The sequence below is a fragment of the Fibrobacter sp. UWEL genome (assembly GCF_900142535.1).
Taxonomy (GTDB): Bacteria; Fibrobacterota; Fibrobacteria; order Fibrobacterales; family Fibrobacteraceae; genus Fibrobacter.
Window position 1 is genome coordinate 1 of the sequence record NZ_FRBE01000003.1, and the last position, 57,671, is coordinate 57,671.

General features: G+C 50.0%; 49 protein-coding genes and 1 tRNA gene (1 of these 50 running past the window's edge). 24 read left to right on the forward strand and 26 right to left on the reverse strand.

Going from position 1 to position 57,671, the window contains the following annotated elements; all coding sequences use genetic code 11:
• The coding region (locus BUB59_RS02760) for a transposase (RefSeq protein WP_200778795.1) at nt 1–267 on the reverse strand (267 nt) is incomplete at its 3' end.
• A 151-nt stretch (nt 268–418) separates the two neighbouring features.
• On the opposite strand from BUB59_RS02760, the gene BUB59_RS02765 reads away from it, so the two are divergent.
• From BUB59_RS02765 to BUB59_RS02790, 7 genes are all read left to right on the forward strand, one after another.
• Nucleotides 419–2,329: a hypothetical protein gene (locus BUB59_RS02765; RefSeq protein ID WP_073225426.1), complete on the forward strand. Its 1,911-nt coding sequence runs from the start codon at nt 419–421 to the stop codon at nt 2,327–2,329.
• A gap of 11 nt (nt 2,330–2,340) precedes the next feature.
• Complete coding sequence (locus BUB59_RS15310; protein ID WP_159433315.1) at nt 2,341–2,478, forward strand: hypothetical protein; 138 nt, start codon at nt 2,341–2,343, stop codon at nt 2,476–2,478.
• A 20-nt stretch (nt 2,479–2,498) separates the two neighbouring features.
• Nucleotides 2,499–2,984, forward strand: a complete 486-nt coding sequence (ispF, locus tag BUB59_RS02770; RefSeq protein ID WP_073225427.1) for a 2-C-methyl-D-erythritol 2,4-cyclodiphosphate synthase — start codon at nt 2,499–2,501, stop codon at nt 2,982–2,984.
• A 309-nt stretch (nt 2,985–3,293) separates the two neighbouring features.
• Nucleotides 3,294–5,012 carry a Na/Pi cotransporter family protein gene (locus BUB59_RS02775; protein ID WP_234979907.1) on the forward strand — a complete coding sequence of 573 codons (1,719 nt, stop codon included), beginning with the start codon at nt 3,294–3,296 and terminating at the stop codon, nt 5,010–5,012.
• Nucleotides 5,013–5,208: 196 nt separating this feature from the next.
• A complete protein-coding gene (locus BUB59_RS02780; RefSeq protein ID WP_073225429.1) occupies nt 5,209–7,614 on the forward strand; it encodes a Tex family protein in 2,406 nt (801 codons plus the stop codon).
• Between the two features lie 193 nt (nt 7,615–7,807).
• Nucleotides 7,808–8,665, forward strand: coding sequence for a TIGR02147 family protein (locus BUB59_RS02785; RefSeq protein ID WP_073225431.1), 858 nt, complete (start codon nt 7,808–7,810; stop codon nt 8,663–8,665).
• A complete protein-coding gene (locus BUB59_RS02790; protein ID WP_083540143.1) occupies nt 8,662–10,050 on the forward strand; it encodes a LamG-like jellyroll fold domain-containing protein in 1,389 nt (462 codons plus the stop codon). The genes BUB59_RS02785 and BUB59_RS02790 overlap by 4 nt, the downstream gene beginning before the upstream one ends.
• Nucleotides 10,051–10,358: 308 nt before the next feature.
• On the opposite strand, the gene BUB59_RS02795 is transcribed toward BUB59_RS02790, so the two are convergent.
• Complete coding sequence (locus BUB59_RS02795; protein ID WP_073155492.1) at nt 10,359–10,562, reverse strand: ferredoxin; 204 nt, start codon at nt 10,560–10,562, stop codon at nt 10,359–10,361.
• Between the two features lie 139 nt (nt 10,563–10,701).
• Here BUB59_RS02795 and argB point away from each other — a divergent pair, with 139 nt between their 5' ends.
• Complete coding sequence (gene argB / locus BUB59_RS02800) at nt 10,702–11,493, forward strand: acetylglutamate kinase (RefSeq protein WP_073225434.1); 792 nt, start codon at nt 10,702–10,704, stop codon at nt 11,491–11,493.
• Between the two features lie 73 nt (nt 11,494–11,566).
• Nucleotides 11,567–12,760 (forward strand): aspartate aminotransferase family protein, encoded by a 1,194-nt coding sequence (locus BUB59_RS02805; RefSeq protein WP_073225436.1) that lies wholly within the window; start codon nt 11,567–11,569, stop codon nt 12,758–12,760.
• Between the two features lie 166 nt (nt 12,761–12,926).
• On the opposite strand, the gene BUB59_RS02810 is transcribed toward BUB59_RS02805, so the two are convergent.
• Nucleotides 12,927–14,438, reverse strand: a complete 1,512-nt coding sequence (locus BUB59_RS02810; RefSeq protein WP_073225437.1) for a B12-binding domain-containing radical SAM protein — start codon at nt 14,436–14,438, stop codon at nt 12,927–12,929.
• Between the two features lie 51 nt (nt 14,439–14,489).
• Here BUB59_RS02810 and BUB59_RS02815 point away from each other — a divergent pair, with 51 nt between their 5' ends.
• Nucleotides 14,490–15,080, forward strand: coding sequence for a toxin-antitoxin system YwqK family antitoxin (locus BUB59_RS02815; RefSeq protein ID WP_083540144.1), 591 nt, complete (start codon nt 14,490–14,492; stop codon nt 15,078–15,080).
• 354 nt (nt 15,081–15,434) lie between these two features.
• Here the strand turns inward: BUB59_RS02815 and BUB59_RS02820 are convergent, their stop codons facing one another.
• From BUB59_RS02820 to BUB59_RS02855, 8 genes are all read right to left on the reverse strand, one after another.
• Entirely contained in the window at nt 15,435–15,974 is a 540-nt protein-coding gene (locus BUB59_RS02820) for a hypothetical protein (RefSeq protein WP_073225440.1), read from the reverse strand.
• 6 nt (nt 15,975–15,980) lie between these two features.
• Nucleotides 15,981–16,739: a DedA family protein gene (locus BUB59_RS02825; RefSeq protein WP_083540145.1), complete on the reverse strand. Its 759-nt coding sequence runs from the start codon at nt 16,737–16,739 to the stop codon at nt 15,981–15,983.
• A gap of 88 nt (nt 16,740–16,827) precedes the next feature.
• A complete protein-coding gene (locus tag BUB59_RS02830) occupies nt 16,828–18,528 on the reverse strand; it encodes a tetratricopeptide repeat protein (protein ID WP_143160196.1) in 1,701 nt (566 codons plus the stop codon).
• Nucleotides 18,529–18,600: 72 nt separating this feature from the next.
• Complete coding sequence (locus BUB59_RS02835; protein WP_073225443.1) at nt 18,601–20,193, reverse strand: PEGA domain-containing protein; 1,593 nt, start codon at nt 20,191–20,193, stop codon at nt 18,601–18,603.
• Nucleotides 20,194–20,200: 7 nt separating this feature from the next.
• The gene (locus tag BUB59_RS02840) at nt 20,201–20,815 is read right to left on the reverse strand and encodes a hypothetical protein (protein ID WP_073225445.1); all 615 of its coding nucleotides are present in this window, start codon (nt 20,813–20,815) and stop codon (nt 20,201–20,203) included.
• Nucleotides 20,812–22,206: a hypothetical protein gene (locus BUB59_RS02845; RefSeq protein ID WP_143160197.1), complete on the reverse strand. Its 1,395-nt coding sequence runs from the start codon at nt 22,204–22,206 to the stop codon at nt 20,812–20,814. Before BUB59_RS02845 ends, BUB59_RS02840 begins: the two co-directional genes overlap by 4 nt.
• Nucleotides 22,199–23,479, reverse strand: a complete 1,281-nt coding sequence (locus tag BUB59_RS02850; protein ID WP_073225448.1) for a peptidase associated/transthyretin-like domain-containing protein — start codon at nt 23,477–23,479, stop codon at nt 22,199–22,201. The genes BUB59_RS02845 and BUB59_RS02850 overlap by 8 nt, the downstream gene beginning before the upstream one ends.
• Nucleotides 23,476–24,168 (reverse strand): hypothetical protein, encoded by a 693-nt coding sequence (locus BUB59_RS02855; RefSeq protein ID WP_143160198.1) that lies wholly within the window; start codon nt 24,166–24,168, stop codon nt 23,476–23,478. The genes BUB59_RS02850 and BUB59_RS02855 overlap by 4 nt, the downstream gene beginning before the upstream one ends.
• A gap of 30 nt (nt 24,169–24,198) precedes the next feature.
• Here BUB59_RS02855 and xseB point away from each other — a divergent pair, with 30 nt between their 5' ends.
• The 6 genes from xseB to BUB59_RS02885 are packed head-to-tail and all read left to right on the forward strand — an operon-like array spanning nt 24,199 to nt 28,445.
• Entirely contained in the window at nt 24,199–24,411 is a 213-nt protein-coding gene (xseB, locus tag BUB59_RS02860) for an exodeoxyribonuclease VII small subunit (RefSeq protein WP_073225452.1), read from the forward strand.
• Entirely contained in the window at nt 24,404–25,180 is a 777-nt protein-coding gene (locus BUB59_RS02865; RefSeq protein WP_143160199.1) for an ABC transporter ATP-binding protein, read from the forward strand. Before xseB ends, BUB59_RS02865 begins: the two co-directional genes overlap by 8 nt.
• 59 nt (nt 25,181–25,239) lie before the next feature.
• The gene (locus BUB59_RS02870) at nt 25,240–26,577 is read left to right on the forward strand and encodes a class I SAM-dependent RNA methyltransferase (RefSeq protein ID WP_073225455.1); all 1,338 of its coding nucleotides are present in this window, start codon (nt 25,240–25,242) and stop codon (nt 26,575–26,577) included.
• 54 nt (nt 26,578–26,631) lie between these two features.
• Nucleotides 26,632–27,069, forward strand: a complete 438-nt coding sequence (locus BUB59_RS02875; protein WP_083540146.1) for a hypothetical protein — start codon at nt 26,632–26,634, stop codon at nt 27,067–27,069.
• Between the two features lie 2 nt (nt 27,070–27,071).
• Nucleotides 27,072–27,980, forward strand: coding sequence for a hypothetical protein (locus BUB59_RS02880; RefSeq protein ID WP_073225459.1), 909 nt, complete (start codon nt 27,072–27,074; stop codon nt 27,978–27,980).
• Between the two features lie 12 nt (nt 27,981–27,992).
• Nucleotides 27,993–28,445, forward strand: coding sequence for a hypothetical protein (locus tag BUB59_RS02885; protein ID WP_234979908.1), 453 nt, complete (start codon nt 27,993–27,995; stop codon nt 28,443–28,445).
• A gap of 24 nt (nt 28,446–28,469) precedes the next feature.
• On the opposite strand, the gene BUB59_RS02890 is transcribed toward BUB59_RS02885, so the two are convergent.
• Complete coding sequence (locus tag BUB59_RS02890; RefSeq protein ID WP_143160200.1) at nt 28,470–32,009, reverse strand: peptidase MA family metallohydrolase; 3,540 nt, start codon at nt 32,007–32,009, stop codon at nt 28,470–28,472.
• A 106-nt stretch (nt 32,010–32,115) separates the two neighbouring features.
• Complete coding sequence (locus BUB59_RS02895) at nt 32,116–34,167, reverse strand: cellulase family glycosylhydrolase (protein ID WP_073225464.1); 2,052 nt, start codon at nt 34,165–34,167, stop codon at nt 32,116–32,118.
• Between the two features lie 132 nt (nt 34,168–34,299).
• Here BUB59_RS02895 and BUB59_RS02900 point away from each other — a divergent pair, with 132 nt between their 5' ends.
• On the forward strand, nt 34,300–35,715 hold the full coding sequence (locus tag BUB59_RS02900; RefSeq protein WP_073225466.1) for a nitroreductase family protein: 1,416 nt from the start codon (nt 34,300–34,302) through the stop codon (nt 35,713–35,715).
• A 7-nt stretch (nt 35,716–35,722) separates the two neighbouring features.
• On the opposite strand, the gene BUB59_RS02905 is transcribed toward BUB59_RS02900, so the two are convergent.
• Together BUB59_RS02905 and BUB59_RS02910 are read right to left on the reverse strand one after the other, a co-directional pair.
• Complete coding sequence (locus tag BUB59_RS02905; protein WP_073225469.1) at nt 35,723–36,415, reverse strand: LrgB family protein; 693 nt, start codon at nt 36,413–36,415, stop codon at nt 35,723–35,725.
• Nucleotides 36,412–36,822, reverse strand: coding sequence for a CidA/LrgA family protein (locus BUB59_RS02910; protein ID WP_073225471.1), 411 nt, complete (start codon nt 36,820–36,822; stop codon nt 36,412–36,414). The genes BUB59_RS02905 and BUB59_RS02910 overlap by 4 nt, the downstream gene beginning before the upstream one ends.
• A gap of 35 nt (nt 36,823–36,857) precedes the next feature.
• On the opposite strand from BUB59_RS02910, the gene fmt reads away from it, so the two are divergent.
• Genes fmt through BUB59_RS02930 form a run of 4 tightly spaced genes read left to right on the forward strand, consistent with a single transcriptional unit; the run spans nt 36,858 to nt 41,428 of the window.
• The gene (fmt, locus tag BUB59_RS02915) at nt 36,858–37,784 is read left to right on the forward strand and encodes a methionyl-tRNA formyltransferase (RefSeq protein WP_073225472.1); all 927 of its coding nucleotides are present in this window, start codon (nt 36,858–36,860) and stop codon (nt 37,782–37,784) included.
• Nucleotides 37,778–39,094 carry a transcription antitermination factor NusB gene (locus BUB59_RS02920; RefSeq protein WP_073225474.1) on the forward strand — a complete coding sequence of 439 codons (1,317 nt, stop codon included), beginning with the start codon at nt 37,778–37,780 and terminating at the stop codon, nt 39,092–39,094. The genes fmt and BUB59_RS02920 overlap by 7 nt, the downstream gene beginning before the upstream one ends.
• A 19-nt stretch (nt 39,095–39,113) precedes the next feature.
• Entirely contained in the window at nt 39,114–39,719 is a 606-nt protein-coding gene (locus BUB59_RS02925; RefSeq protein WP_073225476.1) for a hypothetical protein, read from the forward strand.
• Nucleotides 39,719–41,428, forward strand: coding sequence for a hypothetical protein (locus BUB59_RS02930; protein WP_073225477.1), 1,710 nt, complete (start codon nt 39,719–39,721; stop codon nt 41,426–41,428). The genes BUB59_RS02925 and BUB59_RS02930 overlap by 1 nt, the downstream gene beginning before the upstream one ends.
• On the opposite strand, the gene BUB59_RS02935 is transcribed toward BUB59_RS02930, so the two are convergent.
• The 11 genes from BUB59_RS02935 to BUB59_RS02985 all read right to left on the reverse strand — a co-directional run bounded on the left by BUB59_RS02935 (nt 41,425) and on the right by BUB59_RS02985 (nt 53,105).
• Nucleotides 41,425–42,588 (reverse strand): A/G-specific adenine glycosylase, encoded by a 1,164-nt coding sequence (locus BUB59_RS02935; RefSeq protein WP_073225479.1) that lies wholly within the window; start codon nt 42,586–42,588, stop codon nt 41,425–41,427. The genes BUB59_RS02930 and BUB59_RS02935 overlap by 4 nt on opposite strands.
• Nucleotides 42,589–42,603: 15 nt before the next feature.
• On the reverse strand, nt 42,604–44,046 hold the full coding sequence (locus BUB59_RS02940) for a glycosyltransferase (RefSeq protein ID WP_073225481.1): 1,443 nt from the start codon (nt 44,044–44,046) through the stop codon (nt 42,604–42,606).
• Nucleotides 44,012–44,794 (reverse strand): phosphoribosylformimino-5-aminoimidazole carboxamide ribotide isomerase, encoded by a 783-nt coding sequence (gene hisA / locus BUB59_RS02945; RefSeq protein WP_073225483.1) that lies wholly within the window; start codon nt 44,792–44,794, stop codon nt 44,012–44,014. The genes BUB59_RS02940 and hisA overlap by 35 nt, the downstream gene beginning before the upstream one ends.
• Nucleotides 44,794–45,762, reverse strand: coding sequence for a hypothetical protein (locus BUB59_RS02950; RefSeq protein ID WP_143160202.1), 969 nt, complete (start codon nt 45,760–45,762; stop codon nt 44,794–44,796). The genes hisA and BUB59_RS02950 overlap by 1 nt, the downstream gene beginning before the upstream one ends.
• Nucleotides 45,763–45,864: 102 nt before the next feature.
• Nucleotides 45,865–46,848, reverse strand: coding sequence for a GDP-mannose 4,6-dehydratase (locus BUB59_RS02955; RefSeq protein ID WP_073225487.1), 984 nt, complete (start codon nt 46,846–46,848; stop codon nt 45,865–45,867).
• A 2-nt stretch (nt 46,849–46,850) separates the two neighbouring features.
• Entirely contained in the window at nt 46,851–48,461 is a 1,611-nt protein-coding gene (aroB, locus tag BUB59_RS02960; RefSeq protein WP_073225489.1) for a 3-dehydroquinate synthase, read from the reverse strand.
• A gap of 3 nt (nt 48,462–48,464) precedes the next feature.
• On the reverse strand, nt 48,465–49,352 hold the full coding sequence (aroE, locus tag BUB59_RS02965) for a shikimate dehydrogenase (RefSeq protein ID WP_234979909.1): 888 nt from the start codon (nt 49,350–49,352) through the stop codon (nt 48,465–48,467).
• Nucleotides 49,353–49,544: 192 nt separating this feature from the next.
• Nucleotides 49,545–51,326 carry a DNA repair helicase XPB gene (locus BUB59_RS02970; protein ID WP_073225701.1) on the reverse strand — a complete coding sequence of 594 codons (1,782 nt, stop codon included), beginning with the start codon at nt 51,324–51,326 and terminating at the stop codon, nt 49,545–49,547.
• Between the two features lie 408 nt (nt 51,327–51,734).
• A tRNA-Gly gene (locus BUB59_RS02975) sits at nt 51,735–51,807 on the reverse strand.
• A 36-nt stretch (nt 51,808–51,843) separates the two neighbouring features.
• Nucleotides 51,844–52,914: an adenylate/guanylate cyclase domain-containing protein gene (locus BUB59_RS02980; protein ID WP_083540147.1), complete on the reverse strand. Its 1,071-nt coding sequence runs from the start codon at nt 52,912–52,914 to the stop codon at nt 51,844–51,846.
• Between the two features lie 11 nt (nt 52,915–52,925).
• Complete coding sequence (locus BUB59_RS02985) at nt 52,926–53,105, reverse strand: hypothetical protein (protein WP_073225493.1); 180 nt, start codon at nt 53,103–53,105, stop codon at nt 52,926–52,928.
• 64 nt (nt 53,106–53,169) lie between these two features.
• Between BUB59_RS02985 and hemW the strand changes: the two genes are divergently transcribed.
• From hemW to BUB59_RS03000, 3 genes are all read left to right on the forward strand, one after another.
• Complete coding sequence (gene hemW, locus BUB59_RS02990; protein WP_073225495.1) at nt 53,170–54,327, forward strand: radical SAM family heme chaperone HemW; 1,158 nt, start codon at nt 53,170–53,172, stop codon at nt 54,325–54,327.
• Nucleotides 54,328–54,463: 136 nt separating this feature from the next.
• Nucleotides 54,464–57,220, forward strand: coding sequence for a hypothetical protein (locus tag BUB59_RS02995; RefSeq protein WP_143160203.1), 2,757 nt, complete (start codon nt 54,464–54,466; stop codon nt 57,218–57,220).
• 31 nt (nt 57,221–57,251) lie between these two features.
• A protein-coding gene (locus BUB59_RS03000) for a hypothetical protein (RefSeq protein WP_143160204.1) crosses the window boundary here: on the forward strand, nt 57,252–57,671 show its beginning. Its footprint extends 3,816 nt past the window's final position; 420 of the gene's 4,236 nt are visible here — the first part of the coding sequence; the start codon lies at nt 57,252–57,254; its stop codon lies beyond the right edge, outside the window.

Here is a 57,671-nt window from a genome sequence, read left to right on the forward strand (position 1 = left end):
GTAGAAGCCGCTGTTGCGAGTCTGCGGGATGGCAAATGTGACCTGCCCGGACCGCATATTAAGAGTCTTGGGTTTGAAACCGTTCGCGTAATCCAGACGATTTTTGGAGCGTTCGTAGGCCCCTGCATTTAGGAAGTTCTCTCGTTCCAATTTCATGGCCTCGTTCATCGCGAGCCTGAAAAGATCCATCAAAAAATCGGGTCCCTGCTCAATCAGGGCTTTCAAAATTGTCGGGTCGAAACTATATTTGTTTTCGGAGTTCTCCATAATTGATTCCTTTTTGATTTGTGGTAAAACCAAAAATAGGATGTGGAAACTCCACTTTTTGTTTATAGGGCCCTAAACGGGCCTTTTTTCATGAATTATTGATTTTACAGAACGAAACTTACATCTTCATCAGATTGCTTCTGCATCCGATTTGATTACATTTGCCAGCAAGGTGAATGGCGGCGAAGCTTCTGCTTGTGCAGAATTGATTGCCGACATCTATTTTAACGGTGAATCCCAAACTGCAGTGATGTCCAGCCTAAAAGACGATAAGTCTGGCCTGAAGGACGGCTGCGCCCTCAACGAATGGATTGGCATTGGCACAGAATCTGTAGCTTTCGAAGGCTCCATTGACGGAAAGAACCATTCCATTTATGGCCTGTACGTCAGTGGCGGTAATTATCCTGCTCTTGTTCGCCGCGCAGTCAAGTCTGCCAGCATTAAAAATCTCGCCATTGAAGATTCTTACTTCAAAGTAACTGGTTGGGATGGAGGCGCCTTTATTGGAGACGTTGTCGGTGATAAGTCTATAAACGATGTCAAGATTGATAATTGTTCCTTTAAGGGTGTTATTTACTCCGCTTCTGGATCCACAAAGGTTGGAGGCCTTGTAGGTGGTGTAAGTCGATACGATGCGGGAAATCGTAGCTACTATTATCCCTCTTTGACAATCACAAACTGCTACAACGCTGGTGAAGTTCTTGGTTCTGGTAAAAATGTCGGTGCTCTCGTTGGTTACGTTGATAACAGCGTTTCCTTGACCATCGAAAATAGCTACAACATCGGTACTGCCATTGCCGTTGTTGGTGCTTCTGATGCTTCTGCAGGTACAATCACTTTTAACAACGTGTCTTGCGTTGGAACGAATTGTGGTGTCCTTTATAAGGAGGGCTCGACAACAAATAAAGTGACTACAAAAGGCTCTGGTGTGAATGTCGCTTCCTCCGAAGCTGACGTTCTGGACAAGGTTGTGGACGGTATGTCCACCGACGCAGATGCTCTCAATGCTTTCTTTGAAAAGAACGGTAGCGGCATTGCCTTTGAAGAAATCACTTTGTCTTCTGGCAACAAGGGTATCATGGCTCTGCTGAAGCCCACAAAGACCGGCTCCTCTGCTGAGTTCTCTGAAGATGTTGATTTGGTCATTCCTGCAGATGTGACCGTGGATGTGGACTCAATTTCTTTGGATCGCCAGTACAAGGCTGGTGTAATGTCTACTGTGATGTTCCCTTTCAATATTGAGGCGAAGTACGTAACTAATGCCCGTTTCTATGAATTTAGTGGAGTGGCTCAAGTTGATAAAGACGGCAATCCCTTGGACGTTTGGGAAGTAGGCATTCGTCCTCTTTGCGAAGGGGCTGAATACAATCCGTCTACGGATTGCGTTGCCGAAGATATGCTCTATGCCAATCATCCTTACTTGGTGAAGATTATTGGTGAACAGGCTTCTTTGCAGTTTGCGTCTTCTGAAAAAAGAGGAAAAACAAAACTGACTATTGTGAAGACAGTTGGTAGTAACTTGAACGTTGTGGATGGACTTTGGAAACTTCAGGGAGTCTATGCCGCAAAGAAGTGGCTTGAAGGTGACTCCGAATTGGGTAACGTTTTCGGTTATACTTACAAGGCTGGCGAAGAAACATTCGTGAATGGTAAATTCATCAAGGTCGGTAAGAATTCTTCTATTAAATCAATGCGAGCCTATCTGTATTATGATAGACCTGCCTCTTCTCCCAAGCCTGCTTTGATGAGGTCCACTGCTGTAATGTCTACTGTAGACGTTTCTGAATTGCCATCTAACATGAAGGTCTGTATACGTGATTATGTGGTTCCTGAAAAGAAGGTGGAATCCATTCCTGAAGGAATTGATGTACCTGGTTCTGAATCTGGAGATTCTTCGGAAGAACAGAATCCGCAGGAAGGAACTCTGGGCCTCACGAATGCAGTAATTCCTTCCAGCATCATTAAGTCTGATAGTTGGTTTGATGCAACTGGTCGTAAGATCAATAAACCCAAATCTCAGGGCGCATTCATCAAGAATGGTCAGTCGGTTATCGTCAAGTAGGGGGGTGTAAGATGAATAATGAAATTGAAAAGAAAGAATACGTAGTTCCCCAGATGACTGTGATTGATTTGGAAACGGAGGCTTGCCTTCTTAGCTGTTCTGGGTCTGAAGGTGGAATTGATTGTTACGAAAATATTGAACTTGAGTAACGTCATTAAAGAGGTTCCCTATGGACAAAATCTATCGTTCTGGTATTGGTTTTGATGTGCATAAGCTGGTGGAAGGCCGCAAGTGCATTATCGGTGGTGTGGATATTCCTTACGAAAAGGGCCTGCTGGGTCATAGCGATGCGGACGTGCTGCTTCATGCCATTAGTGATGCTCTGCTGGGCGCTGCTGGTTTGGGCGACATCGGCACCTACTTCCCGGATACGGATCCTGCGTTCAAGGGGGCCGACAGCTTGGAGCTGCTTCGCCGTGTAGGCGAAGAGGTCGCCAAGGAAGGCTACGACATCATCAACATCGACGCGATTGTCATGTGCGAACGCCCGAAGGTGAATCCCCACAAGGACCAGATGAAGGCTAATATCGCCCGAGTGCTGGGTCTGGACGTAAAGCAGATCGGCATCAAGGGTACCACCACTGAAAAGTTGGGCTTTACCGGTCGCGGGGAAGGGATTGCCTCCCAGGCAGTGGCCATGGTCCGCTCGAAATAATCGGTACGTTTTTTCACATTTCGTACAATTCAATCTCCCGATGGGTCTCGGGAGATGTTTTTTTATTTGTTGCATTTTACTCCCCCTTTACGGATTTTTTTCCCGATTTCTATATGGCGCTTTTCAAGCGCATATAGGGCGGCTCAAAAATACAAGTGCAAGCACTTGTGCTTTATTCGCCTTTTTCTATATTTTCTTAAACACTGATTGAAACAAAAAACGCTGTGAGCCCGGACTAGCTGAAAAGCAGTGATGATGATCCGATAACGGCGCTAAACTGGCCATGAATGTTGGCCAAAAGGAAAATATATGCCCGCTGTGGACATGAAATTGGCTGTGCTGACCCTCCTGGGTTGCCTCGCACTCCTGATGTTCGGTATGAAGACTATGTCTGAAGGTCTTCAGAAGCTCACCGGAAACACTCTCCGTACCATGCTCGGTACCATGACTAAACACCGTGTAATGGGTGTGGCTACTGGTACCGCCGTGACTGCGACTATTCAGTCTTCTACCGCTACTACCGTCCTTACTGTAAGTTTCGTTAACGCTGGTCTGCTCACATTGAAGCAGGCCATTTCTATTATCATGGGCGCCAACATCGGTACCACCATCTCCGGATGGATCATGGTGCTGGGTTTCAAGTTCGACATGCTTTACCTGGTGTACCCCTGCTTCGTGCTGGGCATCATCCTGAGTTACACCAAGAAGAGCAGCACCAAGAGCTTGAGCGAATTCCTGTTCGGTCTGGCATTCATGCTGTTCGCCATTACCACCCTGCGTACCACCGGCGGTTCCATGCATCTGGGCGATATTCCTGCGGTGCAGAACTTCGTTGCTGCCTGCGGTAACTTCGGCTTCTTTAGCACCTTGCTGTTCCTTTTGATCGGCGGTATTCTGACTATGTGCGTGCAGTCTTCTGCCGCGGTCATGGCAATCACCTTGATACTCTGCTCCAGTGGCGCTCTAGAGATTTACCAGGGCATCGCGCTGGTGATGGGCGAGAACATCGGTACTACGGTGACTTCCAACGTGGTGGCTTTGAGTGCTTCTACCCAGGCTCGTCGCGCCGCACTTGCTCACTTGCTGTTCAATATGTTCGGCGTGGTTTGGGTCCTGTGCGTGTTCCATCCCTTCATCAACATGGTTTGCTCTCTGGTGGGCTTCGATCCTAGCTTCAAGCCTTCTACTCCCGAAGAAATCAAGGCTGCTCAGGATGGCGTCACCTTCGCCGTGGCTGGCTTCCATACCATGTTCAACGTGGTGAACGTGCTGATCCTCATCTGGTTCATCAAGCCCATGGAAAAGGTGATCTGCAAGATTATCAAGGACAAGCAGGAAGACGACGAATTCCGTCTCAAGTTCATTAGCGGCGGTATTCTTTCTACTGCAGAACTTTCCCTGTTCGAAGCTCGCAAGGAAATCGTGCTCTTCGGCGAACGCTGCAAGAAGATGTTCAACATGGTTCCTGAGCTGCTTACCACCAAGGACGAAAACGAGTTCAACAAGATCTTTACCCGCATCGAAAAGTACGAAGGTATTAGCGATAGCATGGAAGTGGAAATCGCCAAGTATCTGAACAAGGTCAGCGAAGGCCGCCTGTCCAGCGAAAGTAAGTCCACCATCCAGTCTATGCTTCGCGAGATTTCCGAAATGGAAAGTATCGGCGACTCTGTTTATAACATGGCTCGCGCCATCAACCACAAGTTCCGCAGTAAGGACGACTTCACCGAAGAACAGTATGGTCACATCAACCATATGGTGGAACTTTGCAACACCGCTCTGGACTACATGATCGAAGTGGAAGAAGGCAAGCCGGGTGCAGACTACAACCGTTCTCGCAATATCGAAAACGAAATCAACAACTACCGCAAGGGCCTGAAGGAACGTAACGTTGCCGATATCAACGACAAGAAGTACGATTACCAGATGTCCGTCCATTACATGGATGTGGTGAACGCTTGCGAACACCTGGGCGACTACGTGATCAACGTAGTGGAAGCTCATGTGAACAAGAAACGCATCGCTTAATTCTTGCTGTTTGTAAAATAACGGAAATAGAAAATGGAAAAGTCCCCTCACGGGGGCTTTTTTTGCGCCCGGGGGTATTTTGACACTTCTGTGACATTCTTTTATGCTATATTCCCTATACTTAAGTCAAACAGGGCCTTTGGGACCCTCAACCAAAAACGAGCCGGACTGCCGGCTATAGATTGGAATTAGAATTATGGATTTTTCTGCGATTATTGCTGAAGAACTGAACCTTGAAGTGTGGCGTGTCTCTAAGGCACTGGAATTGATGGACCAGGGTGGTACCATCCCCTTTATTGCCCGTTATCGTAAGGACCAGACGGGTACTTTGAACGAAATTGAACTGCGCGACATTAGCCATCGCCGCGACTACCTCCAGGAACTGACCGACCGTAAGGAAACCATCCTGAAGAGTATTGAAGAACAGGGCAAGATGACTCCGGAACTGAAGGCTCAGATTGAGTCCTGTAAGGATAAGACCCTGCTGGAAGATATTTACGCTCCCTACAAGCCCAAGAAGCGCACCCGCGCAACCATCGCTAAGGAACTGGGCCTGGAACCTCTGGCTCGCCTCATGTGGGCTCAGGAAGAACAGGGCAACACTGCCGAACAGATCGCTCTCATTTACCTGTCCGAAGAAAAGGGCCTGGCAGATCCCAAGGCTGCTCTCAAGGGCGCTTGCGACATTCTGGCCGAAGAAGTGGCCGACAATGCAGAATTCCGTCAGTACCTCCGCGCCGCTGTAGAACGTGAAGGTAAGATGTTCTCCAAGGTCAAGAAAGATTTTGAAGGTCAGGAAACCAAGTTCAAGGACTACTACGATTATAGCGAACAGGTGTCCAAGATTCCTAGCCACCGTATGCTGGCTCTCCGCCGTGGCGAAAAGGAAAAGGTGCTGCGCCTTTCCATCGAAGTTCCCACTGAAGAACTGGTGGGCTACCTGAAGTCCAAGATTATCAAGGGGCAGACCACTTGGACCCCGTATCTGGAAGCCATGTGCCAGGATGCCTGGGACCGCTTGCTTGCTCCCAGCATGGAAAGCGAAGTTCGCCTGCTCCTGAAGGATGCTGCCGAAGAAGAAGCTTTCAAGGTGTTCTCCAAGAACCTGCAGGACGTGCTGCTGGCCGCTCCCGCTGGCCACAAGGCTGTGCTTGCTCTGGACCCGGGTTTCCGTACTGGCTGTAAGGTTGCAGTGCTGGACGAAAACGGCAAGTTCATGGATCACGGCATTATCAAGCCTCATGAACCCTGGAACGACAAGGCTGGTTCCGCTGTTTATCTCATGGGACTCATCGACAAGTATAAGGTGGATCTCATCGCTATCGGTAACGGTACCGCTAGCCGCGAAACGGATGCTTTCTGCGCCGAAATGGCTGCAAAGTTCAAGGGCAAGGTTCCGCCCCGCGTCATCGTGTCCGAAGCTGGTGCTTCCGTCTATAGCGCAAGCATGATCGCTATCCAGGAATTCCCCAAGGAAGACGTTACGACCCGTGGTGCTATCTCCATCGGCCGTCGCTTGCAGGACCCGCTGGCTGAACTGGTTAAGGTTGACCCGCAGTCCATTGGCGTGGGTCAGTACCAGCACGACGTGAACCAGCGTGAACTGAAGAAGCGTCTGGACGAAGTGGTGGAATCTTGCGTGAATATGGTGGGCGTGGACGTGAACAGCGCTTCTGCTCCGCTCCTGTCTCATGTTGCAGGCCTCAGCAATACTCTTTCCGAAGCTATCGTCAAGTATCGTGACGAAAACGGTGCCTATGGCAGCCGCGAAGACTTGAAGAAGGTGAAGGGCTTCGGTCCCAAGGCTTTCGAACAGGCCGCTGGCTTTATGCGTATCCCGGGCGCTGAAAACCCGCTGGATGACTCTGCAGTCCATCCCGAAAACTACGCACTCATCGAAAAGATGGCCGAAAAGGTGGGCGTACCTGTGAAGGAAATGGTGGGTAACGCCGAAGTGGTCAAGGGCATTAATCTTGAAGAATTCCTCTCCGATAGCGTGGGTAAGGAAACCTTGAACGACATCCTGAAGGAATTGAACAAGCCCAGCCGTGACCCCCGTAAGGAATTCCGTTACGCAAAGTTTGACGACAAGATCAAGGAAATCAACGACCTCATTACCGGTAGCTGGATGGAAGGCGTGGTGACCAACGTGGCTAACTTCGGTGCCTTCGTGGACATCGGCGTTCATCAGGATGGTCTCGTACACGTTTCTGAAATCAGCGACAAGTTCGTGGAAGACGCAAAGACCGTTCTTACCGTCGGTGACGTGGTGAAGGTCCGTGTGGTTGCTGTTGATGCCAAGCTGAAGCGCATTAGCCTGTCCATGAAGACGGAACAGGTGGATGGCGTTGCTGGTGCAGGCGCTAATGGTCCTCGCGGCCAGCGTGTTGGCGGTCCCCGCGGTCAGGGCGGTCATGGCAACTTCGGTGGTCGTGACAATCGCAATGGTCGCCCCCAGGGTGGCATCCAGGGCCATGCAACCATCGCCGATTTGAAGGCTCAGATTGCAGGCAAGAGCAATGGCCAGCAGAAGAAGCCCGGCAATGCTCAGCCCGCCAAGATGAATTCCCTTCTTAAGAATGCTCTTCGCGGCCTTAAGTAATTCCTGAGCGCAGCGAAGGAACCAAAAAGAACCTGAGTTAACCCTCAGGTTCTTTTTTTTTGCGAAAAAAACGGGACTTTTATGGCGAAGTGTGTAAATATTATGTGTAATTTTCATCACTTGCTTTAGTATTCGTTGGTAAAATTCTATTAAAACTATTGTTAAGTGTGTAAGAATTATTTATTTTGGGGTTATGAGTATTGCACTGGAACATTTGTTTGACTACGATGACTTCAGAAAATTCATGCAGGATTATTTTGAAGAGCAGAAGAAAATGCGCGCCGTTTTCTCCCATCGTTTCTTTGCTGCCAAAGCGGGATTCAGCAGTAGTTCCTATTGTCTGAATGTGATCCGCGGTCGATTCAACCTGACCCACAAATCCATCGAAAAGCTGGCCAAGGCCATGGATTTCGAGCCGCTGCAGAAGTCCTACTTCGAGGCTCTGGTGCAGTACAACCAGGCGGATCAGGTGAACGAACGTGAGTCTGCCTGGGAGCAGATCCAGCAGATTCGTAAGCAGATTGAATTTACTCACGTCACTACCCGAGAGCAGGCGTATTTCAGCCAGTGGTATTACCCGATCCTGCGCGAACTGGCGGTTAGCTCCGACTGGAATGGCGACTACATGAAACTTGCCCGCCTGGTGGAACCCCAGATTACTACCGACGAGGCCCGCGATGGCGTCAAGTGCCTGCTGGAATGGGGCTTGCTCCAGGAAGTTCCCCAGGACGATGGCTCTGTCCGGTACGAAGAAAGCGCCCAGATGTTGGACGCCTCCCGCATTCCTCCCATGGCCCTGCGCAAAATTCGTCGCGAATACATTCAGCACGCCATTGGCGCCGTGGAGTCAAAGCCCAAGGATGAGCGCTTTGCTGCCTTTACCACCCTTGCCATGAGCGAAAGTTCTTATAATTATGCGGTAGAGGTGCTGGAGGAGGCCCGCAAGAAGATTATTTCCCGAGCCGCCAACGACACCGAAGTGGAACGCGTTTACGAGATGATGGTGGTGGCTTTCCCCATGAGCAAAAAGGTCAAGGAGGCAAAAGGATGAAAATGCTGAATTTGAACCATAGGTTTTATGGGCTTCTGGTGCTGACCGCCAGTGTTTTTACTTCCGCTTTAGTGGCCTGCTCCGATGGCGGGGCGAATGACGTTGGGCCTACTGCAGGCGGCGTCACGGATATTGGAAATTCCATTGCCTCCGGTGTTGTGCTGGATGTGGACGGCGCGCCGGTCAAGGGCGCTCGCGTGGTTGCCTATTATGACAGCTGGACGCAGGCTTCCATCAAGGATTCTGTAGAAACGTTCTCCGATGAAAACGGCAAGTACGAACTGAAGGTGGACAGCACCGCTGACTACATGCTGTTCGCTTCCGCTGGTGAAGACTGCGGTATGGTTCTGGCATCTTCCGACGATGCGGGCTCCATTACCGTGGGCCCCCGCAGGGCTTATTCCGGACAGATCGCTACACGCCGTACGGGTACAGTCCGTATTGTGGGTAGCGACGTGACTACATCTCTGGATGGTGACGGCTACTTCATCTTCTACGATATGCCGCGGGGCGATATCGTGATTACCTATGCGGATACTCTGGATGGATCTTCTGAAGGAGACCGCCTGAAGGCTCGCATCCAATTTAAGACTGAAGGCAACAAGAGCATTTATGTGCTGCCCAAGATGGACTTCATGGCGCAGGATAGCAGCTGGTTTGCAGTAGCCCGTATGGAATACTACCGCGAAGACGGTTATGACGGAATCCTCATTCTGGGCCCCGTCGATACCACCGCTGCCGATGATGCAAATCTGGTTGCCTATCTAGCTATGGATGGTTCCGAAAAGGTATTCGATAACGATACTACCGAAGCAACGGAAGTAGAATACGTGGACGGCATTTCCGGCAAGGCCATCCTGCTGAAACAGGGGCAGTTTATTGACCTTGATACTCTGGACCCAAGTGCGGGTGACTTTACCATCTCGCTGTGGACCAAGTGGAATGGACCTAACGGAGAACACCAGATTCTTGCCTCCCAGCGGGCATACTGGAGCGATTCCACCTCCAGATTCCAGTGGCACTTCGAAGGCAACAACGAGGAATTCGTCGTGCTGAAAAGCCAGCCCGCCTATCCCGAGGGATTTGCCTTCGGTGATGCCTCCATCGTTCCTGTTGGAGAGTGGGCGAACCTAGTGCTTGTTTCTAAGGATGGCATGGTCAGTATGTACGTGAATGGCGAAGTGGTGACCATGACGGATGCTGAAGGAAACGAAGTGACCGCTCAGGAATTCGTTCCCAATGAATTGGACCGCAAGGTGCCGCTCCGCATTGGCGGTAACGAAATTGACGCCGAAACCTGGAATGGCGCCCTGGACGAAATCCGCATCGAAAACATCGCCCGCGATCCCCAGTGGATCAAGGAACAATACCAAAAGATGAAATAAAAAAAGCCTCCCCCGAGTGGGAGAGGAATCCAGAGGAGGGCGCCAAGCCCTCCTTTGCATCTCATTAAGCTTCGATAAAAAAAGAACCTCCCCGAGTGGGGGAGGAGTCTGCGACCTCCCGCGAAGGGGAGTGGTCCAGGGGAGGGTGCATAACCCTCCCATGCATCTCAAATAAAAAAGCCTCCTCCTGAGCGGAGGAGGAGTCCAGAGGAGGGCGCTAAGCCCTCCCATGCATCTCAAATAAAAAAGCCTCCTCCTGAGCGGAGGAGGAGTCCAGAGGAGGGCGCTAAGCCCTCCTTTGCATCTCATTAAGCTTCTTCGAACTTAATCACGCCAGCGGGGCAGCCTGCAGCTGCGTCCTTGATAGCGTCTTCGTTAGCAGCGAGATCAGCGTCAGCCTTAACCTGCATCTTTTCGGGAACAGTGAAAACTGCGTCGCAAGTAGCTTCGCAAGCACCGCAGGAAACGCATTCGTCGCTAGATTCGTCCAGCCAAACCTTAGTAATAGCCATATTATACCTCTTTAGGGGTTGTTAATGTTTGTGTCTGGGATAAATATAACAAAAAAATGCATTGAGGGATGGCAATGTTTTTCTAAATTTTTGTCCAACCTAACATGTAAAACTCAACCTAGTGAGGACATCACAAAAAATGAAAAAAGTGGTCGTAAAAATTGGTGGCAGCTTGGCTATTGACGAAGCAAAGTTGGCCGATTTTGTGGCAGCAGTATCCAAGCTTCCGGCTATGGGCTGCCAGGTCGCCGTTGTACACGGTGGTGGCAAGGACATTAACGAAAACATCGCCTTGCTGCGAGAACAGCCCACTTTTATTGATGGCCTCCGAGTAACTACACCCGGCATTATGAAGATGGTTGAAATGACCCTGTCTGGTCACGTGAACAAGAAACTTGTTCGCATGCTGGAAAGCAACGGCTGCGATGCCGTGGGTATTTCTGGTGTAGATGCCAAGCTTTTCGAAGTTGAAAAGAAACAGGGCAAGGTTGATCTTGGTCTGGTGGGCGAAGTCAAGAAGGTTAATACCAAGATTGTGGACGCCCTGTGGTCCGCAGGCATTGTTCCTGTGGTGAGCCCCATTTCTATCGGTCCCGACGAAAATGGCAACAACGTGAGCTGGAACGTGAATGCAGACACTGCCGCAAGCGAACTGGCTGTGGCACTTCAGGCTGATCAGTTTGTGCTGGTAAGTGATGTTCCGGGCGTTCTGGATGGCGAAAAGAAGGTGATCCCCGAACTTTCTGAAAGCGATGCCGAAAAGCTCATTGAGGATGGCGTTATTAGCGGTGGTATGATTCCCAAGGTCCGCGAAAGCTTTAAGTCTATCCGACGAGGCCTCAAGAGCATTCATATCGTAGGCTGGAAGGATGCGGAATCCTTCATCAAGCAGATCAACGGCGAACATAACTACGGCACTATTCAGCGCTAGTTCGCAACCACTAAATGTCATCCCGAGCGAAGCGCCAAGGGCGCGAAGTCGAGGGATCTAGAAGGAATTAAAAATGTCTTTTATTGATCAAGATAAGAACGTCATTGCCCCGCTGTATGGCAAGGCTGACATTGAAATTGTAAAGGGTGAAGGCTCTTACCTCTTTGACTCCAAGGGCGACAAGTATCTGGACTTCGTTGCAGGTATTGCTGTGAACGCTCTGGGTCATCAGAACAAGGCCATCAAGGAAGCTGTGGTAAAGCAGATGGATAGCTTCAACCACATCTCCAACCTTTACGTGAATATGCCCCAGGTTGAACTGGGCAAGAAGCTTTTGGAAATCACTGGCTTCGACAAGGCTTTCTTCTGCAACTCCGGTACCGAAGCTAACGAAGGTGCCATCAAGTTTGCACGTAAGTATTTCGATCGCAAGGGTGAAGCCAACAGGCAGAAGATCATCACTTTCGTCAACAGTTTCCACGGCAGAACTTTCGCTGCTCTTTCTGCAACCGGTCAGCCGGCTCTGCGTCAGGGTTTCGGCAACATGCCGGGCGACTTCGTTCATGTGACTTGGAATGACTGCGCTGCATTGAAGGCTGAAGTCAACAAGGACACCTGCGCCATCATGCTGGAATCTCTGGCAGCCGAAGGCGGCGTCATGACTTTGTCTGCAGAAATGGTTGAAACCATCAACAGCCTCCAGAAGGAATTCGGTGTGCTGGTGATTGTCGACGAAGTTCAGGCTGGTTGCGGCCGTCTGGGAACTTTCTTCGGCTTTGAAAAGTATGGCCTCAAGCCGGATCTGGTAACTATGGCTAAGGGCATCGGTGGCGGCCTCCCGCTGGGTGGCGTATTGCTCCGTCAGTACATTGCTGACCAGCTGAAGGCTGGCGACCACGGCACTACTTTCGGTGGCAATCCCATCGCTTGCGCTGCGGGTCTCGCAGTTGTCAATCAGGTTTCTGAACCCGCTCTCCTGAAGAACGTTGCCGAAAGGGGCGCACAGATCCGTACCGCTCTTGCAGCTCTTAAGGCCAAGTACAGCTTCATCAAGGAAATCCGCGGCGAAGGCCTCATCGTAGGCGTTGCTCTGGACGATGCAATGCCGGTAGGCAACGTGGTTGCAGCCGCTCGCGCAGAAAAGCTGATGGTTCTTTCTGCTAAGGGTAACGTGCTCCGTATGCTGCCTTGCCTCAACGTCAGCGCCGCTGAAGTTGACGAAGCTATGGCTAAGCTTGATAAGGCTTTCGCCGCAGTAGCTAAGTAATTGCGATTACCAAGTGGTTTAAAGAAGGAGTCCGCACCGCGGGCTCCTTTTTATATGGATTATACATGAAAAACAAAAAGTCAGACCTTGATGGTCTGACTATTTGTTTTGAAAATCTCTCCAGCAAACCGGAAAGGAGTCTAGAGGAAAACCAGTGGGTTTTCCTCTACAACTTATTAGTGGGGGCTTGTCTTGCTACAGGAGCCAGTTCGCCGTGCTTGCGGAACAGGTGCTTCACCAGAGTCTTGAAACCGCGGAACACACGGTAGCGTTCACGAGGATTCTTGATGGACATAATACCCTGACGGATGATGTAGCTGGGGCGGAGGTAGAACTCACGACGAGCCTTGTCGCAGAAGTCCACCAGAGCCTGGCTAGTCAGTTCGCCACGCTGGATGGTCGTACGGTGGAAGCCGTCCTTGTCCAGCCACTGGTTGTAATCGCGAGACTTCAGGGCGCCGGATTCCAGAGCTTCCTTGTAAGCTTCGGTACCGGGATATGCCATGATGGGGTAGAACTGAGCCGTGTTGGGATTCAGCTGCTTGGCGTAATCCAAAGTCATGCGCAGAGTTTCGGGAGTGTCGCCGGGGTTACCCACCATGAAGCAACCGTGAACCAGGAGACCTGCCTTACGGGCGTTCTTAGTGAATTCCACGGCCTTGTCCGTGTTCTTGATACCCTTGTGGATCTTTTCCAGAACTTCCGGGGAAGCGCTTTCAAAGCCAACGCACATTTCGCGGCCGCCTGCCTTCTTCATCAACTTCAGAAGGTCCAGAGGAACGTCTGCGCGGGCGTTGCAGCTCCAGGTAATCTTGAGGCCACGTTCCAGAATCAAGTTACAGATTTGACGAACGTGTTCGTGACTTGCGGTAAAGGTGTCGTCTTCGAAGAAGACTTCGCCCAGGTCCTCGAAGTTTTCCTTGATGTACTGCAGTTCGTCCACCACGTCCTTCGGATCGCGACGGCGGAACTTGTGACCGTTCAAGGTCTGAGGAATGACGCAATAGCTGCAGTGGTTGGGGCAGCCGCGACCGCTCAAAATCACAATCAGCGGGTTCAGGTTGGCGCCATAGAAATACTTCTTGTAGCAGCTGTAGAGATGCTTGCGGTAAACCTTGGAGACCCAGGGAATTTCATTAAGATTCTCGATCTTGGGACCTTCGGGCTGGAAGTCCACCTTGCCTTCCGCAGTGCGGTAGGCGAGACCGGGGAACTGACCGATAGCGGCAGCACCTTCGTCGCCACGGAGGGCGCGGGCCAGGTTGCGGCTGGTGTAGTCCGCTTCGCCGATAATCACGTAGTCCAGGGACGGTTCCATTTCCATGGATTCCAGGGGCTCTGCTGTGGCGTGGGTACCCATGATGGCTACCTTCACATTGGGCATGGCTTCCTTGATGGCCTTGACTACCTTAAGGTCGTTAATAATGCTGGGGGTACTTGTACTGCAGATTACAAGTTCGGGACCGAACTTTTTCATGCCTTCCAAGGTCTGGGGGAGGTCCAGTTCCATAGCGGGGCTATCGATGAGCTGAATTTCGTTGCCGTCGGCTTCACAGACGCCTGCGGCATAGCTTAAGAACATGGGCCAATAAAGGGTACTAGACTTCGTTACACAGGGGCTGCGAGATTCGCGGCTGAACATGGGGTGGAACGGAGGGTTCAAAAAAGTAATATGCATAATCCATCGCAAAATACATTATTATAGCGGTTTTAGCTACATTTTAAGCAAATGAAAACCTTTTTTTGCGCTCTATTAATCGGTGTGACTTTCGCAACGGCACAGGATGTCCCTCTGGACACGGTCAAGACCCTTTTCCCCGATGGATCTGTGGCTCGCGTATACACCGTCCAGAAAGGCACTGACGTGCGTCATGGAAAGTCCGTTACCTACCATCCCAACGGAAAGGTGGCGGTGGAGGCTCCCTACGTCAACGGTGTGTTGGACGGGGTGTTCCGTAGCTACTTTGAAAATGGAAATCTGTGGCAGGCCATCGGCTATAGAAATGACACCGAAGAAGGTATAAGCACGGTTTTCTTTGAAAACGGCAAGAAGAAAAAGTCCGAGGTTTATCGGGCTGGAATGCAGCATGGCATGAGTGAGGAATTCAGCGATAAGGGAAAGCTGCAACGTCAGATCCCTTACGTCATGGGGCAGGTGCATGGGGTTGCCAAGGTCTATGACGAGAATGGGGCGGTGTCGGAGGAAATGACCTTCGAACGCGGGCTCCGCCATGGGTCTTACCGTAGGTATAAGAAGGGCCTCAAAATCTTTGAGGCCAAGTTCGAGCGGAACCGCTGCATAGAAAACTGTGACTTCTAGATGCAAGGGGGCTTTGCCCCCTTGGAACCCCCATCGCATTGCGGCGGCTTCACAAGTGCCTTGCACTTGTTTGCCTTGCCCTGCTCGTTGAGTGGGAGCGGAGCTCCCTACTCAAATTTTCGCTGGAATAGAAACTTCTGGAAATGTTAAGATGCAAGGGGATGCTACACGTCCACAAAGTGGATAATTCTCACTAAGGGCTAAAGCCCTAAGTGTTCATTTACCTTGGAACCCCCGTCGCATTGCTGCGGCTTCACAAGTGCCTTGCACTTGTTTGCCTTGCCCTGCTCGTTTGAGTGGGAGCGGTGCTCCCTACTCAAAGATTCTCGATGTTCTTGTTGGCGGGGTGCCTGCTTAAATTTTAAAGCGGTCGCGGGCGTTGAAGAGTTCTATGCTCTCGGTGTCATGGCCGATGACATTTCCGTCTTCATCGTAGATGTGGGTAATCTTGTATGGATCTAGCCCCTCGATGGGTTCGATGCTATCGCAACCGTATACTTTGATGGTCCGCAAGTCCGTGAAGGTTCCGTCTTCCTTGATGAAATCCCTGCAGTAGTAATCGTTGGAATAGATGCAGTCGATGATACGGCGATTTGAATCCGTGTGGATGACGTAGTGATGGCAGTAGGCGTCTGTGCAGCCTGCGCCAAAGACTCTGACAGTCCTTTCGTCGTATTCGTACCAGCGGGATTTGTTGGGCGGGATGAACTCCCTAAGAAGCCTGTCCTCGATGTACTCGTGTTCTTCCTTGCGATCCTCTTGGGACGGGTCTTGTTCAGGTCCGTCCTTTGCGGGTTCGTCTTTCGCCTCTCCACCGTTATCTGACGAGCAGGCGGCGAACATCGCTAGGACCGCTATGGCAGATGTGGTGATGAAGAAACTAGGCAGATTCACTTGGAGCTAGTCCTTGTCCTGTATGGTTTTCTTCTGGGGCTTGATTCCCTGCCAGACCATGAAGCCGATGAACAGCACGCCGAATCCAACCAGGGCCATTGCCAATTCAGAATTGTACTTCTCGATGATATCCTTCTGGCCGTGTGCCATATAGCCGAGAACTGCAAGGACGGTATTCCAGATGGCGGCGCCCAGGAATGTAAACAAAGTAAATGGCAACAGCTTCATTCCGGCGAGGCCTGCGGGAATGGAAATCAGCTGGCGGATGACGGTGATCAGGCGGCCAACGAAGGTGGAGATAACACCATGATCGCGGAAATACTTTTCGGCTTTTTCCACCTTGGAGGTGTCCAGCAGGAGAAAGTGACCCAGGCGGCTGTCGGCGAACTTATAGATAATCGGACGGCCCAGGAATTTAGCCAGGTAGTAGTTGATGTAAGCGCCGATCAAAGCACCGATGGTTGCGAACAGCACGATCAGCACGATGTTCAGTTCGGAGCTGGGCTGCAAGGCCTTGTATGCTGCAGGAGGAACAACCAGTTCGGAAGGGAACGGCACGAAGGAACTTTCGATGGCCATCAGCAGGGTGATGGTTCCGTAGTTGAGATGTTCGTTGTACCAGTCAATAATTTGGTTGTAAATGCCGGTGCTTGCGGTCGCTTCTGCGGCCACCTGGCTTACTGCGGTAGTATCTGCAGCCATCAGGTTTGCAGTGAGCATAAGGACTGTAAGGGAGCAAATCAACAAAAAGTTCTTGTTCTTCATAATGAGAGCAAATATAGAAAATAGGGTATTAGCTTGTAACAAAAAAGCGAGACTCTCTTGAGCCTCGCTTTTTAATATTTAGTAGAAGTTACTTTTTCTTCTTGCCCTTAGCAGGCTTCTTTGCAGCCTTCTTCTTAGCGGGTTTCTTAGCTGCCTTTGCCTTTGCCTTGGGCTTCGGTGCGGGAGCTTCTTCAACTTCTTCCTCATCATCGTCTTCTTCGTCATCGTCGAAGGAGGTGGTGGGGACGTTGTAACCAGCAGGAGCCGTGTAGCCGGAAGTTGCAGGTTCTTCTGCGGGTGCCGGTTCGGGTTCGCTAGTCTGGTGTTCCGGTGCGACGTTGGTGTTGGAAGCGTCAGTCTGATATTCAATCATGGACTGTTCTTCGTTGGTGTTCATCTTGAGAGCCTGTCTTGCTTCGTAGATGTACTTACCGTTGGGGAAACGCTTCAGGTAGATTTCGTAGTCCTTCTTGCGGCCGCTAGCCTTCACCAGTTCAAAGATGCCGGTTTCAGCTTCGTCACGGAAGGCTCCGTTAGGATTGTCGCTCAGGTAAGCCAGGTATGCCTTGAAGGTGTTCTGTGCCTGGATGGCGCGGAACTTATCGTAGTCGCCCAGACCGTTAAGCTTTGCTTCCACTTCGGCCCTGCGGGGAGAGTCCGGATAGTATTCCAGGAACATCTGGAGCATTTCGGGGTCGTTGGATGCCATGACCTGGTCGAAACGAGAATCTTCCTGACGGACCTGGTAAGCCTGGATTTCGATCTTGCCGCTATCCAAGGTTGCATAGAGCTGTTCCTTGGTGGCCAAGTCTGCGGGGTGGCAGAAGGCCAGGTAGCTTTCCAGCACGTCAGCGAACTGAGTCTTGGTGTAAGCTTCGCTCATGTCGGGCAGCTTGCCGTCATCGTCCAGATAGAAGCGGTAGTCGCGTTCGATAGCCATGCAGTCCCATTCAGTGATGGTGTCCTTGACTTCGCTATTTTTGCGCAGGACGTCATCGCGGTCATGGAGCTTGTAACGCATCTTGCGGTCACGACGGCTTTCACGGCCGAAGTCCAGAGACAGTTCCAGACCCACTCGTACGGGCCACTTGTATTCGATCTTGTCGAAGAACAGGTTGGAGTAGGGAGAGGGGCTAGCGTCGTGGTCTTGCTTACGTGCCTTAATATCTTCGTATGCCAGGAATTCCTTACGAACGTTGATGCCGATCTTCAGGTCTACGTCCTGGAACACTTCGGTGATGCGATATTCCAAAGCGCCGGATACAAATGCGGTATTGACGTAGTCGGTGTACGAAGTGGTATTACCGCTATAGTCGTCATAGAAAGAGAAGAAGTGGAAACCAAAGCCACCCAGGACTCTAAGATCAAGGTCGCCAGCCAGGTTCACAGTGAAACCTGCCAAGACGGAGGGGGCATAGGTCATGAAAGACAGTTCACGGTCGTTCTGTTCGCCCGGACGGTCCTCGCCGTTAGCCTTAACGGTGTACTTGGGGCTATCCTCGATGGTGCCCATCTGGAAGGAGTTGACCTCAAGGCCCAGCCAGAGGGTAAACGGAATATCCGCTTTCCAGAACGGAGTAATCAGCGGAGACCAGAGGAAACCTGCGGAAACAGGAACAGTAAAGACGTCGGTGTCGATTCCATCGTCCAGGAGGTCGTTATCACCCTGGAAGTTCAGGAAAGCGGGTTCACCTTGTAAGTACAGCTGAGTATGCCAATTTGAACGTTCAAAGTCGGCTGCATAAAGAGCTGTTGCCAAAGCGGACAATGTTAAAAATATTCTACGCATCGGTCTAAATTTAACTTATCTCTTGATTGGGTGAAAATAAAAAATGAAAATATTGGGTCTTTTTGGCTTCTTTTAGAAGGAAAGTGCGAATCCAATGGCAAACATGGCGGCACCTAACCCTAGGAGGGAGCCTCCAATGACCATTTTCTTGTCGCCGTCATCCACCAAATCATGGTTCTTTTTCACCAATTTCTGGAAGTTTTCTCCATTGGTGGTGGCGGATCTGCTCAATTCGTCTTTGACGTAGCCTGCGTCATCATAGTCCTGATAGGCCAGGTAGGAGAATAGGGCTCCAATCAGGACCGGAGCGATGGAGGATCCCATAAGGGTTTTCCCTACAAAGATTTTCTTCTTTTCCTTGATCCATTCTTGCTGATTGATGAGCTCCGTGGGGTCGTTGATGGGCGTCATTTGGACTTCCACGGAGGTCCGTTCCATAGGGGCTGCGTAAATGGAAATAGTGGTGTCGCGGAAGCCTTCCTTGCGGAACTGTACGGTGGAAATGCCCGGCTCGTAGAGGGTGAACTTGCTGGGCGTTTTTCCTACGGCCCTTGAGTTCTTGGTAATGGGGGTGGATCCTGCAAAGATTTCCACACCTTCGGGAACGGAAGTGATGAAAAGTTCGGGCTTTGCCTTGGCTAGTTTCAGGGCGACCTTGCTGGTGTCTCCTGGAATAATCCTTACGTTACTCTTGGCTGCCCAGATATGCCTATCCACACTCCAGTGTGCGTAAATGAGTACCTTGCCTGTGTCTAGAGTGGCGAAGGTACAGGGCGTCTTGCAGATGGCGTCGTGTCCCGCTACTTCCAGGGTGGCGCCATCCGGATTGGATTCTACGTGGATGTAGTTCTTCGACTTCTCGTTATTGTTCTTGACCTGGATGCCCTGGAGTTTGGCAAGGAACTGACTGAGCCTGTTCTTCTCGATAGCGTCGTTGATGGCGGTGAATGTAGAGAGAGTCATCTTGGCGGTGTGTACGGTATCTGCCGGCGTCGAGGCGCTGTCCGTGGGATTGACTTCGCGGTTAAAGATTGTGTGGGAAACCTGAATGGTTAAGGAATCCTGGGCCTTGGCTGCGGTAATACTTCCCTGGAATACAGATGCTGCACCATAATGGAAGAGGGAATCACGGATACAGCCCTGTTCCCTACAGTATCCAAAATCCGTGCGCTTGGCGATGATGACGGGTGTCCCCTTTTCCTGCAGGAGACGAATCGTTAAGTGATTTAACTGGTCTGCTAAAACAGAGTCGATGGAACGTCTTTCCAATGCGACAAAAACGTGCTTGCCTTCAACAGAGGAAAGGAACTGGTAGGAATCGGAATAGGCGTTCTGTGAAGTCTGGATGGCGGAAGAATCTTCCTGTTCAGACGTGGCCGCGGAATCATTCTGTGCGGGGACGGGTTCGGAATTCTGTGCGGTGTTGAGCAGATCGTTCCCCTGTTCGTCCTCAATACTCTTGAAGCGGTTCTTCAGGATTTTTACGACAGTGAACTTTCCCTGGATGATGCCTCCAAGGCTTACGGTATCCTGATGGACGCCGAGGAACATGGCGTTTTGCTTGGCGCCGTTGACCAGTTCCACATTGGCACGAACGCCGGGAACTTCCTGGGCGTACAAGAAGGCGGTAACAAGAAGGAGTATAGATAAGAAGAACTTGTTCATGGCCGACCTAGAATGAAATGATGAAACCTGCTGTCAGAAGGGCTGCGGCGCCTATGGCGGAACCGATGGACACTTTCTTCGCAGTTTTGGCTTTGGACCTTGCGTCCTTGAAATCCTGTTTGGCATCGGAGTATTTTTCGCCCGATGCGATGGCGCTGTTGTCAAGAGTTTTCTTGGCGTTTTCCGCCTGGTTGATTTCGTATAAGGTAATACCTGTGCTGGCGGCAGCCACCGCAAGGGGCACGAGGGAGGACCACATGATGTTCCTTCCTATGGAGCGATGGTTTCGCTTGGCTACAATCTTTTGCTGGCGCCTGACTTGACGGTCGTCGTAAGTTGGCTTGAGGGATACAATCAAGTAGGAGGTGTCCTTGTCGGACAGATTGACATTGATGAGGGTGTCTGCAAATTCCGGATGGAAAATGGCCACGAGTACCTGCCCTTCGCCTGCTTCCACCGGGATGAACGCGGGACTGGTGTGATCCGGAAATTTGCTGTAATCCGGAGCCCTGTTCCCTACGAAAATATCTGCCTTGGCGGGAATAGTGGAAATGTGGAGGTACTTGGTCTGGCTATAGCCCAAGGAAATCAATAGGAGCAAGAGAAGGATTAACTTTTTCATGGAATCCTCTCCAGCGTGTATAGGTTGTTATCCTTATTTAAGGACATGTACCAGTTGGTTTCGGGCAGTATATTCCCTGCGAAGTCATTTCCCTTGATGGTAATGTAGCATTGGCTTCCGCAGGTGTAGCTACCTGCAATCAGTAAAGAATCGCTCCATTCTGAGAGTAAGGGTATGTCATTGATATTCAGTTGCATAGTTCCGGGTTGAATTCCCGAACCGTCGTCATAGAAGTAAAATTCAATATCTGACGATCTGCTAAAGGTTGTTCGAACAGGGGCTACCTGCGGAGGAACCTGGTCTACGAAGTAAACGGGGTCTGTTTCAACCACGGCTCCCGGGAGCAAGTCTACCTGGATGGGGTCTGCCTTGTAATCTTTTTTGGACAACTCTTTGAAGTATATCTTGACACCATTTTGTGGCGGCAGGTTATAGAGAATTTCCTGCTGGGGCTGAGTTCCGGTATAGGTTTTTAAAGTGTCTCCAGAGGCACTTACCACATAAGCAATCGTCTTGAAGGGCTCCGAAATGTCTTCCAATCCAAAGTTCTTGTAGTAAATGGGAACTCGAAGTGTGGAAAGGCTGTCGTTGAGATACTTCGTAGTGAAGTGGTAGACTGGTGAATAGGCGGGGGTTCGGCGATCTCCGTCGGAGATGATGGTGTACTTGACTGTCCAATAGAAGGTGAACGATTCCTTACGGAGATCGATGCCCATCTTATAGAGCATCGCAGAATCACCTACAATGGGACCCCAGAGGTTTGCATTTTCCAGACAATCCATGGTGCCAATTCTGGAAACGTATAGAGATTCTGGCTGGGTGCTGAGAAAAACTTCACATTCTGAGTCTTCCCATTCGTCTATTCCCGTAAGGGTCCATCGGAAGGGAAGGTCTGTTGCTTTGGATGGCTCGGCTAGGTTGTATCCATCATAAGGGTAGTCTAGGGTGAATTCTTCCGGAGTGTTTACTCGGATGGAAAAATTGTTCACCAAAATGTCGTCGTATTCATCTATTGTGTAGAGTTTTCCTTCGATGGTACCAGCCCTCTTGAAGGTGTAGCGGAATGAACTTAGGTTGAAGTATTCCCCGTCAATTTCCCACAGAATACTCTTGTAAATGTTGGCCGCATCATCGGAGGTTAGATTCTCGCCGTTGAGGGAATGGACCGCCATAAAACGGACACTTTGACCCTTTTCGACGGAGGCGCCTTGAATGGGATAAATACCCGAATGATCAATGCTACCGTTATAACCATCCGGAAGCATGTAGACGCTTTGGCTCAAGGTAACAGGTTGCTTGTCGTTGTAGAAGTTTTCTCCGCAGGAGGAAAGTGCGGAAGTCAGGAGGAATAGCCCGAGAGTAAAAACCATACGCAGGAGTCGTCTAGTCATAGTAAACCTCTTTGAAGGTAGAGGTGGGACGAATCCAGAATGTAGAGGTTCCCCTATTGCCGCTGTCATCTTGGGCGGTAATTTTCAATAGCTTGTAGGACCAGGAATTATCCAGAGAAAGGGGGACAATCAAGGTGGTGTCCTGATACTGAAGTCCACTGAGATAGGAGCCTTCCAGCTGGGCTGTGATTCTGGCTAGCTTCAGAGGGCCACCGCCATCGGCGACATAGAACTTTAGGGTGTCTGCAGCGTTCAGGGTGTCCTTTCCATCTACGTGGGAAATGTGAGGGCTGATAGAATCTATCAGGATGAAGGACAAGTCTGTAATGTTCTGAGAATTGATGTCAATTTCAAACGTACCAGTCTTGAAGTCCGGGAAGGAATCGTTGGAACAAGTGATGGAGTAAGTTCCTTCGGGAATGGACCTAAGGAAGAACGATCCCTCATCAGTAAGAGTGTAGTCCTCGATGGTGTAGAAGGTGGAGTCTATCGTATTTTGCAGGACAAAGTCCACCACGTTGGTTGGCGAGGTGAGACTGAAGGTGACGTCTCCTGTAACTGCCCCTTGGGTATTGCTACCCTCGGTATAGAACGTTGCGTGGATGTCCTCTCTGGATACCATGTTCAGTTCGTTGATGGCTGAAACGCTCCATTCGTACTTTCCTTGGGACTGCAGTCCTGCGTAGTAGGTAAAGTAGGGCTCCGTAAGGAGCGTGTCTACCAGCAGCTCATGATCTCCGGCATTCGTCAGGGTGAAGTGGTATGCAACCTGCCAGAGAGAATCCTTCTGAGGGCAATCCCAGGAGAAACTGATGGGGCTTGTGGGGTTGATTCCTTGGGAATTATCCCTAGGGAAAAAGTCTTCTGAAGGGAGTGTGGGAGGGTTACCTACAAATAGAATGACGGAGTCGGTAATTTGATCGCCGAAATAATCTATCAGGATGAAGGTGATAACATGGGTTCCGGACTCGTTAACCGTATTCTTGAAACTGAATTCGTTTGCGAAGAATTTTCCGTCCATGTTCCAGTAGTATCGTTGCAGTCGAATGGACTTGGACGGATAAATGGCGGTAAGGAAGATGATGGAATCCCCGGGAACGATGGTGTCCAGTTTGGTTCTTTCGGATTCCTGCTCGAAGGATCGGGTAATGTAGGCCTCTACGGCGATGTCCTTGAGACCGTCTGGTTCAAAGACGTACTTGTCCGAATCGGTACAGCCGTTCAGTCCAATTACGAGCAGTGTGATTATGAGGGCCTGGAGATAACGAATCATTTGGAATCCTCACCAGGTCTTTCAACGAAGAAAACTCGCATCTTGGAAGATGCCTTGTCTCCGTTCTTATCTACGACTGTAATGGAAAAACTGTGTTCGCCCGCTGAAAATCCGGACTGGACGATGGAACTCAGGGAACCCAGGGTATAGACCTCGTTGTCTAAGGTGAGGTAGCTGGTGATTTCGTCATTGTCGTCGGAATCGTAATAGTACCACTTGAATTCAATACTCTGCTTTTCGCCGATGGTGAAAACGGTGCTGTCGGCTGGAATCATGGTGGCGCTCAGTCGGGGCGGAGTATTCAGGATAAAGGTAAAGTTGCTTTCCAGGGTATTACCTTCCTTGTCTTTCACCACAACGCGGTTAGGAACATCTTCTTCCAGGAGAAACTGGTCTGTGTATGAGATTCCGCTAGCCAGTTTGTCGTCGTCGTGATACCAGGTGTAGGTCAGCTGGTCTTCGTATTTAGACGGTTTTACCTGGGCGACAAATTTGGCGCTGTCCTGGGTGTTGATTTTGAGGAGGGTGGAATCCGTCACGGAATTCTGGACTACATAGACGGAAACAGACTTGGCCTTGCCCGACGAGGAGGGCTCGCTAGGAACATCGAGACACGCCGTCAACGCTCCGCAGACCCCAAGGGAAATGCAGAGTGTGAAAAAGGTGTAAATCGATTTCTTTGCGCTCATAACCAGTTTAAAGATAACTATATTCAGAACATGAGTAACGAAAACTTCGAATATAAAAACGCCATGGAGCGTCTAGAAGGCATTTTGAGCCGAATTGACAATTCCGAGATGGGAATCGACGAATTGGCTGGCCAGGTTCAGGAAGCCACGGAGCTTTTGCGTAAGTGCCGTCAGATTCTCTTGAAGACGGAACAGAATGTACAGGAAGCATTGGCGAACCTGGATAGCGAAGTCGATGGATAATCCCGCTCTTGAAGTTAATGGTCTGACGGTGAAGTTCCCCATCCGCGGGGGCGTTTTTGGCAAGGTCCAGAAATACTTTACCGCTGTGGACAATGTAAGCTTTACTCTTCCCCAGGGAAAAATTCTCAGTATCGTGGGCGAATCCGGATGCGGAAAGTCTACTCTGGTCAAGTCCCTAGTGGGCCTAGTCCCCATTGCTTCCGGCGATTTTAAACTGTTTGGAAAGACGGTCAAGAAGAACGAAATTCCAAACGTGATGCAGATGATTTTTCAGGATCCCTTCAGTAGCCTGAATCCGCGGCAGACTGTAGTGGAAATCCTGACGGCGCCCCTGGTGGCCCGAGGCGTAAGCTTTGAGAATGCGAAGAAGAAGGCTCAGGAGCTGCTTGCCCGCGTGTCCATTCCCGAAGGAGCATTGGACAAGTTCCCTCACGAATTTTCCGGCGGTCAGCGTCAGCGCCTTTGCATTGCGCGTAGCCTGATGGTAGATCCTAAGGTGCTTCTTTGCGATGAAGTGACCAGCGCCCTGGACGTTTCCGTGCAGGCCCAGATTTTGCACCTGCTGGACGACCTGCGTAACGACTTGGGACTTTCCATCGTGTTCATTAGCCACGACATGCAGGTGGTACGAGCCCTCAGTGACGAAGTGCTGGTGATGTACTTTGGCCACATCGTGGAACGTGGCAATGCGGATGATGTGCTGACCAATCCCCAGCACGAGTACACACAGAAATTGTTGGCCAGCGTGCCCACCATAAGACGTCGCTAGAATTTTTGGATTGATATAAAATCCCCGAGCATTGCCGAGGGGAAGAACGATAGAAGTTTATGTCCGAATACAAGAAGCATTTTAAGGGACCCCGAGGCGATAACCGCAAGTTTTTTGGAAAACCTCGTGAAGATAAAAAGCCCGAGATTTACGAACTGCGCATTGAAAAGATGGTGCAGGGCGGTGAAGGTATGGCTCGTCTTGAAGATGGCCGTGTCTGCTTTGTAAGCGGGGCGCTTCCCGGTGAACTTTGCAAGGTCAAGCTGACCTTCAAGAAAAAAGACTTTACCAAGGGTAAGGCTATCCAGATTCTGGAGGCAAGCCAGGATCGTGTGGAACCCAAGTGTCCTCTGTATGGGCGTTGCGGTGGCTGCAGCCTGCAGCATTTATCCAGCGCAAAGCAGGTGGAAGTCATGGAGCAGGTGGAACGTGAAAATTTCCGTCGCCTGGCCCATGCTGAACTTCCCGCGGATTTCAAGATCCATTGCGGTTCTCCCTGGGGGTATCGCAACCGCGCCCGCGTGGTGTGCCGTCCGGGAATTTCCGCCGAGGGAAAGACGGTCCGATTTGGCTTTCGCGAGCAGGAATCCAATGACATCGTTGGCTTTGAGAGCTGCCCCGTCCTGACACAAGGCCTGAATGAGTTCCTGAAGGGAGAGGGTAAACAGATTTTTTCCGCCAAGCAGGAAGAACGCAGTATCCCGCGGGAACTGGACATCAATATCTTTGATAATGGCGCAGGCCAGATTTCCTATTACTACAGGGGAATGCATTCCTCTGAATTTGCCCAGAGGGCTATTAGCAACGTTGAGGTGGGTGGACGCAAGATCCAGGCGGATGCTTCCGTATTCTTCCAGAGTAACTTGGGGCTGTTGCCAGAACTTGTGGATGCTGTCCGCAATGCGGTGGACGAAGGTCTTAAATCCGGCCAGGCCAGCAATGAATGGCTTATTGACCTGTTTAGCGGTGTAGGGTTCTTTGCTGCAATTCTGCAGGATAAGTTCAAGAAGATTACTACCGTAGAACGTGAAGAGGGCTGCCTTAGACATGCTAAGGTGAATTTGTCTGTGACGGGTGAGGCTGCCGGCGGCAAACCCGCGGGAAGCGTGGAGAACGTTTCCGCCCCTGCAGAAGACTGGCTGCTGGACCATGTGGTGGATGTTCCCGCCACCCTTATTGTGGACCCGCCCCGCACTGGCCTCCCGAAGGATGCGCTTGAGGCGATTGTGGGTAGCTCCGTCAACCGCCTGATTTATGTGTCCTGCGATCCCGTGACGTTGGCCCGCGATTATGCCAAGTTTGCAACCGCAGGCTTTACCTTGAAACACGCGGAAGGTTTCGCCTTCTATCCCCAGACGCCCCATCTGGAAATGATGTTCGTTCTGGCGAGGGACTAGAAGTTCAAAAATCAGGTTTTTGCTATTTTGTGATTGAATAATAGAGAGGCTTTTATGAAGAAGATTATCTTTGCTGCTTTTGCAGCCATGGTCATGACGGTATTTTCCGCCTGTTCTGTTGAAGATCCTACGGTTGTTGCTGGACGTGAATGGAATCCTGCCAATCAGTCCGTGGCAGATACCACCAGCACCTTCAAGATGAACGAACAGATGGTGGTTCAGTTCCGTTATGGAAAGAACTTTGACTTCGGTAAGTTGAAGACTACTTTCTTCGAAGGCTCTGTGGAAAATAAGGGACGTGAAATCTGGTCTCACGAAATTCCCGTGAGCCCCAAGGTGGCCGTTTATACCCTTCAGGGCAAATCCAAGATGGGTGGCCTCATGAACGCCAAGGAAATGACTCGCCTGAAAAAGCCGGGTACAGTCCTCGTTGAATTTAGTGCTGATGGCAAGGTTCTTGCCTCCAAGACAATCTCTGTGGAACTTCCGTAAACATGAATCTTAGAACTCTCCTGGGCCTTGGTGCCGCACTGCTTTTCTGTTCCTGCGACAAGGAAACTTTGACCATTAATTACACCCTCAAAGAGCCGGTGGATCTGGAACTTTATACCGAAGGCTATTTCTCTACTTTGGACCAGAAGGGTGAAGAACGCATGGGTACGGTCACTGCGACCTATGTGGATCTGCATTACTCTCAGGAAGGGGATTCCCTAAAGGTTTCCCGCAAGTTCTCCGCTAACAACTCTCGAGGCTATTTGAAACATTCCATGCCTTCTGAACTGGCATGGCGAATCAAGAATGTGAACTTGACTGCTCTTGACCGCGACGTGGCTCATATTGAAGGCTACGAAGATGGCTACGATTCCGTGGTAGCCCGCTTGCCCATTCCTGAACGTTGGCGTAAGCAGTTGGCAAATAAGGATTATATCCCTCATTTGAAGCGTATGGAAAAGCATCGCTGGGAAATGGACCATCTGATTGTGGGTGAAATTCCCACCAAGGGTAATATTACCCAACTTCTGAAAGATCGTAATCGTCTGAATTTTGCTCTGATCCAGATTGACTCTGTGGTGGTCAAGGGTTTTGAAAACCGCGACCGTCGCCGCTGTCTGGATTATGTGGTTTATCTCCACGAAAAGGAAAGCTTCCCCTATTACATCTGGGAACAGCATGTGAATAGCAAGATCGTTCCTGAATCCTTCCAGGCATATAACAGAGACCAGAAGGCCGAATACACCGTGCAGTATGAAGTGATGATCGATCCTTCCAATGGCGTTCCCTGTCAGGAACGTGAAGTGAAGGTGGGCGTCAATACCATGGTGAACCCGGTTCTCCAGGACACCGCAACCTTTACAAGCTACGTGACTTACGAACGCCTTTACAACGTGAAGCGCGGTGAATAATCTCTAACCGAATTGGCTGCTATGAAAAAGGTCCTCGCTTCTTTCGCAATGCTCTTCCTGGTGGGCTGTGCTGCCCATACCTCTCCTCAGCAGACTCTGGTGGACGACCGTTACCTGGTTTATAGGGAAACCTATAAGGCGTATCAGGAAGCGGAAGAAGACTACTTGAATTTGCTGTTCAATCTGGAGCAGATGCCGGAGGAAGAAGAACTCTGGATCATGAAGCGCGACAAGATGCTGGAACTGGTGCAGCTCCGTGAATTGATGCTGAACGCTCGTACGGAATTGGATAATGCCATGCAGGACTGGGAACGTCACCTGACCGAAATCCAGTCCGAGATGAAACAGGTAAAGCCTAAGTTTAATCCCAACTTCACGGGCGAAGCTGGCCGCCGTACAAGCCCCGGACAACTCCTTCCCGGCGAAGTCCCGAATAAGAAGAAAGTCAATACCAGCGACTTCTAGATGCAGGGGGCTTTGCCCCCTTTTTTATTGCCAGCTGTTCACAAAACCCATCCCGATGGTAAAGTTGATTCGGGTGGGAGCTACACTTCCAGGAATCCACGGGAGGTCGATGGGGTTGAGCTTTCTTCCCCCAGACAGATCCTTGTTTTCCCCGATACGGCTCAAGCCTCTAGCCAGCGTAACGGAAATATCCAGCGGGACGCTGTAGAATAGCTTGTTGCTCATTCTCAGGCTGAAACCGACGCTTCTATCCCAGAACCTGTGGTCCGTGAACTTTTCTGTATCGATCCACTTGCTGTTCCAAGCTGCACCCATCTGGGCGAACAAGTCGAAGTACAGACTGCGGGTACCGAAAATCCAGGCGGATTTGCGCCAGTCGTCGTAAATGGGGAACAGGTAATGGACTTCTGCGATGGCTGTTTTCGTTCCTGCCAATGTGTAGTCTTCGGAACTTCTCAGGTAGGGGTAACCTTCCAGGAATACAGCGTGGTAGTAGTAAGAGTCCAGGGTATCCTGCTTGGCGTCCGTATCCCAGCTGATGATGCCTGCAATCTTACCGCCAGCAGCCAGGCGAGCGCCTGTCCAGGGGCTCTGAATGCTTCCGTAAAGATTGAGTCCCAGTTCGTGAATATTGAAGTTACGATACTTCGGGGTGATGGCACCGCTTGCGTTGACAGTGAAACTTTCAGCGAAGGTTCCCGGACGGTAGAGATCGCTATTGGAGTACTGGTAATACAGGAAGAGACCGTCACCTTGCCCGCTAATTCCCGTGCCGTCTTCGCCTTCGGAATCTCCATAAAGACCTAAGGCCACTAGAGCACTTAAACGTTTCTGATAGGTCCATTCAAAACTATCTTCGTAAAGGTTGAAGTTTGCCCAATCATAACCCAATGCCACTTGCAAGGTATCGATGGTCTTAAAGATGCTGTAGCCTGCAGAGGCTGTAATTGCCTGCATGGGAACGGCGTAACGGCTAATGCCAAGGCTATCACCGTTGTGGGCACGAACGTCCTCGTAACGGACGGTATCCTTGCTGGTGTAGTTTGCGTAAGTGTAGGAAAGACCCAGGTCAATGGGAGTACTGTGATTTTCCCAAGCGACGAAGAATTCCTTTTCCTGTTCGGGATTGAGTCCGCTGGCGTTGATGTAGTCAATTCCTGCACCCAATTCCAGTAACAATCCCATCTGTACGGTATTCTTTTTCAGGGGGTCGCTCAGGACAACGGCTAGACCCGCCTTGACCTTCAGCTGACCTTCCCCAAAGACGGTCAGGTCCGGAGCGTTTTCATTAAACACTAGCATAGGTACGAACAGCGGAACATTGGGAATGGGCTTGTAGTCCTGCTCGATGCCTGCAAATTCCAGATCGTTCAGCTGCAGCTGCTTGGTTACACGCTTGGGGACAGTTCCTGTCAAGACAATTTCTTTCGTGCCTTCCTTGGGAACGATGGTGCGAACCGTATCGGAGATGTGGATCACGCTATCACGTAAGGCAACAATCGGCTGGGGTACGCAGTTCGTAGTAGGAGTACTGTCTGTGATTGCAGAATCTGTGACTGCTGTATCCAAGGTTCCTGTAACGCAATTGGTCCAGGTGGTGTCGGATAACTGGATGGTACTGTCTCGCGGGGTAACCGTAATAGATGTATCCGCGGAAGCGGGAACGAAAATGCTGTAGGCCAACTTGTACAGGGAGAAACCGTCCTTGTCGTAGTTGGTGTAGTAAAGGGTGTCGCCTGCCAGTACGGGAGTGAAGGCGCCGCCGATGACGTTGGTCAGGGGATGTTCCACTCCGGTGTCCACATTCTTTTCAATCAGGTTGAAAATGCCATTGCGGTTGCTGGAGAAGACAATCTTCTGGTTGTCCAGCCAGTTCACGTCACGTTCGTCAAATTCGGGATTACTGATGGTCTTGAAATTCTTGCCGTCCGCATCCATGACTGCGATCCCTCGGACCACATCGTCAAAGTAGCTGAAGGCGATGCGCTTTCCATCGGGACTGAATTTGGGACTATAGATGTTGTAGTACTTCTGCTTTTCGTCGGGAACGTAAATGTCCACCGGTTCCTCGGATTGTCCCGCCTTCAAATCCTTATTGAAGGGGATCTTGCTCAGGACAAATCGGGTGCTTGCGTTTTCCCTCCGGACAAAGATCATGGAGTCTCCCGCCGGGTTGAATGCCGGGTAGACCGCATCCTGCAGGTAAGTGACCGTAAGCTGGTTCTTGTTGGTATCGCTTACTGCAATATCAAAGTGGGCATGTCCATCCTTGTCGCGGTTCTGGAAACTGACGTAGGCGATGATGGGGCCGAAGGTGGAATCTTCCAGCACGTCGATGCCCTTGTCCAGCCAGGCTTTTTTCAGGGTAAATCCGTGCTTTGCATATTCGGAAATGTCGATGGTGCTGTCGGCACCTTCAATTTCAACTTCTGCCTCGTCTACGGAAACCTTCGCGGTGGTACTATCCTGCTTGGCAGCCAGGGTATCTGCTGCGGAACTGTCTACGGCAGTGGTGTCTACCAGAGGCATCTTGAAAACGCCTCCGTCAAACCAGGCTCCACCAAAGTTGGAAACGCCATAGAGAGTCTGGCCTACAATAATGGGGTAGTCGTTCCAGAAGGAATTGGCGGTGACCTTGGTGCCTTCCACCAGTTCGCCTAGAGATTCCTTTTGCTTCTGGTAGTCTTCCGTGATTTCCTTTTTCCAGGCTTCGTACAGTTCCTTCTCGCTGATACCGAGGACTGCCTTGACGGCTCCGTCCAAAGTGATGCGGTTGAACTTGGAGAGGTTTCCCCAGATTTTCGGGACGGCATCTTCGCCGTAATGCTTGTCAATATAACGGACTAGGGCGAAACCTTGAGTATAAGGTCCCAATTCCGCGAAGAGGGAATTGTCCGAGAAGTCGTGCATGTACTCCAGGGAGAGCAAGCTGTCGTTCAGGGCTGCTACGCGCAGGAGCATATCGCGGTGAGTATCCCAACCATCAAAACCCATACGGCTGGATTCATACTGGGCTGTACCTTCTGCAAGCCAAAGGGGCTGCATGGTAAAGGGTAGCAGAGTCAGGGCGTTTGTGGTGGTTCTTTCGTTGTAATAGTCCGTGTATCCAATCTGCACACCGTACAGATGGGGATTTACCTTTGCACCGCTTTCAATACTGACCAAATGGCTGAATTCGTGGGTGACCACATCGGCCAGCCAGCCGTGGGAACTACGAACCTTGAAATCCCAGTTGGTGAGCCACAGGTTCAGTGCATTTTCGCTGGGGATGGCTGCACCATTGCTGTAGAGGGCGTTGTTCAGGGTAACGTTGATTCTGCTGGTAACGCCTTTTTGATAGCGGCTAACAACACTGTCATAAACCGCTTCTGCATAGGCGGATGCCTTGGAGGCGTGATCCGTATAGTCGGCGGGGTAATGGAACTGAAAATGGTCTGTGCCTGCGGTTTTCCAGTGGATGTCGCTTTGGTTACCGTAAAAACCTACCGCACCTGCGGTAGATACGGCGGACAGTGCCATCAGTGCTGTAGTAACAGCGCTAATCAAAAATTTGCGTTTTTTCAAAATAAAATCCAGCGAATATATTCCCCAACAATCTATAAAATTTTAACGAAAAGAAAGGCCGCCCCATGGGGAGGGCGACCTTGATTGTTAACGAAAGGAGAAACTTTTACTGGCCGAGACCCAGGGCTTCTGCGATGCCTTCGATAAGCTTGCCATCTTCCACAACGGAGAAGTTGCCGGTGTAACCCCAGTGGGTCAGAGGAACCTGCAGGGCTTCGCTCACTTCACGCATGGCGGTGAGGTAGTTCAGGCGAGATTCAGCAGTGGAGCGGAGGTTCAATGCACCGAATTCGTTGATGATCACGGGAACATTGTTCTTTGCTGCCCACAGCTTTGCCTTCAGCACAAGGTTCATGATGGTTTCCTTGTTGCCTGTCTTGTAGTAGTTCTTGATGGCTGTCTTCACATAGCTCTTGGTGCTCTTTACTACACCGAAGTCGCCAGAGACGGTGGACCACTTTTCAGGATCATAGGGGAAGGGCAGATTCTTGATGGTGGCGTAATCAGTCCAGGAACCGCCCTGATGAGTGAAGGCGAAAGGTTCGTAGGTGTGGATGACGTAGATGGTGTTGTCGTCCTTCAGCAGTTCGGTACGCTTTGCCAGTTCTTCTGCAGAGTACCACTTGATATCACCGAAGAGGATGGTGTGCTTGGTGTCTACAGAACGGATGGCGTCAATCATGCCCTGGGCTGCCAGAGTCCAGTCGGCGGCCTTGACTGCGCCGCTGGTCATATCCGGTTCGTTCAGCAATTCAAAGAACAAGTCTTCGCGATCGTTTGTAGCATAGTGTTCAGCAACGTGCTGCCATACGCCTGCCATCATCTTCAGGTAGGTGGCGCTCTTTGCGGAAGTTGCGTTGTAGCTGTTGTCGTATTCGTGATAGTCAATGACGAAGGACATGTTGTATTTCTTGGTCCAATCCACGAAGGAGTCCAGTACGGTGAACAGGGCTACATCATCGAATTCCAGAGTGGTTGCGCCAGTGGAGTCTCCAAGGAATGCCTTACGGTTGGTGACGTACAGGTCCAGGTCAATGGGGAGGCGCAGGCTCTTGAAGCCACTTTCGGAAAGGAGTTTCACGTCAGCTTCGCCGTGTTTGAATTCAGTGAACTTGCCGTCTGCATTTTCCAGCCAGTTGGTGAAGTTGACACCCTTGTCCAGATACTTCATGGCCTTTGCCTGAAGGGGATTGCTGATAGCGATGTCTGCTTCGGTATAGGCGGTCACCTTAGGCGGAGTTGCCGGATTGATGGTCATGTCCGGCTGGTCCTTTTCCACTTCGGAAGTGTCCTGCAGGTAGATGTTGTCGATGAACAGGGAGTCGGAGGAAACCTTGGTCTTGGAGCCCTTGGCCTGGAAGCTGATAGCCTTGATATGAGCCGCATTGAAGGGAACTTCTACGCCCCAGCCGCCTTGTGTCAGGTCCTTGAAGCGGACTACAGCCTGCTTCCACACGCGGGAAGCGGAGAACTTCATCAAGTGTACGTCGTAGTCTTCCACGTCGGAAACTTCAATGTGAATTTCATGTGCGCCGCCCTTGTACCAGTAGGTGATGCCGCCGAACTTTGCGTTGGCATCATCTTCGGGAACCTGAACGCCCCAACCTACATACGGATCGTACTCGTAGTCGCCAACGTCCAGAGTGTAATTCACCTTGAAACCGAACTGGGTGCCGTTATCGGCAGGAGTTACAGTGGGGTAGCCATCGTCGTTTTCCGGAGTGGTAATGACGGATGCACCACCGTTATCTACGTCGCTATAGGTGTACCAGCCCGCATTGGGACCGATGTTTTCGCTGGTGGCGTTGCCGTCTTCAAAGTCGTCTACCAGAAGGCCCAAGCCTGTGGGGGTAGTGATGGTTGTTGCAGGAGTGTTGTCTACGGGAGTAGTGGTAGAATCACCTGTAGTCGGAGTCTGGGTAGGATCCTGAGTAGGATCGTTTGCCGTGGGGTCCTGTGTCGGATCGGTTACGGTCGGATCCGGATTTACGATGGGTTCATCGGCCGGAGTGCTAGGCTTGTTGGAGGAGTCATCGCTACAAGCGGTTGCCATCATGGCCAATGCTGCTGCGGAGAGACCGAGAATTGCTTTTTTCTTAAAGTTCATGAGTTCCTCATTGAAAAACTGCGATTTAACCGAAGTTAATTCTATATCCATTTGCCCCAAATGACCCTCATAATAAGAAATAAAGAATAAAAAACTGTATTACTTGTTTTTGAAAATGTCCCTCAAAGGCAAAAAACGTCAAATAATGGGAAAAACGGCATTGTAAACTTCTATATTGGTGCTATGCGCTTTTATTCCCAGCTATATCATGAGTCTGTAACCTACGCTCCCAAGCGGGTGGCGGACCCTATTGTGCTGCACTGGGAAAAACAGAACCCTGGTGACCGGCAGTATAAGGGAAAATCACGTATTGACCTGCATCCTGGTGAAATTCCGCCCTGGATTTATGGTTCCGGGGATGGTTTGCGGCCCGTAGGCGTGTATGTGGTCCTTCGTGGAAGGTCTTTGCCGGATGGCATTTATGCCTATGATCGAGATGGACGTAGCGGGGCTCCCGATGTGGTGGGGCAGCTGGTGCGCATTGGCGGCAAGGCTGAAATGGAATCCTTGCTGGAAGCTTTCCCGGACAAGGAATTTGTGAAGAACACCCCGATTCTTTACGTTTTTACGGGAATTTTGGAGCGTTCCGTGTGGCGTTATGGCGAGAGTGCCTATTCCCAGACCCAGAAGGATGCAGGCGCTTGTATTGCTTCGGTAATGCTGAATGAAAAGTCCAAGGGATCTAAGGTATTTCCCTTAGGTGGATTTGTGGATGATCATTTGGCGGTGACTTTGGGATTGCCGTCTACGGAAGTTCCGCTGGCTTGTCTGGCCGTGTTTCCCGAGTATAGCGAGATGGCTTTCAACTCGGTGGATGATGGCGTCGGGGAATCCGCCTACTCCAATCGTGCGGAGATGGATTTGACCCTGGGGATGGCTGCGGATGTAAGTGCCGCCTATGATGCTGCCGCACGTTTTCCCTCACGATTCATGCGGCAAAACCGCGGGGAATGTATCGACGATCTTTCCAAATGTATCCGTGTGAGACGTCTGGCCACGCAGGCCCTGCCCGGCGATGAGTTTCCCCTGACACCGGTGAAGTATTCCAACGAACGGTACTTTGACGACCTGAAAAATTCCGAGGAAGCAGGTCAGGTTGTGCAAAAAATGAAGCCTTTCATCCGGAAGGGCATGGACCTGGACGATTTTTCCAGCATGTTGCGTTGGCTTGAACTTGGCCATATTAACCTGTTTGGAGCGGGTTTGCTGAAAATCTGGGTGGTTATTTTTGACGTGATGTTTGTGTATCCTGGCGTGTACCGCTATATTCCCGTACGCAAGGCCATCTATATGCAGTCTGGTCAGGTGGTTCCCCGAAAGTTCTGGAAATGCCATGGGGTTCCCGCCCAGGCGGAAAATTGTGCTTACGCAGTTCTGTTGACCGCAGACCTTGATGAAGCTTGTAACCTGCTGGGGGAACGTGCTTATCGCCTGCTGAACATGAATGCGGGCTACATCGCAGAATCCCTGCGACTGTCTGGAATAGTTCTGCGGAAAACTGCCCGAAACGAGCATTTCTACTATCAGGATGAAATCAGAAACCTTTGCGGAATTCCCGAAAGCGAAAGCGTACTGGCTGAAATACTCGTGGGGAAGTAGACGGTAACTAAGCAATAAATTTCAAAATCAGTGGTGCCACCACAGCGGTGAAAATGCCGGCGATGCCGATGGCCAAGGAGCTCATTGCGCCTTGAGTTTCTCCGATTTCCATGGCGCGGGTTGTGCCCAGTGCGTGGCTTGCGGTACCGATGGCAATGCCTTGGGCAACCTTGTGCTTAATGCGGAAAAACTTGCAAACCACAGAGGCGGTAACTGCACCGGTAATTCCCGTAATCACGATGGAAATAATGGTAATGCTGGGGATGCCGCCGATTTGTGCGGAAACCACGGAACCCATGGGGATGGTAATGGACTTGGGAACCAGAGAGAGCATCAAGGTTTCGCTAAGGCCCACCAACTTGGAAGAAATAACCACGCAAATAATGGACGTAAGGCTACCTACGGCAATGCCTGCCAAAATGGGGAGCCAGTGTTTTTTCAAGTTGCCCAGCTGCCTGTAGAGGGGAACTGCCAGCACAACGGTTGCGGGGCCTAGCAGAATGGAAATGTAGTCGCCACCCACCTTATAACTGTCGTAGCTGATGCCGGTGATCATCAGGAAACCAACGATCAAAATCAGGCCGATCAGCAGCGGGTTCAGAATGGAGTACTTGAACTTTTTATTCAAAGCCACGCCCACTTCGAAGGCGGCCATGGTCAAGAAAATTCCGAACAGGGGAGAATTAATGATAGCGTTCATTTTTTACCCCTGGTGCTTTCTTTCATTTCAACGTCTTCAAGGTTCTCAATGTTCTGTCGCTTCTCTTGAAGACCAATCAATAGCTGGGTTGTTAGGCCTGTCGCTGCAAGAGTAACGATGGTTAGGACGATGCAGAGAATCAGGAGGGTGGGCCACTGGCTGAGAATATCGTCCCCTACCGTCATAATGGCAATGCTGGGTGGCAAGAAAAATAAAGCCAGGTGATTCAGAAAGAAACTGGAAACGCCGGAAATCTGTTCGGGTTTCAGAACTTTAAGACAAAGTAATAGTAGGAGGATGACCATGCCAAGGATATTTCCTGGAATGGGAACGCCTACTACACGATACAAAAACTCGCCTACCAGGCAAATGGCGAAAATAACAGCAATTTGAAGCGGTATTCTCATAGCGCTCCAAATGTAGAAATTCTATATTGCTTTGCATGAAGATTGTATTTATGGGTACGCCGGAATTTGCGGCTTGTTTCTTGAAGCACTTGAAAGAAAGTGACTTCGCTGATGTTGTTGCTGTAGTTACTCAGCCTGACCGCCCTGCGGGTCGTGGCCGCGTGCTCACTCCTCCGCCGGTAAAGAGCCTGGCTCTGGAATACGGCTTGCCGGTTTTGCAGCCTGTGGATTTGAAGGCTCCCGAATTTGAAGAAGAACTTCGCGCCTTCGGTGCAGACCTTTTCGTGGTGGTGGCTTACTCCATTCTGCCCAAGAACATTCTGGGCGTAGCAAAGTTTGGTGCTGTGAACGTTCACGGCAGTATGCTTCCCAAGTACCGTGGTGCGGCTCCTGTGCAGCGCGCCATTGCTGATGGCCTGCCTTCTACGGGCGTTACGGTTTTCCGTCTGGATGAAAAGATGGACCACGGTCCTATTCTTGCTCAGCGTGAAATTCCTATCGACCATCAGGACACCACTGCAAGCCTTTTGGAAAAGATGGTGGCTCCGGGCTGCGACGCTCTGGACGACGCTATCAACCAGCTGATTACTGGTACCGAAAAGGATTTGACTCAGGATCATGCCCAGGCATCTGGCGCTCCCAAGCTGAAGAAGGAAGAAGGTCTTATCGACTTTAACCTGCCGGCTCGTGTCATTCACAACCGCATTCGCGCTTTCAACCCGTGGCCCGGTGGATATGGCAAACTGGGTGGCCGCATGGTTTACCTTCGCGTTACCGACACTCCGGAAAACGGTCCCAGCCTGGCTCCTGGTGCAGTGGCCTTCAAGGATAAGCGCTTCTACGTGGGCACTGGTGAAGGTCTTTTGGAAGTGATTGAAATCCAGGCCGAAGGCAAGAAGCCCATGCCCGTAGCAGACTTCATGCGTGGTATCCAAAATCACGAAGGACTTTCATTTTGCTAAACGATTCTAGACGTGACGATCGTTCTCGCGATGCAAAGCGGGATGCCTTAAAGGATCGCAAGGACGCCTACCGCGTTCTCTTGCAGTGGGCGGATAACGGCGCCTTCATTAAGGACGGGGGATTATCTCCCTTCGCTATGGAAATCGCATTAGGCGTTTGCCGTCGCCATCTGTATCTGGAATACTTCATCAAGACTCTCGTCAAGAAGATGCCTCTTCCGGAACTCCAGATTGTTCTGGAAATGGGACTTTTCCAGATGTTCTTCATGAACGTTCCGGATTATGCTGCCGTCAGCACTTCCGTCGAACTGTCTAAGGTCATTGGCTTTGGAGATGGCGCTGGTCGTCTGATTAACGGTGTGTTGGGGGGTGCCAAGAAGGCTGGCCTCCCGCAGATGCCTCCCCAGCGTGTTCGCTGCGTGTCCATTGAAAACTCTGTTCCGGAATGGATTGTCCGTCGTTGGTTTGACGTTTATGGCGGTGACGCCGCCGAAGCTCTAGCCAAGAAAACTCTGGACCGCCCCACCGAATGGCTCCGCGTCAACCTGCAGAAGACTTCCGCTCCCAAGCTGGCTCAGAAGTTGGGCTTTGAAAACGCTTCCATCCTGTATGATCGTTACATTGAAGTTCCCTCCGACACAAAACTGAAGCCAATTCTAGAATCGGACTCTTTCTCTAAGGGCGAATTCAGCTTCCAGAATCCTTCCGCATATGACGTGGTGAAACTGCTGGATTTAAAACCCGGCCTGAAGGTTTGGGATGCATGCGCTGCTCCTGGCGGAAAGACTGCCTTGATGGCAGAAATGGATAGCAGTCTGGATATTCTCGCCAGCGATAATTCCGAAAATCGCTTGACAAAAATGCAGGACTTGAAGAACCGTCTGGGTCTGGAAAACATTCGTATGGAATGTATTGACCTTGCGGCAATGAAGTCCGTAGGGACCTCCCAGACTCTCAAGAACAAGAACGCTTTCGATCGTATCCTTCTGGATGTGCCCTGCAGCAATATGGGGGTGATTGCCCGTCGTCCTGAGGCAATCTACCGCTTGACGCAAAATTCCCTGAAGGAACTTGCGGAACTCCAGCTGAAGATTCTGGAAAATGCGGCCGGCTATTTGGCAGAACGTGAAGGGGCTCGCCTGGTTTACGCTACCTGTAGTCCTGATCCTATGGAAACCACTCAGGTCATTGCAAAATTCCTGAAGTCCCATCCGGAATTCGAGAAGGTGGATGACGCCGTTCTTCCTGGTTCTCGCGATTCCCGCTTTGACGGATTCTTCGCTCAGGCTCTTGCTCGTAAGAAATCCTAGCTTATTACAGGTTCATGTGATGTTCAAAAAAATACTCGCAGTGGTATTCTTGCTTATTTCGTCTTCCCTTTGGGCGGAGGATTCCAAGTACGATGTAGAGGATGTGGCTTTTTCCCATCTTTTTGTTTCGTTACAGGCTGGTGAATTATACCCTTGGGGACAACTTCAGGATGCCGTGGACAATTCTGTTTATTTAGGGGGAGGAATCCGTTATACCTATTGGGATGACTTTGACGGATTTGTACAGATGGAATATTCCTATTTCATTCCCGCCATGGATAACGAAATCATTTATGGTGTTCATCAGGTGAATGGAAAACTTGGACTATCCTACCATAATCCTAAAATCAAGTCTGTGGAATTAGGTGCAGGATTTCTTTGCAGCTGGACTCGCGCAGATTACGATGAGACTAAGGTGGATAAGAAAACGTTTAAAAATGAACTTGGCGGAACTCTAGTTGATAACGAAACAGAATTTGGTTGGTTCTTCCGTTTGTTGCTTCCTGTGTGGACTACGGATAATTACCGAGTTGGTCTGAATGCGGAATGGCAGGAACTGTGGACTTTGCCGGAACGTTCCAATATGGTTTCTGTGGGTATTTTTGTTGAAAGGAGGATTTGGTAATGAAGTCTTCCTTGCTAACGCTTTTGGCTGCAGTTGTCTGCGCCAGTCAAATTTCCTTGGCTTCCGTTACTCCTGAATTGGAGGGAATGGAATCGGTCGTCCGAAGTGATGGTACATTCCTAGTAGGTTCACCTACCTATGCTTTTGATCGAATTCTCGGTGCCGGGGGGATGCATTCCCAGTCCGAAATGTGGAATCCTGCGAAATTACGTCAGCGTCTTTTATTGAATCGAATGTCCATTCTTCCTAGTTGGGATCCTATGGATCCGTCCATCTGGGTAAAAACTGGAAATGAACTGGGCGACATGATTTATAATGATTTAATCGTGGAAGACAAACGTCCGAATAATAGAACACCGATTTTGGAAGGTGGCTTCCGCTCACCTAGCTATAGGGGCTTTTGGGCTACAGCCAGAGGTTTCCAGGATGATCATTATTCTGGATATACCAAGTCTATTCGCAAGCGTTATGTTTCGGACGAATTTTCTCACTTTGGTGAGAATTATCCAATGTTCAGTTCTTTGTATGGGGGACTTGGTTTTGCCAATGATCTCGTAGACGCCTCCATTCTTGCTGGTGAAGAATATCTCTGGATTCAGGGGGAGAGCTCTTTCTGGATTCCAGTTCATTATCGCCCCCGCATTGAAGCTCGCGCCGATATCAAGAACTTTTCTCTGACAGTTGCTTACGAAGATGGCGAGTATCAAAATAAATTAAAGTCCGAAAAGGGAAATCGCAAGGAACTGAATGGCTCCGTTTACTACAAGTGCGGTGAGGCTTGCAAGAATGGAATGTTCCAGGTATCTGCTGGTCTTTCTTTCCGTGCGGTAGATGATTCCGGACACGTCTATACAAAATTGGATGAAGACTTCGTTGCCCTTCCGTTTATGGAACTTCGTGTACAACCTGTAAAGCAGCTTACTGCCGATGTGATGTTTGCTGTCAATGATCGTGACTGGCTTGTGCAGGATAGTGTGGAACTTCATTTTGTTCCGGAAAAGAAACTGGGCGTCACTGTGGGCGTCAAGAATATTTCCGGTACCCGACTGAACCCGATGGCGGACAATGAGGAGTACTATAATGAGGATACCCTTCACTTGAAGGCTGATGGTCAGATGAATTTAATCCAGGGCTATACTGCTTTTGAAGATAGCATTGGAAATGTTTTCTTTGGTGGTCGCGCTAGCTTCTGGGCGGAACATGGTGCGGAAACCTTTGATACTACGGGATTTATCGCTGACACTGCTGCCAATAAGGAGGTCTACTACCGTAGTGGTGATGTTGCTCGCATCAACGACTGGATTTATGGCGTTACAGCAGAACTGTGGCTTGGAACTTGGTATAGAGATATGTTCGCATTCAAGGCTCATGCGGGCTTTGAACATATTGACGGTGCTGACAGACGGTTTGAAGTGACTCCCGCTGAATTCTTTACCTCATTTACTGCAGATTGGTATTTGCGCAAGTCCTTCCGCATTTCCCACAGTCTTCATTACAGAAGTGATGCTCGATGGAACCTTCGCTCCCCGGATCCTCTCGTTGTTAAGGGTGACTGGTATTGGGATGCTACCTTTGAGCAGCAGTTCCGTAAATTGGGCCTGTTCCTTACTGGATCCATTCTTCATGCTCTTGGAGAAGAACAATTCGAAGTTCCCAATGCTAATTATGGACGTCTTCGTTTCGTCTGTACTGTGAAGAAAACCTTCTAGACTTCAATCAACTTCAAAGACTTAAGGCAGAACGTGTTGGCGAAAGCTTCATGGGCTGCCTTTTTTTCAACCCAAGAAAAAACAGCCTGATTTTTGGATCCGCTGGCAGAGCCAAGCTCGTGATTTGAAAAAGACTTGGATGCAACTTTGGTGGTTACGTTTAACTGCACATGGAGTACGTCACAAGTCATCTTGTGGACCGTGATATTGTGCTTGAAGTTGCCCACTGCGGTAACACTCTTCACTTGGTCCGCATTGATAAAACTTTCCGCCTGGATTGGCAATCCCGCAGCTGCACTTCTCTGGGATTCAAAGTGGGGAAGCGTAATCTGGTTGTTGAAGAACTTCTGGCCCCCGCGAACGGCCAGAAGCTTCCCGTCGGTAGATTCCACCACAAGGACTGTTCCGTGCCATTCCTTCTGGATTCGTTTTTTCGCAGGAGGAAATTCCTCGGTCTTCTTCTGGGCCAATGCCGCACAACCGCCTTTCAGCGGGCAGTTTCCGCAGTCGGGATTTTTCACCTTGCAGACGCGGCGGCCTAGCTCCATGAGGGCTTCGTTATGCAGGTAAGCCTTAGGATGGTCCGCCACCTGTCGGGCGTATTCCCAGTAGATTTCGCTACAGCTTTTCTGCGGGACGGGCTGTGTGGATGCCTCTGGAAGTTTGTCCGTGGGGAGGAAATTCAGCAGGTGGTATCGGGAGAAAATTCTCACCAGGTTTCCGTCTAGAATCGCTTCCTTCTGGTGGTAAGCCAAACTCAGGATGGCGCCTGCGGTATACGCCCCAATGCCGGGCAAGGCCTCCAGTTCCTTTCGGGTTCGGGGCAGTTCCCCGGTGGACGTCTCGGGACAATCCAATCCGGCTACCTGTTGGGCCGTCTTCAAGATGTTTCGTGCCCTGCTATAATAGCCCAACCCTTGCCAGTACTTAAAGACTTCTTCCTCGCTAGCAGCAGCCAATGTGGCTATATCAGGAAAACGCTTCATCCATCGGGTGAAATAATCCATGACCGTTGCAACCTGGGTTTGCTGCAGCATGGTTTCGCTGATCCATACCTTATAGGGATCGCGCTGCGCATTTAAATCTTCCAGACGCCAAGGAAGGCTTGCCGCATTTCGGGCAAACCATTCACGTAGCTTCTTTAAGTCGGATGGATTCACGAAAAGGAATGCACCTTACTTGTAGGATTCGCTATAAACTTTCCTGAAGTATTCGAACTGAGCCTTGCTGGCGTTTTCCAAAGTGTACTTCTGGCTTCTCTGATGAGAATCTTCGCGCATCTTCTGGTAGGTATCTGCCTGTTCCAGCTTCAGCTTGCGACATTCTTCCAAAGTTTCCAGCCACTTGTTTTCATCCAGAGGGAGAATTCTTCCGCAGGCGTTGTCACTTCCCACGATGTCGCGAGGTCCACCGTAGTCGCTGACAATAGCAGGTGTACCTGTAGCCATAGCTTCCACCACCACGTTACCGAAGGTGTCGGAGGTGCTAGGGAACAGGAAGAAGTCTGCATCCGCATAGAGGGAAGCCAGTGTTTCACCGCCCTGCTCACCTGCAAAATGAACGCTGTCGTTGCCCTTGAAGAATTCCTTGATTTCTTCAAGATACCAACCGTAGCCCACGTACATCAGCTCGACGTCATCGTACTTGGCAGAGAACTTCTTCCAAACTTCATTTAGGAAGGGAAGGTTCTTTTCCTTGGAAATTCGACCGATGAAGGCGAAACGCACCTTGCGCTGTTCACGAGTGCAGCCGAACTTTTCCCAGACGCCCTTGCCGCGAAGTTCCGGAGCGAACTTTTCCAGAGGGAGACCGCGGGGCATAAGTTTAACTTGATTTTCGGGCACCTTCAGCTCTTTTACCAGAGCCTTGGAGTAGTCATCGCAGGGGCTAATAACGGGACGGGCCATCCAGTAGAAAATCTGCATCAGCTTCAGCACGTAGTAATGCATCCACTTAGCCTTCACCAGAGTACGTGTATACTGAGGAACGTCTGTACGGTAGTGACTCATGACCTTGATGCCTGCAATCTTTGCGCAGACGCAAATTGCCCAAGCGCCAGGAGACGGTGTTTCCAATTCAATGATGTCCACCGGGTAGCGCTTCAGCAAGCGAAGTGCGGGTGCGACTCGAGGGATGGCCAATTCACTATTGGCGTAGCCCAGCTGTTCCATGCTGAACATACGAGGCAGCAAAATGCAGTAGCCGTTTTCCACAACGCCACAGGGGCGGGTGTTGAAAACATTACCTGCAAGGTAAGCCTTCATGCCGTGTTCTCTCATGTAGGGAACCACGTTACGGAGGTTGTTGGCGATACCGTTAGTTTCGTCCAGACAGTCGGCGTAATAAAGAACGCGGACATCATCGGGATGCTTCTTGTGATATTCTTTGCGCTCCTTCTTGAAGTAGGAACGGAGCTTTAAAAGCTTGGGAAGGTTCACCAAGGCTGTGCCAAAAACAATAGGCGGAATCCAGCAGGTACGAATATTTCCAGGTGGCTTGTGCTTCAGTTCAAAGTACTTATTGAACGTACTGGTGACGGTACGACCGAAGATTGCCGGACGGGTGTCCAGCTGGTCCGTAACCTTAGGCTTCCTGGTTGAATTTGACGCATTCGTCATACTTTACTCCATTACCACCGAAAAGGTCCAAAGCACTTCCGATGGTGAGATCAATTTTACCGCCCGAAATTTCCTTGCAATGCTGAAGGTCCGCTAGGGACTTGGCGCCACCTGCATAAGTGACCGGGATTGGGCTTTCCTTTGCCAGGAAACGAATGAGGTCGTCGTCCATACCTTGCTGCTTGCCTTCTACGTCGGCCGCGTGAATCAGGAATTCATCGCAATAGAGCGCCAGTTCGTTCAGCGTTTCGGGGGTGATTTGAATATCAATAAGGGTCTGCCAGCGATTGATGGCAATGCTCCACTGGGGATTACCATTGGCGTCAACGCCAGTACGCTTGCAACTTAAATCCAGAACAAGACGGTCCTTGCCTACGGTTTCTACCAGGCGGTTCAAGCGGTCCATATCCAGCTTCCCTTCCGGAAAAATCCAGCTGGTGACAATGACGTGGCTTGCTCCTGCATCCAGGTATTCCATGGCGTTATCTGCGGTGATGCCACCACCAACCTGAAGTCCGCCAGGGTAGGCAGAGAGGGCGGCCTTTGCGGCATCTACATTGCCCTTGCCCAACATAATGACGTGACCGCCTTTGATGTGGTCTTTCTTGTACAGTTCTGCAAACCATGCAGAGGAACGGTCCGTCTCAAAATTGGTCTTGAGCCCTGCTCCGCTATCGTTAAGGGAGCTTCCCACAATCTGTTTTACCTTTCCGTCATGAAGATCAATGCAGGGGCGAAATTTCGTCATTATTCCTTGGCTCCTGTAATACACCAGTCAATCTTTTTGCCATGGCTTCCGTCAGAACGACCGCGATAGAAGAATACTTCGCCGGCGGTTGCCTTAAAAGCCTTCTTTGCAAACCAACCGTCGATCTTGTCCAAAATACTTGCCTTTTGGTAAGTCTTATTTGCTGCAAATTGCAGGGTCGGAGTGTCATCGTTCCATTCAATGTTCAGGTTGCCTTTGGGGAAACCTTTTCCCGTATAGTTGACGTCTCCGTCCTTAATGGATTTCGGGGTTACCACGCGATTCCCTTCGGGACCATTGTAGATGGCGTAACCTAGAGTCTTTCCATCGGAGGTCATGGAGATACGTCCTGCGAAAAGCGGGTTACGGGCGTTGGTGCTAATGTTGATGGAACGGGTGGCCATATCGGTTGCCTGTGCCGTCTGCCAGATCTGATCCATGTAGGCGTAACCTTTTACTTGGAGTGTATCCTCGTTATAGGCAATCTTTCCAGAAACGCGGCCATAGGGAATGTGTACGTACTGACCCATCTTGGCGGAACCTACATTCCAGACGCCATTACCCAAGGTCTTGCCCGGTTCTGCAGAATCGAAGGTCAAGTCCAGAAGAAATTTGCCATCCTTATCTGCGGAGAAGAGAACATGGTGACCCTTACCCGGCTTCTTTTCCATCAAGTATTCATTCTTGATGTTCAGGGTGGCGGTTGCCTTGTCTGATTTAAGACGTTCAGGAGGATATTGACGTCCAACCGTATAAGTTTTCCCCTTGAAGTTCCAAAGAGTCATGTCGCAGCCAATCTTGGTTCCGCTTCCTGGAACGTAAAGTACGGCGTAGTTTACGAATGCCCTAGTGCCGTTGTCAAAAACGAACTGGTAACTCCAGGTTTCGTTAAATTCCTTGGTGGAAACAGGATGGGGCATAAAGTCATCAACGGTAGTTCCTCGGGAACTGCCTTTGGGTGCAACCACGTCTACTGCAAAAGAAAATGTAGCTGCGAGTAGTAGAATGAAAAGTGAAGTTATGAAGTCCTTTCTCATCAAAGCAAAAATACAAAAAGTCGGCTATGAGGATTAGAGGCGCAGGTCCTTGCCCATACCCATCTTCAATTCAATTCGACGGCGTTGGACCATCTCGTTGAAAAGGTCGGTCAGGCTGTCTTCCATGCTGATCATGGGCTTCCAACCAATGTTCATGGCCTTGGTGGGGTCCCCAATGAGGAGGGGAATTTCGTTGCGACGTTCATAGCCAGGATCAAAGCGGAAGTCCACGCTTACGTCGGCGATATCTACCATGGCTTCCACCACTTCGCGGATGGTGTAGGATTTACCGCAGCAGAGATTATATACTTCACCGGAATCGGCTTGGTTTAGAATTTGGATCATGCCACGGGCTACATCGCGCACGTCAATAATATCGCGGCTTACGTCCAGACTGCCGGAATAAATAATCGGTTCTGCTCCATAGTACTTAATCTTCACCAGCTGATAGGCGATGGACGGAATCACGAAACGGCGACTGTGATGGGGACCGGTAAAATAGAAGGGACGAACGAAAACCACATGCAGGCCATTGGCATTACGGAACTGGTTAGCCAGAAGTTCCATGCAAGCCTTGGAAGTTGCGTAAGGGGTCAGAGGGTTAGGAGGATCCACTTCCTTGTGGAGGTACGTCAAATTCTTGTCTGTTCGGCCGTAGATTTCGCTAGAGCTCAACAGCATAATCTTTGCCTTGGGGCAGACCTGTCGAACGCCTTCCAGAAGGTACTGTGTTCCCATCAGGTTGATGTTCAAAGTTTCGTTGGGCTTCATGTAGCTGATGCCCACAGAAGACTGACTTGCCAGATGGTAAATGTGAGTGGGATTTACCTTCTGGAGCATCTCAATCACATCTTTGGAATTCAGCAAGTCACCATTTAAGTAGGTGGCGCCTTCTACCTTTTGCCAAGGCTGGGGCTGTTCATCACTAAAGCTGTAAAGGTCGTGAGAGGTACCGCAAAGGCTAGAGAGAATGTGGTAACCAAGTGCACCTGTTCCGCCAGTAACAAGAATACTCATAATTAACCTCGAATTGCATCCCAAGATTGTGCGACAATTTGCTTATCGATGTTGGTCACCTTCTTCACGGCACCAATCTTGGTGGGAAGAATGTAGACGCGAGTTCCCTTTTCAGCCTTCTTGTCAACGGCCATGGCATCCCATGCGGCATCCACGTTGATGTTGTAGGTGGTGGGGAATCCCAGGTCATCCATCAGCTTGTTGTGACGTGCTTCTTCTTCCTTGGTAATCATTCCCAGGAGGACGGAAGCGCGTGCCGCCACACGCATACCCAAGCTTACGGCAATGCCGTGAGTGTAGGTGGTGTAGTGCGTCAAATTTTCGATGGCATGACCGAATGTGTGGCCGTAGTTCAGGATGGCGCGAAGACCTGCTTCCTTTTCATCAATGCCTACCACTTCTGCCTTAATGGCGCAGCTGCGGAGAATGAGCTGCTTCAGTACGTTCAGATCGTGAGCCTTGATCTTTTCCACGTTTTCTTCCATGTAACGGAAGAATTCTTCGTCATAAATAACGCCATACTTCACGATTTCTGCGAGACCTGCCAGATATTCGTTTTCGGGCAAGGAGCTAAGAACCGCCATATCGCAGATCACTGCTTCCGGCTGGTAGAATGCGCCAATCATGTTCTTGCCTTCGGGGTGGTTAACAGCCACCTTGCCGCCCACAGAACTATCCACCATGGAGAGAAGTGTGGTGGGAAACTGGATAAACGGGATACCGCGCTGGTAGGTTGCAGCACCGAAGCCTGCCATATCGCCTACCACGCCGCCGCTGAACTGCAACAGACAGCTCTTGCGGGTGTAACCGCGATGGAGCATGAAGCTATAAAGCTGATTCAAGTTGTGAAGAGTCTTGTTCTTTTCACCTGCCTGGAACTTAAACACCGGGCAACGTCCTGCCTGGTTACGCAGGTCACCCAGAGTGCGGCTCTGGGCCTTTGCGATGTTAGTATCGGTACAGACAAGAAATTCGTACTTGGGCGTAAGGCGTAAGCCTTCCAGCAGGACGCCTACGTCGGAAACGATGTTCTTGCCGATAAAGATGGGGTAGCGACCGCCACTGCTGGGCAGTACGTCCAGAGCATGGCTTTCCCAGAAGTTTAGCATGTGGAGGATCTTTTCAATCACATGTTCTTCGGTAAATTCGTTGGAACTTTCTACGCTAAAGTCTGCATGGGCGTAGTTGGGTTCACGATCCTTCAGCATCTGCTTGATCTTTTCAAGACGTTCTTCGTCAGAAAGATTTGCAAGGAGTGGACGAGTGTTCTTGCGACCGATACGTTCGGAAAGAACTTCCGGCTTTGCCCATAGGCGAATGATAGTGCCGTTTTCGCGAATGACCTTCAGGTTTGCTGCCTGGGTCAGGGCACCACCGCCAAGGGAAATAACATGGGGTTCTTCCTTGGTGGCAAATTCGGCAACTACGTCACGTTCCATTTCGCGGAACTTTGCTTCACCATCCTGTTCGAATATTTCGCTGATGGTCTTTCCGGCTCGTTCTACGATAACGGCGTCTGTGTCGACATAGGGACGGTGCAAGCGGTCTGCAAGGGCTCGGCCGGTGCGGGATTTTCCGCTGGCCATGAATCCGGTGAAAAAGATGTGCTTCATAAATTAACCTTGCATTCCTTTGCGCATAATAGCGGCGAGTTCGTCGTTAGTCTTGTCCTTCGTTTCCTGGGGGAACCACTTGCGGAAACTTTCAATGCCCTGATGAACCAGCATTCCTTCGCCGGTAACCACCTTACAGCCCTTGTCTTCGGCCATCTGCAAAAGCTTGGTGCAGAGGGGTGTGTACACGATGTCGCACACGGTCTGGTGCTCGTGCAAATCCTTCATGGTCAGGGGGGATTCATCTACGTTGGGAGTCATGCCAACGGAGGTCGCATTGATGATGATGTTGATATCGGGAGATACGGCATAGAAATCCTGGAAGGTTACTGCCTGGACTTCCTTTGCTTTTCCGTCAAAAAACTTGTTTAGACTGTCTGCCAGGGCCAAACCCTTGTCCAAATTTCTGCAGACGATGGTCACCTGGTTTCCCATTTCCACCAAGGTGTAGGCGATTGCCTTTGCCGCGCCGCCGTTTCCAAGGAGTGCTACGGTGGTGTTGGTGGGGGAGACTCCGAATTCTTCCAGGTTACGGATGCAACCGTAGGGGTCTGTAGTGGTCCCGCAAAGGATACCTCCCACATTGCCTTCTTTCCAGTACAGCGTGTTCACACTGCCTGTAAAACGAGAAATGTCAGAAAGTTCATCTACCAGTTCCATGACAGGAGTCTTGTAGGGAATGGTAACGTTTGCTCCTCTAAAACGAAGAGCGCGAAAACCCTTAATGGCTTCGTCCAGATTTTCTGGCTCCGGAGCGTAGGGGAGATAGGCCGCGTTAATGCCAAGTGCTTCAAAAAGCGCATTGTGCATCAGGGGCGATTTGCTGTGTCCGACGGGATAACCGAAAATACAGAGAGTTTCAGTCTTTCCGTTAATCTTCTGCTGGCTCAAAAAAACCTCTTTTCTTACATCACAAAGATATATAAAAATGAAGGATGAAGGATGAAAAATGAAGAATGGAGTGAGGAAAATGAAGAATGAAGGGTGAAGGATGAGAAATGAAGAGTGGATTGTGAAATACGAAAAAAGTCCTGGATTCTTCCAGGACTTAAACGTTTGTAACGAAAAGGAAATGTTCGCTCGTTACTGTCTTGCAGCAAGTTCTTCAGGAGTGCGACAGAGGATGTCCCAGTCACCGCGCTTGATGATCTTGTAGGCGTATCCCTGTTCGGTCAGGAACAGCTGACGGTTCATGGCGAATTCCTGTTCCTTGGAGTCCTGGGTCACGATGCTGTAGAAGTGTGCTGCACCGCCATCGCTCTTGGGGCGAAGAACTCGACCCAGGCGCTGGGCTTCTTCCTGGCGGCTTCCGAAGGTACCGGAAATCTGAATCAGCACGTTGGCGTCGGGGAGGTCAATTGCGAAGTTACCCACCTTGGAAACCATGAGGTTCTTCAGGCTGCCATCGCGGAACTTGGCGTACAGAACGTCGCGTTCCTTGTTGGGGGTCTTGCCCGTAATGAGAGGAATGTCCAGAACCTTGGAAAGGTTTTCCAGCTGTTCGATGTACTGGCCGATAATCAGGACGCGATCGTCCGGCTTGTCGTAGTACTTCAGCAGGCGTTGAACGATGTCCGTCTTTTCCGGGTTGGTACTTGCAAGAGTAATCTTCTCGCGGACCGGAGCCAGGGCATACTTCATTTTCATTTCCGCTTCCATGGGGATGCGGATTTCGTTACAGTCGGCTGTAGCGATCCATCCCTGGGCTTCAAGAATACGCCAGGGAATATCGTACTTCTTGGGACCGATCAAGCTGAATACTTCGGTTTCCTTATGGTCTTCACGGACCAGGGTTGCAGTAAGGCCCAGACGGCGGGTTGCCTGCATTTCGGTACTCAAGCGGAAAACGGGAGCGGGAAGCAAGTGAACTTCGTCGTAAATCATCAGGCCCCACTTCTGCTGACTGAACAGCGGGAAGTTGGCCAGTTCTTTCTTCACTTCTTCTTCGGAACCTTCTTCCAGGTCAATTTCGGTGACTTCCTCGTTTGCCTTCTTGGCACGCTTACGCTGAGTCAAGATCTGGTAGGTGGCTACCGTTACGGGGCCGATTTCCTTCACTTCGCCGGAGTATTCCTTCACCATGTCGGGAGTCAAGTCGGTCTTGTCGCAGATTTCGCGAATCCACTGGCGGGATGCGGAAATGTTGGGCGTCAAGATCAGTGTCTTGGTCTGGATCAAGGCCATGGTGGCAATACCGATGACGGTCTTACCGGAACCGCAAGGCAGAACGATAACGCCGGATCCGCCCTTTTCGGAGCCGGAGGCGTAAAACACCTGGGCAGCTTCCTTCTGGTAATCACGGAGCTTGAATTCCTTGCCGCACACCATGGTGTCGCGAAGGTGGATGGGCAGCGGATCGCCTACAGTATAGCCGGCCAAGTCTTCTACCGGGAAACCTGCGTTGGTAAGCGCCATCTTCAGGTGGCCACGACGTTCCGGATCCACGATGGCGTGGGTGTCGTCGATGAATTCCTTGATGTAGGGTTCCACTTCCTTCAGCTTGCAGATTTCCGTGAACATGTACTTGTCATCGGATTCCACAATCAGGTTGTCCCCGTCATCCTTCTTCATGCGGAGAAGGCCGTAGCGACCCATGTAGTCTTCAACTTCGGTAATGACGGTCTGGGGAATGGGGTAACGGCTCTGGCTGTCCAGACGTTCCAAAACTTCTTTTGCGCGAAGGCCGGTGGATGCTGCGTTCCACAGGCTCAAGGGGCTAATCTTATAGGTGTGCAGGTGTTCGGGGCTCTTTACCAGTTCGGTGAAAGGAGCGATCGCGTCACGGGCTGCTTCGTAGGTGGGAGCATCCACTTCCACCATAATTTCCATATTACTCTGTACAATAATTGCGCCATTCGGATTCATAGGGCGGCAAAAATAGTAAAAAACGGCCAAAAGAGCAAGTTTCAGGATGTTCTAAAATGCTTTTAAAAAGAGGGCGCGTAGGGTGCGGAAAGCAAGGGTGAGAAAGGACGTTGAGTGAGGTGCGTTCGGGGTGCTTTTGGGAACGTCAGGATGCGTCAAGATGTTTCGGATTTGCTTCTGGAGGCGTGGGGATATACGGAAAAGGGACTGATTCGTCGCCAGTCACCGAGCTGCGCTCGGCTGGCTCCTCACCCTACGGGCCTTTCGCTTCGCTCGAGTTCCTGAATTCCACCCACGGGCTTCGCCCACGGTGAAATTCAGTCGCACCCTCTTCGAGGGTCCGGTCCCTCTCCTCACGTTCTAAGAAAAAAGAAAAAGCACCACAAAGTGGTGCTTTTTCTTTTTTAGAGCGGGAAAAGGGACTCGGACCCTCGACCCCGACCTTGGCAAGGTCGTGCTCTACCAACTGAGCTATTCCCGCGAGGTGACCCAATGTTAGAAATAAAAGTTGGGGTTGTCAAGGGGTTTGCAGTGAAAAAATCATAATTGCGTTCTTTTTTCCCTTTAATTCGAAGGAGCCTGCCTTGGTGCAGATGAATTTATGGGGGAGGGGAAGGGGCAATTGGGCGAAAAAGTCTTCGGAAATGAGGAAGTCCTGACCTAGCTTGGAACAGAGGGTCTGGATTCGGGAGGTGGTGTTGAGTACGTCTCCGTGATAAGCCATTTCACTGCCGAAGTTTCCAACTTCTGTGGAAATCACTTTACCGCAATGAACTGCGGCCTTAAAATCGGGAGCTACGCCGTAGCGACGGAGGAACTTTCTCTGGGTGTGCTGTAAAGCGTCCTTGAAGTCATAGAAGCAGTTTAGGGGTCTTGCCTTATGTCGGCATGCTGCTGTTTTCCAGGTCAAGAAGGCTCCGTCACCAGCAATCTGATAGATTTCGCCCTGGTTTTCTTCACAGCAGTTAGAGAGAAGCTTGTAATAGTCCCTAATGAAGTTGCTGTACCTGATGTTTCCAAGTTCTTCACAAATCGTCGTTGAGTTTTTTAGATCCAGGAACATAAACACTAGGTCCTCCTCCTTTGGGTCTTGATATTTACCCAAACAGGTGTTTATAAAGACTCTAGTGCCAAACTTCTTGTGGACAGAACGAACGAACGTGATCAAATGACCAAGGACAAAGAGGGCGGCAATTTGGACGTGGGTGGAGTGTTCCTTGAAGGATTCCCTGACCATGCCAATAGATTCTGCATTGATGATTCCGTTTTCTCGGTCAATTTTCCAGATGAGAATGCAAAGAATAAGGTTTGCGCAGATACTTGCCAGGAAAAAGCTGGAACGAATCAAGAGTGCCGCAAAGACGGGCCTGCGGTCCATTTCATCCTGAAGGATCACCACGTCGTAAATACCGTGGGAAAGTCCCATTAGAAGGGATAACTGCGTCATGAGCATGATCTTGCTGGAATCCATGCCCGAAGAATCTCCATAGGAGAGGAGGCTGGTTACCCCAAGTACCACAAAGACCCAGCTGAACATGTAGAAACAGAGGGCCTTGAACTTTCGCTGTGTTAAACGAGTCATTGCCATGGTAAAAACCGCTAGTGGATAAAGAGAGGTAGAGCCCAGAACATCGCAATCAGGACAATGTCTTTATAGGAATCATCCAGAAGCAAGGTGGAAGCCAGGAAGAAAATGATGGTCGATAACGTCAAAAACAGAAGGAGCGGCAGCTTCTTCTTGAGTTTTTTCTTCCAACTTTTTTTGTTCTCGTTATCCATACTCTCTATATAATCTAAATTTTCTAAAAGTAACCAAAGTTTAGATATTTTTTTAATCTTCAGTATGTTCAGTCTCTATATTCACATCCCTTTTTGCAAAAAAATCTGCGATTATTGCGATTTTCGCGTACTTCCTGCCAGCGATAAGCTGTTTCAGGAGTATTCCGACTTGGTTTGTAGAGAGATTGAACTGTACGAAAAGAAATATCCCGGAACCCTGAAAACTGCGGAAACCCTTTACCTTGGAGGGGGGACTCCTTCCATGCTTCCGTCAGATTGCCTTGGACAAATATTCGCCTGCCTTCAGTCGGTAGGGGTGGAAGTATCTAGACTTAGGGAAGTTTCCATGGAGTTTAACCCAGAGTCCACTAGCCGAGAAACCATTGAGAATGCGCTGGAATTAGGGGTGAAACGTTTTAGTCTGGGGCTCCAGACGTTTAATCAAGAGCTTTTGAAACGGATCGGGCGGTCCCACTCGGTGGAAGCGGGGGTAGATGCCCTTGAGCTTTTGTTGAGCTATCCTGACATTCGTGTATCGGGAGACTTGATGTTTAGCCTTCCGGGACAAACTTTGGATGTTTTTCTTTCCGATGTTGATCGATTGAGTGATTATCCTTTGACTCACATTAGCTTTTATGGCTTGACGGTAAATCCCAGGACGATTCTTGGCCAAAAAGTGCAGAAGGGAATCTTTGAAATTGACGAGGATTTATACGAACCTATGTACCAGGGGGGCGTGGAACTCCTTGATGCTAAAGGATTTAAACGCTACGAAGTTTCCAATTTTGCAAAGCCTGGTTTTGAAAGTATCCATAACCAGAATTATTGGCGTCGGGGTGAATATGCAGGCTTTGGTCCGGGGGCTCACAGTTATGTGGGGAATAGGCGATTCTATGCTCCGGAGATATACCCCAGGTGGCGTGACTACGTGCGGAATGGCGCTCCGGAAAATCTCCTGACAATAGACGAACTGTCGGAGGAGGATGTCTTGATGGAGCTCTTCTGGCTGTCCCTCAGGCAATCCTCCGGTCTAGACTTGCAAGAACTGGGAAAAATGGGGTACAAACTCCCAGAGACCGCTTTAACGAAGTGGCTCAAGCACAATTACTTACAGGTTGAGGGATCGCCTGAAATCACTGGCATTCGGCTTCGTGACAGGGGCTGGATCTTTATGGACGATATCGTCACAGACCTCGCAAATCAGTGTTCCAAGTTGGAATAGTGTCCTGTGGACAAATGCCTGAGATATAGGTCACAAGGCTATATTTTGTTTACATGGAATGCAAAAAAAAACATACATTTAAATAATGTATGGACTTATAGTGTTCCATGTCAGGAATTAGAGGTTGAACATGTGGGTGATTCGTCAAAATATTTTCCAGCTTTTGGGGCTGTTGCTGCTTTTGCTAGCAACAAGTGTCTTTGCTGTGGAAGGCGATGAATCTCCTAAGGTCGAAGAAGTAGACTGCGTCAACTATACGGATGCTCCGGATGGTCGTTGCATCTATCAGCGCGTGCTGAAGTCTCAGGGCTTTAAGCTTTTCGTAGAAGCTCATGGGGACGATACTCTTTCCGCTAATGCGGTAAAAATCGATGCAAGACACTATGCGCTGATCAATACGGATTTCCATGTGTACGCCCCTTTGGCTGACAACGATTCCATTTACCTCTTCCGCTATAAAGGTGCCGTTTCTGCCAATGATACCGTTACCGTTCACAACATGGACAAGGTGAATTCGGGTGAAACGGGATTGGTGAATTTTGGCATTAGGGGATTGTTTCCTTATGTTAACGTTCTTGTGGGTACTGCAACTTCTCTTTCTTCAGAACCCAATATCTCCCGTGTGTACAATTTCTACGTGCCTGCCCTGAAGTACTATGTGGGTGGTAAAGAAATCACCGATGCGACCAAACTGCAACTGGAGGTCGGGGATTCCCTGCAGATTGATGTAGAGGCTGTAGTAACCTTGGGTCCCAATACGAACTCGGTGGATACTACCGTGGATAAGGAAAAGTTTTACGTATCCACCTTTGGTGAAAGTGACAGCTTGATTTTTAAAAATCTCTCTGGTTCAAATCTGGAGATGGTGAATGGCCATCCTTATGTCACGTTTACTAAGGGTAAGAGTAGCTTCTGGGTTTATGCGTCTGCTTCTGTTACCGATGGATCCAAGTTTACGTTAAGCGGTTACAAGAAGTCGGATGACCCGACCAAGTTCTTTGTGGAAGGACCCTTCCCGGGTGACTTGCGCTTTGGCAATCCTGATTTGCCTTACCTGGAAAACGCTGTTGTGTTTGATACTGATGGCGATGGTATGGGCGATAGCATTTCTGTCCTGTTTGCAGGTCAGATGGATTCCGTGGATGTGAAGGATTTCTATTACAACTGGCCTACAGGAGATAAGTTCAAGAAGTATTCCGGAGATGTGGATTCCACCGAATTCCTGTTTGGCTTGCCTGACATTGACGAAGTCCTTCAGGACAAGGATGCTTCTGGCGAACTGAAGGCTTATGTCTGTTCTTCTGTAGGCAATCGCTGTGATACTCTTCGTACTAGCATCAAGGATAGTGTTGGTGCTGTGATTCAGGTTGCCACCTTGGTAAAGGGCAGCGGCGATACGGATACATTGGTAGTCCGCTTTAACAAGGTCATGGATGAATCCTGGACTGAAGGTGAAGGTCTTAAGCTGAATGGCGAACGCATTTATGGCGAAGCTATCCAGAAGGAAGGAAACGTCTGGAAGTTCCTGGTTCCGTCTGGGGTTGTGTCTGTAGGCGACAAACTGAAAATTGAAACCGACTGCGGGAAGGATGCTTGCCCCGATGGAATCCTTACAGCCGCCGACGGAATTCCTACCAGTAAGAACAACCAGGAAGTTCCTGTTCAGAATTCCGGACGTATCTACATGAGTGAGAATAACGGCTTCTATGATCGTGATGGTGATGGTCGTCTGGACAGCGTGTCTGTAGGATTTGAAACTCCCATTACCGAAGATGATCTGAAGAACATGAACCTGACTTTCTACTGGTTGGATAATGATGGCGATGTGGTGGCGTTGAATCCTTCTCCTCGTGACTTGACTTTATCTTCTGATGGAACGGTCCTCGGTTTTTCCATTGATCCTAAGTCTTACGATGTGATGGAAAAGCTTACGGCAGTGGATTCTACTCGCGTGTCCAAAAAGTCTTCTGATAAGGAATATGGATATGCAACTCTTACGAATAAGGTAACGATTGATGGAAAGGACACCACGGAAGAAGTTCGTTTTGAAATGAATGACTATATGGCTCCAGTCATTGCAAGTAACTTCTTGACCCCTGAGTCCTTCCAGAAAATGTCTCCGGATAAGTTTGTCTTGACCTTCTCTGAACCTATTGACTATGAAAAGTTTACCATGACCGAAGATTGCCTTTCTTTCTATGTGGATGGCGAATGGAAACTCTATAGCTTGACTTCCGTGGAATGGAGTGAGGGCGGCCGTAAGGCTACGTTCTATATGGAGGCGGGAAAGAATCTGGATAACCGAATGAACCCTGCAGACTCCGTGAAGTTTGGCAACTTTGAGGATGGACTTGTGGATAAAAATGGCAATCATGTTTCTGAAAATGCTCCTACCGTTATGGTGGAAGGTGATCCTCGCGTCATTATGCAGACCACCTCCTTTGCGGACTTTAATCGCGCAGAAGAATTAAGTGACCGAGTGAAACCTTTTACCATTGATCATGTGAAGGCTTCTCTGGATGAAGATAATGCAGCATCTCTTGGCGTTCTTATGGATGTGGGATTCTCCACTATCATGAATAATGATTCTGGTGTAACAGTACTGGATCTTGAAAACAGCGGACTTGTTTGGGAACTTTATGTTTATACCAATATGGGTCTCTATGTGGGTAGTGCCTCCGGCAAGATTTCATGTGATGATGAATTTTTTGATGGCAATTGCTTTGAAAATCCGGATAAACTTTATGTCCGTTGGAATATGCGTTCCGATGATGGACGTAGGGTTGGAGTAGGTGTGTATCTTGCAAAGTTCAAGGTTAAAGTATTTGGTGCAAAGGAAGAATTTTTGATAGAAAGAGTCTTTAGGTGGGGCATTACAGGTTCTAACAAGTAACCACTTATGGATGATTTCAGAGGGTAGCGATATGTTGAAGACAACAGAATATATCTCGGCTTTATTGATGCTCATGGCAGGTTCTGCTATGGCTGGCGACGTTACATATGCAACTCCGCAAAGTCCGGCAAACGGCATCTGGATTCAACAGGTTGGCAATGTTTATGATCACAAGGCTACCAAGGCCACACTGTATTATACAAAGTATGCTCAAGACGATCGCGTCAAGAGTATTTACTATGAGTATAACGGTCAAGGCAATTTGTCAATGAGACTTGTAGACAGGAAAACGCTCTGTACAGAGGGTGATGGCCTTTTGGGTGCAGACGGTATTGTGCATCATCCTGATGGTGATTTGCTGATTGCTCCTCAGGGGCATCAGGCTATTCACAAGGTAAATATTAAGGCTAAGGAAAATGGCAAGAAATGCCTAGTGAAATCTGCTACGCCT

Excerpts from the sequence above, each read along its gene's own strand:
- BUB59_RS15310 (WP_159433315.1), top strand. The coding sequence starts at position 2,341 with ATGAATAATGAAATTGAAAAGAAAGAATACGTAGTTCCCCAGATGACT.
- ispF (WP_073225427.1), top strand. The coding sequence starts at position 2,499 with ATGGACAAAATCTATCGTTCTGGTATTGGTTTTGATGTGCATAAGCTG.
- BUB59_RS02775 (WP_234979907.1), top strand. The coding sequence starts at position 3,294 with ATGCCCGCTGTGGACATGAAATTGGCTGTGCTGACCCTCCTGGGTTGC.
- BUB59_RS02780 (WP_073225429.1), top strand. The coding sequence starts at position 5,209 with ATGGATTTTTCTGCGATTATTGCTGAAGAACTGAACCTTGAAGTGTGG.
- BUB59_RS02785 (WP_073225431.1), top strand. The coding sequence starts at position 7,808 with ATGAGTATTGCACTGGAACATTTGTTTGACTACGATGACTTCAGAAAA.
- BUB59_RS02790 (WP_083540143.1), top strand. The coding sequence starts at position 8,662 with ATGAAAATGCTGAATTTGAACCATAGGTTTTATGGGCTTCTGGTGCTG.
- BUB59_RS02795 (WP_073155492.1), bottom strand. The coding sequence starts at position 10,562 with ATGGCTATTACTAAGGTTTGGCTGGACGAATCTAGCGACGAATGCGTT.
- argB (WP_073225434.1), top strand. The coding sequence starts at position 10,702 with ATGAAAAAAGTGGTCGTAAAAATTGGTGGCAGCTTGGCTATTGACGAA.
- BUB59_RS02805 (WP_073225436.1), top strand. The coding sequence starts at position 11,567 with ATGTCTTTTATTGATCAAGATAAGAACGTCATTGCCCCGCTGTATGGC.
- BUB59_RS02810 (WP_073225437.1), bottom strand. The coding sequence starts at position 14,438 with ATGCATATTACTTTTTTGAACCCTCCGTTCCACCCCATGTTCAGCCGC.
- BUB59_RS02815 (WP_083540144.1), top strand. The coding sequence starts at position 14,490 with ATGAAAACCTTTTTTTGCGCTCTATTAATCGGTGTGACTTTCGCAACG.
- BUB59_RS02825 (WP_083540145.1), bottom strand. The coding sequence starts at position 16,739 with ATGAAGAACAAGAACTTTTTGTTGATTTGCTCCCTTACAGTCCTTATG.
- BUB59_RS02830 (WP_143160196.1), bottom strand. The coding sequence starts at position 18,528 with ATGCGTAGAATATTTTTAACATTGTCCGCTTTGGCAACAGCTCTTTAT.
- BUB59_RS02835 (WP_073225443.1), bottom strand. The coding sequence starts at position 20,193 with ATGAACAAGTTCTTCTTATCTATACTCCTTCTTGTTACCGCCTTCTTG.
- BUB59_RS02840 (WP_073225445.1), bottom strand. The coding sequence starts at position 20,815 with ATGAAAAAGTTAATCCTTCTCTTGCTCCTATTGATTTCCTTGGGCTAT.
- BUB59_RS02845 (WP_143160197.1), bottom strand. The coding sequence starts at position 22,206 with ATGACTAGACGACTCCTGCGTATGGTTTTTACTCTCGGGCTATTCCTC.
- BUB59_RS02850 (WP_073225448.1), bottom strand. The coding sequence starts at position 23,479 with ATGATTCGTTATCTCCAGGCCCTCATAATCACACTGCTCGTAATTGGA.
- BUB59_RS02855 (WP_143160198.1), bottom strand. The coding sequence starts at position 24,168 with ATGAGCGCAAAGAAATCGATTTACACCTTTTTCACACTCTGCATTTCC.
- xseB (WP_073225452.1), top strand. The coding sequence starts at position 24,199 with ATGAGTAACGAAAACTTCGAATATAAAAACGCCATGGAGCGTCTAGAA.
- BUB59_RS02865 (WP_143160199.1), top strand. The coding sequence starts at position 24,404 with ATGGATAATCCCGCTCTTGAAGTTAATGGTCTGACGGTGAAGTTCCCC.
- BUB59_RS02870 (WP_073225455.1), top strand. The coding sequence starts at position 25,240 with ATGTCCGAATACAAGAAGCATTTTAAGGGACCCCGAGGCGATAACCGC.
- BUB59_RS02875 (WP_083540146.1), top strand. The coding sequence starts at position 26,632 with ATGAAGAAGATTATCTTTGCTGCTTTTGCAGCCATGGTCATGACGGTA.
- BUB59_RS02880 (WP_073225459.1), top strand. The coding sequence starts at position 27,072 with ATGAATCTTAGAACTCTCCTGGGCCTTGGTGCCGCACTGCTTTTCTGT.
- BUB59_RS02895 (WP_073225464.1), bottom strand. The coding sequence starts at position 34,167 with ATGGATATAGAATTAACTTCGGTTAAATCGCAGTTTTTCAATGAGGAA.
- BUB59_RS02900 (WP_073225466.1), top strand. The coding sequence starts at position 34,300 with ATGCGCTTTTATTCCCAGCTATATCATGAGTCTGTAACCTACGCTCCC.
- BUB59_RS02905 (WP_073225469.1), bottom strand. The coding sequence starts at position 36,415 with ATGAACGCTATCATTAATTCTCCCCTGTTCGGAATTTTCTTGACCATG.
- BUB59_RS02910 (WP_073225471.1), bottom strand. The coding sequence starts at position 36,822 with ATGAGAATACCGCTTCAAATTGCTGTTATTTTCGCCATTTGCCTGGTA.
- fmt (WP_073225472.1), top strand. The coding sequence starts at position 36,858 with ATGAAGATTGTATTTATGGGTACGCCGGAATTTGCGGCTTGTTTCTTG.
- BUB59_RS02925 (WP_073225476.1), top strand. The coding sequence starts at position 39,114 with ATGTTCAAAAAAATACTCGCAGTGGTATTCTTGCTTATTTCGTCTTCC.
- BUB59_RS02930 (WP_073225477.1), top strand. The coding sequence starts at position 39,719 with ATGAAGTCTTCCTTGCTAACGCTTTTGGCTGCAGTTGTCTGCGCCAGT.
- BUB59_RS02940 (WP_073225481.1), bottom strand. The coding sequence starts at position 44,046 with ATGACGAATGCGTCAAATTCAACCAGGAAGCCTAAGGTTACGGACCAG.
- hisA (WP_073225483.1), bottom strand. The coding sequence starts at position 44,794 with ATGACGAAATTTCGCCCCTGCATTGATCTTCATGACGGAAAGGTAAAA.
- BUB59_RS02955 (WP_073225487.1), bottom strand. The coding sequence starts at position 46,848 with ATGAGTATTCTTGTTACTGGCGGAACAGGTGCACTTGGTTACCACATT.
- aroB (WP_073225489.1), bottom strand. The coding sequence starts at position 48,461 with ATGAAGCACATCTTTTTCACCGGATTCATGGCCAGCGGAAAATCCCGC.
- BUB59_RS02970 (WP_073225701.1), bottom strand. The coding sequence starts at position 51,326 with ATGAATCCGAATGGCGCAATTATTGTACAGAGTAATATGGAAATTATG.
- BUB59_RS02980 (WP_083540147.1), bottom strand. The coding sequence starts at position 52,914 with ATGGCAATGACTCGTTTAACACAGCGAAAGTTCAAGGCCCTCTGTTTC.
- BUB59_RS02985 (WP_073225493.1), bottom strand. The coding sequence starts at position 53,105 with ATGGATAACGAGAACAAAAAAAGTTGGAAGAAAAAACTCAAGAAGAAG.
- hemW (WP_073225495.1), top strand. The coding sequence starts at position 53,170 with ATGTTCAGTCTCTATATTCACATCCCTTTTTGCAAAAAAATCTGCGAT.